A 57671-nucleotide genomic window follows, 5' to 3' on the forward strand; every position below is an offset into this window, starting at 1 on the left:
CCACTCGAAATAGAGGTCGGGAGCATTTTTGCCGCTGAGTAGATTGGGTAGCCCGATGGTCTGGTATGTATCATCATCCTGATAGTTGAACTCAACTTTAATCCCCGCATGTTGGCTTTCGAATTCCTTTCCAATGTCCTCCCAGACTTTAATTAAACCTTCACCTGGTGAACCCATGGCAATGCGAAGTGTCTGCGTTTTTCCCTCAGTAGTGCCTGTGTTTACTGCTGTGCTCTCTTTGTTTGAGGTGGAGGAACAGCCTGCCAAAGTAGTAATCAGCATTGATGCAACTAGTCCAATCATCCATTTTCTCAATCGATCATCTCTCCTTGAGTTTAATAGAAACAATAATGAAATTGACATCGTGCTTACTTCCTATACTGCTAAGAGTGCCTAAGTTTCTTCTTCCATTAGCTTTCGTGTGATTTAAGTTGACACAGGAGGGCGATGTTGGCATGAGCTAAGAGGAGTAATAAATTGGATGAAATAAATGTAGTAACAACTTAGTTCTCATTATTGATTATATTTAATGTGATGTCAATCACTTTTGAGATTTTAATAAGAAAAATAATGCAGGAATGCTAACTGTAATCCGGGGGCTTTAAAAATTAATATTAGTGAATGAAAGCGCAAACAAAAGTGGATGTATAAGGGTTTATATTCTAAAGGGTTTTGAATTATGCTGAATAAAATTAAAATGAATGCACTCTAAATAAGCTATTGACAATTTGTTATGATTAAAAATAGAATGTGATTAAACGTTACTACAAATTATGATAATATTACATGGAGGTGACATAATATTAGCATTTGAGTTTTCTATATGGTGAAACTAAAAGCAAAAATATGAAGGAGGAGCGCATATGAAGTTCAGCTTGAAGCAGGCACTCGCTATACTTGCTGTTACATCATCTATGGCGTACACGTCAGCCGCATTCGCAGACACGACGGAGGTTATTCCAAAATGGGCTGCAACAGAAATTGCCTCGTGGAAGGAAATGGGGCTACTCAAAGGTGATAAAGACGGCAAGGTATTGCCTAACGAAGGAATTCGAAAGACAGAATTCGTTACCTTGATCAATCGCATCTTTAATTTCAGTGCAGTGAGTAGTGAAACCTTTAAGGATGTACCTTTGACTGCTTGGTATGCGCCAGAAATTAGCAAGGCGGTTGCTGCTGGGGCAATTCTCGGCAATGGGGAGGGAGGCATTGAACCGCTAGAGGTACTTACCCGGGAGAAGGCTGCTCTTATTCTTAGCAGAGTGTTTAATGTTGCGACTTCGGCAAGCAGTGGTGTCGCATTTGCTGATGATGCAGCAATCTCCAGTTGGGCTAAGGAAGCGGTCTATGCGATGAAGGCAGCCGGCTATGTGGAAGGCACACCAGAGGCTACCTTTCAGCCGAAGAAGGAGCTGACTCGTGCAGAGGCAGTGAAGATGATTAATAGAGCTATGGGGATTCTGATCACCGATGGCGGAGAACATTCCGGTATCTCTAGCAGCAGTATGATTGTCAACAGGCCCGGAGCAGTCCTATCCAATCTGAACCTTACAGGCAATTTATATATAACTCCGGGTGTTGGGGAAGGAGATTTGAGTCTGCAAAGTGCAGTAATCGGAGGCGTCGTTTACATAAACGGCGGGGGTGCGAACAGTATCACAATTACGGACAGTAAAATAAAAAGAATTGTAATCAATAAACCGTCCTCTCCAATAAGAGTTGTACTTAAAGGGACAACGACACTCCCACTTATAGATGTCCTCTCGGGATCGCAGGTTGTTAATGAATCCAATAACCCAATTGATACAATTAATGTACTAACAAATGGGCTTGCGGATGTCTCATTGAATGGAAATGTAAATCAGCTAAATCTTGCCGGAAAGACACGTTTTGTCTTTAATGGTGGCGAAATCACTAGTTTTAAGGTCGCCTCTTTAGCAGCAGAGTCAAGAATTCAGCTTGTGAAAGGTGCGAGCATTAAGAAGTTGTTCTTTAACGGTGGGGCTGAAGTAACTGGTGAAGGAACAATTGCAGAAGCTGAAGTGAATGCTGAGGGAGTTTCCTTGGCATCGATGCCGAACAAGCTGACGGTGAATGCTAGTAAAGTGACAATAAACGGTCACGATTATAAAGGCAGCGGTAATGGGGTGCCTAATACGTCGAGTAGTTCTGGCGGTTCTGGTTCCGGTAGCTCGGGAACAGAGAATCCCGGTACAGGAAACCCGGGTACAGGAAATCCTGGAACGGGAGAACCTGGTACGGTTGATCCCGAACCAAAAGCTACCGTACTGTACAGCTATGAAGAGGTACTTAAATCCTTTAGCTCTACTGGGGCAGAAGGAACGGCTAAGCAATATATAACTTTTCTTCAAGATCCTTCGTATAAACCTTCAATCGCTAACTCAGCAGTAGTTATGCCTGATCTCACCAACGCTATTACCTTCGTAAACTACCAATTCAACGCTAAGCCTTCTATTTTTGCCTCCCTTCGAGGAATTAACAGCTCAGTTTTAGATAAAAATCGGACGTACCTATGGATTGGAACCGATAGTGGGGTTACTCGAATTAAGCTTTCCACCAATGAAATGCTAGCTTATACAGCTGAGACTAAGCAGTTAACGGATAATAAAGTGCTTCTGCTAATCTCTGACGGCAGCACAGGTGTTTTGGCCATTACGGAAACAGGTGTATCGCATATTTATCAATAAGGGAAGGGGAATGAATTTATGCAAATGATGAAGAAACGCGCTCGAAAAATAACAGGCGCATTGCTTGCTGTTGCGTTATTCACACTGTCGGCAATACCTGTAGGGGCAGCAAAGCTGCCTGGAGCTAGCTATTCACCTGTTCAGCTGGAGGCCGTGCAGTCAAAGAAAATGACCTACTATAAAAATGGCTCAGCTTCCATTCCGAATACGCTTGACTGGATTACGGACGCAAGTGCGTTGAAATTTTTGCCGCTGTCAGTGATCGGTGATGTGACAAGTGTCGTTCTCGATAAGGAAGGCGTCTATTGGATTGGTACGCAGAATGGACTACAGCGGGTCGATTTTAATGCAAGTGATACAAAGGATATCGTTCAATACATGGCAGGTCCAAGATATTTGTATGGCGGAGATAATCATGTTACTGGTTTAGCTAGTGACGAAGCGGGAGGTATTTGGGCGCGGACAGCAAGTGGTGTGACGCATATTGCTATGCCGGAGCAAACAATGCATGAGAAATCATTCATTTATGAGGATTTAGTTCAGACTATTCTGGACAGACGCGGTATGGTTCATGGCACAAGCTTTACCTTTACTGACACGGACAACACAACAGATGCTGTAAACTACAATTCGGCAACTGGTGTTTTCAATTCAACACCTACGACCAGTGATAATGATGGCTTATGGACGACAATGTATGCGATGGGCGAGGTCTTCCGCTATAAGGCGCTGCAGGAGCAATACGGCACCAATCCGACCTCAGAGCAGGTGGCGGAAATAAATGACGCAAAGGCTGCTGCACTCCGTGCCACCAAAGCAGTGCTGCTACTAGATTATGTGTCGGGCCGCGGAAATGGCTTCCCAGTTCGTTCCTATATGCTAACTAGCGAGGCGACTGCAGCTACGGTGGGAAATACAGTGTATGGGTATCAATCGACGAATGGTTTTTGGTTCCAGAATTTCGTCGGTCCGGATAAGAATAATCCAAATGGGATTATTCCAAGCATGCAACGCGATGACGGTGTAGAACCCATAGGCTATTCGATGGTCAGGGTGACTAAGGATGCGGAGAACAAAAAAGGCTCGACGTTATTCCCGAGTGGTGGTACTGATGTAATGAATTATAATGGGCTCGGTCTTAGTCAAGCATCAATCGATGAGCTCAACCTGACACGTCCCGAGGGGCAGAAGCTAGGCATTGATATTAAAACCATCGTTGAAACAACGGAAAGCGGTCCGGTATATCAAGTGCTTCCAGTGATTACGGCGGCCACCAACAACAGCACCGCAAAGGAAGATAAGACAACGAGCGAAACGAATAAACCTTTGTTTCAGCTGACAGCACCTGTGTATGAGCAAATTCCTGATTTCTTCAATGATTTGTTCCCTAGTAGCGTAATTGTAGATGGTCATATTGATATGAATCAGATCGTCTATAAAGCGGATACTTCATCAGATGAAGTGATTGGCCACTATGCTATGTTCTATACAGCCTTCAAATATCTGGTAGGGGACAGTAATGATCCCGAATTGTTAGAGCTGAAATCCTTTATTGAAGAAACTACGCACCGTATGACAGAGCTGATTCTGAAGGATGACCATTACTATATTGAGGATGCTACTGGCAAATCGACACAGTGGTCGAGATGGCTCGGGAAGTATTTTAACGACAGTCTTAGCACTATGGAGAAGCAGAAACAGTGGGAATTCAGTGTTGGTGTCGATAAGGATGGGAACGATGCACTGTCCTATGGCTATGAAGATGCACCGCTCAATGCTCTTGAGGTAATGGGTGTACTGAAAACAGCTAGCTTCGTCACTGAAAAAAGATATCCGGCGGACTCGCTCAAATACGAGATGGCATATGAACAGGCTTTTGCTAGCAGCTATAGTAAGGAAGATCCGTATGTGAACGGTCTGGGCTATATAGATATGGCGTTGGAATATGTTGAACGGAGAATTGTGCGCCAAGCTACCAATGCTTACAGTGATAACGGCAATGAGGTGGTAACCATGGACAATGCAGGCGACAGTACCAACGCCAATGCTACGCTGCACAATGACTGGACCCAATATATCAACTATTCCGATGAAGAGCTTGGATGGTTCCCGGTATTTATACTTGTCACACTGGAACAGGATGAGCTTAGACACGCCAAGATCGTAGAGGCTTATGATCAGTGGTACTCTAACGAAGTCCGGGAGGAGAATCCGTTCTATACCTTCCTGTATCAGCTCGCGCATCCTGACAAAACAGATGTAGATTTACAGTCGGCCGTTCGATTCCTCTACCGGTTCCCTGAATTCCAGATTGAGTTTCCTGTTGAATGGGATCGCCAGGATGTATTTTATATTGAACCTGGAGACCGCGATAAAGCCAAACAGACAAATTACGCACTCGCTCCTGATGAGCGTCGGATTATTAAGCACAATTCCAATCCGTTTGCTAATGAGAGCCAATCCACTGGCGTCAATCCAAACTACAACTATCGCACGGGTAGCATAGAAGCCGGGTCGGTATTCACCCTGCCATACTGGATGGGACGCTACTTTGAAATTATAAAAGAGTGAGTACAGAAAGAAGCGCCCGCAAGGGCGCTTCGCATTCTTCAAGGCAGGTTACTTCTAGCTAATTATTAGCTGATGCCAGTGATGAGCCTCAAAATTGTCGTTCAATTGTATAGATGGGAAAATCACCACGGAATACGCCAAAGCTGTACTCCAGTGGGGAGTTATCAGCTAAATAAGTAAATGTCCTTACCTGCAGAGAGGGCGAGCCTTCCTTAACTCCAAGCAGCTTGCTGGCGGTACTATTGGCTAGAACGGGTTTCAACTGTTCAACGGAACGGTGGGCTTTTAGATTATGCTCTGTCTCTAAAAAGGAAAACAGCGAACCCTCCTTGTAGTCATTGATAAGACCAGGTGCCAGATCCCAAGCGATATAAGTATTTTCATAAAGTAATGGCTCATTGTCGGCATAACGTATCCGCAGCAAGTGGTTCACGGGTGCCTTTAAAGGGATATTAAGATATTCATTAATCGGCATTTCGGCTGGTATTACTTTGGCTTCGATAATTTTGCTGGTGGGCTCTTTGCCACTCATCAGCACATCCTCAGTGAAGCTGCGCGCCTGGTTGAGCTGAAGCTCCTTACGTTTGACGAAAGTTCCCTTCCCTTGATACCGCTCCAAAATATCTTGATTTTCAAGCTCGCTAAGGGCAAGGCGGATTGTTGTTCGACTCGCGGAGAACATCTCACATAGCTCAGCCTCAGTAGGAAGCTTGTCTCCAACTGCGTATACTCCAGACTGAATTTGTTTCAGAAGTTGTTCTTTTATGATGGAATATAATGAGTTATTTATTCTCTTTGTCATTACAAACATCCTCCGATTACATATTTGTTATATTATATCACGGATGAAGAATCGGAGGAAACATAAAATAAATGCGGTTTAACTAAGAAAACGACGAATAAATTACTAATATTGGAATAGTGAATGGTCCTAACCTTGTTCAAAGTATTTTATTAGAAGACAAAAGAAAAAATTGTAGGAACAAGATATGACGATGTTACTATAAACTAATTGAGTGCAAGAGGGAGAGAACAATAAATGAAGAAGTCACACTTAAAGATTGCAGTTATTGGGGGAGGTTCCTCCTATACACCGGAGCTGGTTGAGGGGCTGATCCGTTATCATGAAGTGTTTCCGGTCACTGAGCTGTATTTAGCCGATATCGAGCAAGGGGCAGAGAAGTTACGGATTATTGGCGAACTGGCTCAGCGGATGATTAATGCGAGTGGAAAGCTGATTACATTGTATACGACTTTGGATCGGCGCGAAGCGATCAGAGATGCTGATTTTGTAGCGACACAAATTCGGGTAGGGATGTTAGACGCACGTTCAAGAGATGAGAAGATACCGTTGTCTCATCAGCTGATCGGTCAGGAGACGACAGGAGCAGGTGGCTTCGCCAAAGCTCTCCGTACCATTCCAGTCATTCTTGGTATTTGCCGTGATATTGAAGAGCTAGCGCCCAATGCCTTCATGATTAACTTCACTAACCCTGCCGGTATTATTACAGAAGCTGTCTCCAAGTATTCTAAGGTTAAGTCCGTTGGGTTATGCAATCTACCTATTGGTACAAAAATGCAGATTGCCGAGCTATACGGGGTGGAGCAAACGCGGATGTTCATTGAGATTGTCGGAATTAATCATTTGAATTGGACGACCCGGGTAGTGCTTGATGGTGATGATGTGACAGAGGATTTCATGACCCGACTTGGCAGCATCGGTCAATCTTCGCCAGCCAATATTCCCGATCTGGAATGGGATGCTGAGTTTATTCATTCGGTAGGTGCCCTTCCCTGCGCTTATCACCGTTACTATTATATGAAGGAAGAAATGTACGGCGAGATGCTAGAATATTATCAGGCGACAGGCAAAACTCGTGCAGATGATGTGAAGGAAGTAGAGGCGGAGCTGTTTGAGCTGTATAAACAGCCGGAACTACATGAAAAGCCTGCCCAGCTGGAGAAACGTGGCGGAGCTTATTATTCTGAAGCGGCCGTTCAGCTCATGAAGTCTATTTATAATGATACAGGCGATATTCAGACTGTAAATGTTCGCAATCAAGGGGCAATACCTTGTCTTCCGGATGATGTATCCATTGAGATCAATTGTGTCATTAAATCGGATGGCCCACATGCTTTGGGACTAGTTAAGCCACTGCCTCCACAGATTAGAGGATTGCTTCAGGTGGTGAAGTCCTATGAAGAGCTGACGATTGAAGCTGCGGTGAAAGGCGATTATGCTTCTGCTCTTCAGGCATTGACGCTCCACCCGCTGGTCGGCGATGAACGAATTGCCAAGGCGGTGCTAGCTGATATTCTAGAGCAGAATGCCGACTTTCTACCACAGTTTCAGAGATAAGTTCCTTAGTACTTTGTTATATTAACTCAAAATAGCGGCAGCCATCCTCTGAGTGCTCATTGGGAAGACTGCCGCTGTTTAGGTTGTCCTACATGCTGTTTTAGTAGACTATTGAACCTTTTTAAGTCCCATTTGTGCTGCGAAATAGTTATGCAATTCCTCTAGTTTACGTGGATCGGCGAGGGTTGCTGGGTCTGAGAAGTAATGCTCAACAACAAGCTCCCAAGTAGGTACTATTTTTTGCGCGGTTATGGCTTTGATGGCAGCTTTGACCGTTTTGCGTTCCTTTGCGTTGGAGAAGGTATCTACATAATGCTGGGAGCGCTCGAAATCTAGCTCGTTAAACACCGCACGGAAAATCTCCGATGTCATTCGTGCATCATCCAGTGCCCGGTGAGCGGAGCCGGAAGGCTCAAGCTCGAACAATGCCATAGCGCCTTCGACACTAATATCATTGCTAAGCCCACGTGCTCGCAGCACACCTTTTAACAAATCCAAATACGTAGCAGACATCCAATAGGATTCGTCCATCTTGTGCATGCGCACATCCTGAATGATTCGCTTCATATCCTCGCCACCCCAAGTAAGCAGCAGAACTCCGTTTGTACTTAGATCGAGCCACTCTCTAAACGCAGTGATGACTTTTGGGAAGCGGGGTGCGATATCGATTTCCTCTTGTGGAATACCGGTTTTTTTCTTAATGAAAGAATTAAGGGTAGAGAAATATATGGGTTTGATCAAGGAAGAAAATTCATCCTTATACTGCAATGAAGAGTCTAACCGGACGGCTCCAATCTCAATGACCTCCATAGGGTGCTCGCTGGCAAACTTACGGCCGTTGAATTCGATGTCCAGAATAATATAATCCACAGGTACTTGCCTCCGTTCCATGACTGACGCTGTAGTGCTTAATACGTCGACTACTCTATTTTAACAAAAAAAGCGATGTAATGGGGAGTATGGGAACAAGCTAATATTGGAACATAAAAAAGAACCAGCACTATGCGGGTTCTTTTTTATAACTATTAATGAGCAAAAAGATTGCAGACAATAAAGTAAGACGATTAATGTTCTGAACCGGCAGCAGGTTCAGGTTGATGAATTGGCTGTTCCAGCAGGACAGATCCGTCTTCAAGACGAAGCCAGGTATCGAAGTCTTGGGTGCCTTGGGTCAGTCTGATGACGCGTGCGCCCCGCATAAAGCCTTCTTTTCCATAAGTATTGTAGCCGGTAGCACGGCCATAGGAAAGACGTATGCCATACAGGCTGCCCGTAAAATCATTGATATGGTCATGTCCGCAGAAGGTGCCCAGCACATCACCCATTTCAAGCAAAGCCGAGAATAATCCCGAGTTAACCTCAGGTGAGCATACACGCTCATACTTATACCCATGACAGACTTGTGTAGACCAGACCTCACGATATTCGGGAATCGGGATATGGAAGAAAGCTAATGCAGGCAGCCTGTTCTCAGCAGTTTTAGGATTCAATCTAGCGGATTCAGCAGTTAGCCAGTTAATCTGATTCCGGCTAACCCAATTGTAGCCAGGGATATGCTCCATCCCGGAGTAGCTGCCGGAGTCAACAAAATAAAGGACCGCGGCCGCATGGCCATCCTGATCTTTTATTTCAAGTGTGTAATTGCCTGAGCCTTCAAGATCCTCTGGACCGGCTTCGGCCAGACAGTGGGGATGTTCTAATGCTATCTGCATCAATTCACTGCGGGAAATCAGGGTTTCTGTATCATGGTTACCAAATACGAAGGCCCAAGGGGTACCTGTTTTTTCTACAGCAGCGACAGCATCCCGAAATGCTTGGGCAGGGTCTTCACACGCCTTTTCGCCAGGAGAGACAGGGGCAGTGTAAATTAGATCTCCCGTGAAGACCACAAGATCAGGTTGTTCTGCTTCTAGAACACGTTCCATCAGTTCCCGGGTACGCTGATCTTCGGCTCTTCCATCCATCCAGTGAAGATCAGTGAACTGTACAATTTTCAAGGTTCCATCTTGCTGAAATGATAAGCTGTGTCTCATTGGGGTTATCTCCCTTACTGTCTAATATAGTTAGCCGATCCAGATCCGCTGGGTGAAATGGTCTCCGGAGCTTCTACCAATCATAATATCAAATTCCCCGGGTTCAAAGACCAATTGATCGTCTTTTCCGTAGAACATCAGCATATCTCTAGTGATCTCGAAAGAAACTACTTGTTTCTCATGCGCTGCGAGTGTAATTTGTCGGAAGCCTTTTAGCTCTTTGACCGGGCGGACGACACTTGCGCTGACATCGTGGATATAGAGTTGAACGGTTTCCTTGCCGGTGATGTCTGAAGTATTCTCCACCTCAATGGAGGCAACAACCCGCTCGGCAGCATCAACCTTGAAGTTGCTGTAATCAAAACTGGAATAGCTCAGACCATAGCCAAAACAGAAAAGAGGGTCATTAGGGCAATCCAGATATCGGGTTACATAACGCACATTGGGATATAGGGGATCATAGGGACGTCCCGTCTGATAGGCATTGTAATAAACAGGAATTTGCCCAACCGAGTAAGGGAAGCTCATAGATAAACGAGCGGACGGATTATAATCTCCGAACAGCACATCAGCTAATGAATTTCCGGATTCCGTACCCAGAAACCAGGCTTGCAGCAAAGCATCGCTGGCCTCAAGAACAGGCTTTAGTTCCAGCGGTCGGCCGCTAAATACAATGGTAACAATCTTTTTGCCGGTATCTTTCAGACGCCAGATCAGCTTCTCCTGATTGGTCGACAAGCGCAAATTGGTTTTGCTTCCGCCTTCCCCCGTATCCTGCTGATTCTCACCGACAGCAGCGAGAATTACATCGCAATCTTTTAGGCGCTGAAAGGCTTCTTCGATTTCATCCTCCACATCAAAAACACCCTCTAGCATGCTTCCCAGCTCACCAGTCATGGCCGTAATAATATCCGCGGCAGATGTTTTTTGAGAAATGCCGTTGTAGAGTGATACGGCCGGGTCTTTTTCCGTTCCAGACCAGCCGCCCAGCACATGAATAGAGGTAGCGAAGGGACCAGCCAATCCAATCTTCATACCGTGTTTCAGGGGCAAAGCGTTATTGTCATTTTTCAGCAGCACCACTGAGCTGGCACCCAGCTCTCTCGCAGCTTGTAAATTCTCCGCGCTCGGCGTGGGCGCCTCATCTACTAGTGGATCTGCATCCTTGAATGGATTGTCAAACAAGCCGAGAGCGTCCTTGAGTTCTAGCACCCGGATAACGGCTTCATCAATCAAGGAGATATCAAGCTTGCCTTCCTCGACGAGAGCAGCGCCGTGGTTTAGATAATGGGTGGACATCATTTCAATATCTAGTCCGGCAGCCAGACTTTTCTCCGCTGCTTCACGACCATCTTCGGCAGCGCCATGAGGGATTAGTTCATTTACGGAATTGAAATCGGCGATGGTAACGCCGTTGAAGCCCCATTCCTCACGCAAAATCCCCCGGAGAAGTTTGGAATTACCGCTTGCTGGTATGCGGTCAATCGTATTGAATGCGGCCATCACCATGGCTACACCAGCATCTACAGCAGCTTTATAGGCTGGTAGATAGAACTCACGTAATACGCCGAGGGACATATCTACCGTATTGTATTCACGACCGCCTTCGGGAGCGCCGTAACCGGCGAAGTGCTTCACACAGGCAGCGATCCGCCCTTTTTCTTTTAGGTCTTTGCCCTGATAGCCCCGTACCATGCTCTCAGTTACACGGGCATTTAGATAAGGATCCTCACCGGATGTCTCCATCACCCGTCCCCAGCGCGGATCGCGTACGAGATCCGTCATAGGTGAGAAAGTGAGATGGATGCCGGCAGCTGCGCTCTCTTTGGCTGCAATTTCAGCAAATCGTTCGCAAGCTTCCATATCAAAGCTACAACCTATCGCAAGCGGGATCGGAAGAATTGTTCTGTAGCCATGAATGACATCCGCCATGAAGAGCAGAGGAATCTTCTGACGACTGGCTTGCAAATGCCGGGTCTGCAGATCAATCACATTTCTGGCTCCAATACCGTTCAGAACACTTCCGATGTTCTCCATTACTTGTGGCTGAATGTTCAGTTCTTTAAATGGGCCGGTTAAATCCACGGTATCATCCAAGCCCCAATAGTGAGGGCCTAGCTGGGTTAATTGGGCCAGTTTTTCTTCCAGAGTCATATCGTTCACAAGATCTTGGATAAAAGATTTAGTCATGGTTAACACCTTCCTCGTGAGCGCATTGATAGTTATTGTGAAAATTAGATGTGCTATACCAATAAGAAAGCGCTTGCGATTTCTGTTCGCCGCTACTTTAAGCGGGAGAGGATTCCGAGTAAAGGATAGCTTTCAATACCCTGTTCCGTGTGCATACGCAGATTAATATTATTGGATGAGACATGTAATAGATCGGTACGGGGAGTTCAACGTCAGACGTCATAGATAGAGGCTGACATGTTTATGAAAGAACAGATAGAAACGTTTCCATAAACGATACATATCGATCTTAGTCCGAAGGCCATAAAAAGTCAATTATCTTCGTGAAATCGGCTGATTCATTATATTTAGGTTGTAAATTGTGATTTTTATTACTAGAAAAACAAAAATAAAATGAATTGACAGCGCATACATCTAGGGAGTATGATTTTCGTACAGGGAGTTTCAAAGAAATTATGGAAACGTTTCTATATCATCCGATACGCTTTATCATAAAGGATGAGCAATCAGTTTTAAGCTGGTTGCGGGACAAGAAAGGAAGCTAAGTTATGCATATGATGAAATGCATCTTTCAAATTGGAGGTGGGCTCATTGTCAAGAATTAAGCTTGCGGGTGGAAATATTGTCCGGGAAGTCATTAAGAACAAAGTGCTTTTTCTAATGTTGCTGCCTGTAATCCTATACTTCATTATTTTTCACTATGCCGTAATGCCTGGCGCTTACGTCGCATTTGTGGACTACAAACTAAACAAGGGGATTTTCGGTAGTAATTTCATTGGCCTTAAGAACTTTGAGTTCCTGTTTCAAAACGGTGATCTCTGGAATATTACCAAAAATACACTACTCTACAATGTTGTATTTCTTGCCTTGGGGAATATTATTCAAATCGTTTTCGCCATTATGTTATCTGAAATAGCAGGTAAGTGGTTCAAGAAGATAACGCAGTCCGTCATTCTTCTTCCAAACTTTATCTCAATGGTTATCGTCGGTGTATTTGCCTACAACTTGTTCAACTTCAACTCAGGTTTTATTAATACGATGTTTGTAAGCTTGGGGTTAGATCGTTATGAATTTTACTCTGACCCTGGGATTTGGAAGTATATCATTGTTGCCTTTAAGATTTGGGCCGGAACTGGATACGGTATGATTGTCTATTTGGCAACCATTACAGGAATTAATCATGATTTGTATGAGGCGGCCTATATGGATGGGGCTACGACCTGGCAGCGGATTCGCTACATGACTCTTCCAATTCTGAAGCCTACTTTTATTCTATTGCTGTTGTTCGGATTGGGTGGCATTCTTAAAGGCTCCTTCGACCTATTCTACAACCTGATTGGTACTAACTCCGTGCTGTATCCGCAGACGGATATCATTGATACCTATGTCTTCCGTTCATTAGTGGGGCAATTCAACTTCTCCATGGGTGCGGCAGTCGGCTTCTATCAATCCTTATTCGGTCTGATTCTGGTACTGGTGATAAACTTTATTGTTCGTAAGGTCGAACCAGACAGCGCATTATTCTAAATTCAGAAACGAAATAGGGGGGATATCAGTGGAACAATCAAAAATCAAGCAGGATTCTGGCAGTATTCTCATTAAAGCGGTTAGCTATCTCTGCATTACAATCTTTGCACTATTTTGTGTATTTCCTTTTGCATTAATGATCTCTTCCTCGTTCATGAATGAACAGGAAATTGTCCGTGAAGGCTATAAGCTCTGGCCAAAGGAATTCTCAATAAAGGCTTATGAATTGCTGTTAAATAACTCTGGCAAACTAGTAAGTGCTTATCAGGTTACGATTTTTATCACCGTAGTAGGTACGGTACTTGGACTATTCATGATGTCAATGGCTGGGTTCGTACTTAACCGAAAAGATTTCAAATATCGTAATTTCTTCTCCTTTATGATTTACTTTACAACGCTTTTCAGCGGTGGTTTGATTCCAACGTATATCCTGATGGTCAAACATCTTCATATGAAGGACAGCTTATTCGCCATGATCCTTCCGGGTGTAGTGGGCGCTTGGTCCATCTTCCTAATGCGTAACTTTATGAAAGCTATTCCGGATTCCCTATATGAATCCGCTACAATTGACGGCGCCGGTGACTTCCGCATCTATTGGCGGATATTCATTCCACTAGCAGTTCCATCCTTAGCTACGATTGGATTGTTCTCGGCACTGGGCTTTTGGAATGAATGGTATAACGGAATGTTGTATATCGACGATCCGACGAAGTATCCGCTTCAATACTTCTTGCAGCGAATGGTCAATCAGGCGAATCTCGGAGCGCTAGTCAATTCGGGGGCGGTAATCAATACTGCTGATCTTCCGACGCAATCCATTAAAATGGCTACAGCTGTGCTAGCTACTGGACCTATTATTCTTCTATATCCATTTGTGCAGCGTTACTTCGTAACAGGCCTCACAATCGGGGCAGTAAAGGGTTAATGGACGTTTCCTTTTCATAGGGCGTTTATTATAAATCAAGCAATCATTATTAACAGAAAAAAAGGGAGGTTTACCTAATGAAAGGTAAAAAAATGGCGTCTTCTTTACTAGCTGTCCTAATGCTTACGGGGGCACTTACAGCTTGCTCATCATCCAAAGACAATGCTTCTAGCAATGATGCAGCAGCTACTAAATCACCAGAAACATCTGCTAACAATACAGGAGGAGTCGATACTTCCAAAGAAGCAAAGCTGACGTACTACTTGTGGGGCAGTGAAGGTGTTCAAAATAAGGCGATTCTAGCTGAGATTAACAAAAAACTCAAGGCAGATATCAATACAACTTTAGAAATTAAATATATCGACTGGCCAGATATTGCAACGAAATATCCATTGCTATTTGCTTCTGGTGAAAATTTTGATTTGTCACATGCTTCTCCTGGAGCACCGGTAAACTACTATACATTAGCAAGTGAAGGTGCATTGGTAGACATTACTGACATGCTCGACAAAGTTGCTCCTAAGCTGAAGGCAGAAATTCCAGCAAGTGTGTGGGAAAATACGAAGGTCAAAGGTAAAATCTATGGTGTTCCGAGTCTTTATAGCGAATATACACCAAGCGGTTATGCTTATCGTGTAGACTTGCTGAAAAAATACGGCATGGAAAAAATTGCTTCTATCGACGATATGGTTAAATACATGGACAATGTAGTTGCCAATGAATCATTCCCACCTATTAATGGTAAAGCTGAAGATGCACAAAATATGTTCAGAATGCTCGTAGATACTACTGGTCAGTGGCTTAATGCACCAGGGATCTCAACAAATGAAATCAATTTAGCGACTAAGAGCGCAGAGGACTACAAAACAGTGTTCTCTCCAGCCTACACCCAAGAATTCGAAGATTGGGCTGTGAAGATGCGTGAATGGGCAGACAAGGGATACTGGGGCAAAGATGTACTGTCCTCATCACTTGGAAGCAAGGATAACTTCAGAGCAGCAAACTCCGCGGGTTACTTGACGCATACTCAGGACTGGCTCGGTCAATATGGCGGGGATAAGACGGCACTACCAGGGGTAGAAACTGATTTCTATACTTTTGCAGAAGCTAACAAGAAGATTAAACGTAAAATGGGTGTTGATAACTCTACCGTAATTAGTGTCAACTCTGAGAATCCAGAGCGTTCTTTGATGGTAATCGAGAAGTTCATGACTGACGAAAGCTACTACAACCTCATCCAAAACGGTATTGAAGGTAAGCAATATGTCATGGAAAATGGAGTTAAAAAGCAGCCTGCAGGCTTCAACGAAAAAACAGACGGCGGAGGTTTCGCTGCTTGGTCACTTCGTAATGACAAATTCGTAGTTCCTACGGACACAGAGAACCCAATCCGTAATTCTCTGTTCGCAGAGTGGGATAAAGTGGCTATCAATGATCCATACAACGGCTTTACTTTCGATCCAGCGAATGTTACTACAGAGATTGCTTCGATCTCCAACGTAAATTCCCAGCTTGGTGTTCAATTGATGCTTGGTAAAACAAGCAAAGATCCTAAAGCTGCTGTAGCGGATTACCGTGAGCAACTGAAAAAAGCAGGAATTGACAAGGTTATTGCCGAAGTAGAAAAGCAATTGGCTGAGTTTGTTCCAGTGAACTAAAGAACGTTAAAAGGTGTGAGGGAGCTATAGTAGCATATAGCTCCCTTACTTATAAGTGGGGGAGTATAGTGGACGTAAATATCAAGGATATCGCGCGGATTTCCGGAGTGGGCATCTCGACGGTTTCCAGGGTCATCAACAATAAGGGGCTGGTGAGCAAGGCTACACGGGAAAAGGTTCTGAATGTTGTTAAGGAATATAATTACATTCCTAATTCCAATGCAAGAAATTTAAAAACGACGGAGTCTAAGAATATTGCGCTCATGGTTAAAGGGATTACTAATCCGTTTTTCTCCAATATGATCAAAGAAATCGAGCGGCAGGCTAATCTTCGAGGTTATCCCTTCCTCATTCATCAGGTAGAGGATGGAACGGATGAAATTAATGCGGCGATTCAGCTGACTAAAGAAAAGAATCTATGCGGGATTATCTTCATGGGCGGAACTTACAATCATTCTGAAGAGAAATTCAAGCAGCTGACGGTCCCATTTGTTCTGACAACGATCACATCTACACAAGAGGTGGACCCTGATATCTTTTCTAGTGTCACCATTAATGAATTGAAGGAAGCTTATAAGGCCACCAATTACTTGGTCTCACTTGGGCATGAGAATATTGGTTTTCTAGCCAAGTCCCCATTACTGGATGAAACGACAGGCAACCGGCGTTATTTGGGCTACAAGAAAGCACTGGAAGAACATAATCTGCCTTATGATGCACAGCTTGTGGAAGATTGTGAATACAGTCCTAGCTCTGGATTTGATGCAGCGCGAAGATTGCTTAAAAGGGATAAGGGAGTAACCGCAATATTTGCAGCCTCCGACACGATTGCTATCGGTGCTGCCAAAGCGGTGCTTACCGCGGGGTTGTCTATTCCGGATGATATTTCAATCATTGGCTTTGACGGGATCGAAATGGCTGAATATTTTCATCCTTCACTTGATACGATCAGCCAACCGGGTACAGAAATGGCTTTATCCAGTGTGGGCGTTCTGCTTGATCTAATTTCTGGACGGTCAGGTCATCAGCATATTGTCTACGATGCGGTATTGCTCAAGCGAGGCTCTTGCAAGATGCTCAAAACACTTAAGGTTTAATACTGACTATAAACGCTATCATTGGAGTGGTAACCCAAATGCAAGACACATTGAGAATAGGTACTCTGGTTCGTGGCGGGGAGGCCGTCACCGTGATTCCGCAAATCGTTCAGCATGGTTTTGAATCCTTTAACCTGAACTTTTGGCAGACCACAGGTGAAACCAATCTTGTAGAAACAGCTGCACGACTAAGGGAACTGGCTGCTGAACATGATTTTGTCATCTCTTCTGTTGGGATTTATGGCAATCCACTTTCAGGAACAGGCGACAACGCTGACACACTCGCCAGCTGGGAGCGATTGATTGATCATGCGCATTTATTCGGCACAGATATTATCGGCGGATTCACTGGACGTCTTCCAGGTTCTTCGATTGACGAGTCGATTCCGAGATTTGCAGAGGTGTTTAGTGAATTGTCCAAAAGGGCAGCCGATCGTGGCTTAAGAATTGCTTTTGAAAATTGCTCTATGGGTGGAAACTGGCAGGCCGGAGAGTGGAATATCGCTCACAATCCTTCAGCCTGGGAGAAAATGTTCAATGCTGTACCAGCAGACAATCTGGGTCTGGAATGGGAACCGTGCCACCAGCTGATAGGTCTCATTGATCCGATTCCGCAGCTACGCAAATGGGTGAATAAGGTATTCCATGTACATGGCAAGGATGCCACTATTGCCTGGGATATCGTCAAGGAATACGGAATTCACGGACCTAAGTCTTATGTGTGGGACCGGACGCCTGGCTTCGGAGATACGAACTGGGTGGATATCATCTCGATTCTGCGCCAAGCCGGCTATAAGGGAACTATTGATATTGAAGGCTGGCATGATCCTGTCTATCAGGGTGAACTAGAAATGACTGGACAAGTACATGCTCTAAATTATTTGAAGTATTGCCGAGGTGGCAGTTTTGTCCCTAATCCGGTGTAAAGGATATCAGATAGTAACAACCCAAAAATGACCTCAAAATCCACAGTGAAGTGGAGGGTGAGGTCATTTTTATTTGCATAACTTTAATCCCGAATAAGATATCCTTGCCCAAGCTGGATTTCTTTAAAGCCTGCCATGTGGCGAGCTTGAAAGCGGATCGGCTTAAATCCACCTATAATAATGATGTTTTTGATATCCGCAGCCCCATCTGAAGGCAGTGAAAAGGATTTGATATAGGTGAATTCTTCCGCGAGCGTGGTGTGAATCGCGTTAATATGTGGGTCATTTTCACCTTTTCCCATTAGATTCATTAGGAGATACCCTTCAGCATTCAGTTTTGAATACACGATGCTGAAAAATTCATTGGAGATTAAGTGCCTCGGCGTGCCCGCGGCGGTGAAAGCATCCAAGATGACGTAATCATATTTCTGTGGTTCTTCACCTTCAAGGATCTGACGTCCGTCACCGATCACTACGTTATCTTGGATGTATCCAAAATAGCGGCGGCTTAATTCGACTACTTCGCTGTCTAGCTCAGCTACTTTAAATCTTTTGTCTAGAAAATGCCCAGCAATCGTTCCAATCCCATGACCTATAAGAAAGGCATCCTCGAAAGAGGGAGCATTGCATTCCATCAAGTGAATGATGGCTCGCGGATATTCAAACACAATTCGTTCTGGATGATTGAGATCCAGCGCACCTTGAATGGCCTGATTGGAAAACTGCATGACGCGGAACGCACCTTGTTCACCGTATAGTTCTGTGGTGTCATAGACGGTGATTTCATGATTATCGCTGCTCGTGTGAATCTGTGATTGCAAGTGATCAAACTCCTTATACGATAGAAATTCGTTTATATTCATTGGGTGTAACGCCGACTACACGTTTAAAAAGCTTATTGAAATAGGCAGGATCGCCATATCCAACTTCTGCTCCAATCTCGTGAATCTTTAGGTCAGGGGCATTCTTGAGCAGATGCTTGGCTTTGCGTAGCCGGATTTCCGTGATGTAGTCCGTTAATGTAAGTCCAGTCTCTTGTTTGAACAGCTTACTTAAATAGCTTGGTGTCAAAAAAACCATATTCGCTAAGGTGTTCAGATCCGCATGTTGATTATAGTTGGCTGATATCCAGCGCTTTATGGTTTCTACAGCTGTACCGGACATCTCTAGGCGATGGACTCTGATCTCAAATAGAATGCTTGAGAAATGGTTGGTGAAACTACGCTCGATTTCACTGAAGCTCATACTGGACGCGATGCTTTCATCCAGCCCAAGATAGGGTGCACCTTTGTAGAGGGCCTCAAATTCTTGCAATTCTTTCTGCGCAGATTCAATAACCCATCGACAGACACGGAGAATTTGATGAGGCATAGCTTGTTGTGATTTCAGAACCGAGAATAAGTTATGCACGCGCTCTAAAGCACCCTCCATATTCAGGATCTGCAGATCATGGATTAATGGTTCCTTGATCGCATTAAAAGGCTCAAGGATATTTATCTCAGACTGCTGAATGTTCTGAATATTTGCATAGTGCAATCGGTCAGGATTATAAATGCCGATGCTGCAGGCTAACTTAGCATCTAGATATGCTTGTCTAAGCTTGGCGGTATCGTTATAGGAACTGCTAGTACCTACATGCAGTATCATACCATTGGCAGAGATACGGATCCTGTCGCCGATTTCATTCCTATCGCTGTCTGAGAGTTGCTTTGTAGAATACAGGATACAGACATGCAGTCCATTTTGAATCTCTAGGCTGTCGATACTAAATGCCATCTCTTGCCGCAGACGGTCTACACAAAAACAGACGGGTTCTCTTGATCTTCCTTTGAACACAAAAACTGAGAAATAAGGCTGGGGCAAAGTAAGGCTCAACAAAAGCAAAGGTGAAGGGGGCTCGTCGCCTTGAAGAAGGGTCAGTAAGAGACCAGAACGGTGACGTACCTCCTTGTCACGAGAGAACTGCTGCTCTTCCTCCAATTGATAAAGCAGCTCGAATAATTGCTCCTTATCGATTGGCTTTAATAAGTAGTCTACTGCAGAGCTGCGTATGGCTTCTCTGGCATAATTAAATTCAACAAATCCACTCATTAGAATGGAGCGGATTTGTGGGTGACTGCCTTTTAATTGTTTAATTAATTCCAAGCCGTTAATTTGCGGCATACGAATATCAGTAATCACAACATCAAGTTGAAGTGAAGGTAACTCGTCAAGTAGATGTTTCCCATCGGAGTAGGTGCCGATGACCAGAAATTCAGTATTTTCTTTGCTGATCATTCGAGCCAGACCTTCGCGGATCAGGATTTCATCGTCAACAATTGCAATACGCAGCAATCAGAGCATCTCCTCTCTGTAATTCATATCATCTTCATTATGAGTAGTGAAGGTAATGTCCTCAATACGCAGCGTAACACGAGTACCCACTCCGAGCTTACTCTCTACAAGGAGCCCGAATGAGCTGCCGTAATGCAGACGGATCCTCTCATTCACATTTCGTAGGCCAATACCAAACATTTCACTTTCAGTCCCATTTTGCAGACTATTATTTAAGGAACGAAGGGTAGCTGCATCCATACCGATGCCATCATCTTCTACACAGAATACGACATTTCCATGCTCACTCCATGCGGTGATGCTTAAGGTACCGAGACCTACTTTTTGATCTAAGCCATGAAAAACTGCGTTCTCCACAATGGGTTGGAAGACAAGCTTGATTACAGGAAGATGTAGAAATTTCTCAGGCACATCAATGTGTAGATTGAACTTATCTGGAAACCGGATTTGTAGCAGATGATAATAATTTCGTACATGATCCAGCTCTTGTCTGATCGTAACGGCTTCTTCGCTTCGGACAATACTGTAACGCATCTGAAGTCCAAGCAAATAGGTGAGTTTCGCTACACGTGGGTCATCATTGCTCTCTGCCAGCATACGGATAGACTCCAGCGTATTATAAATAAAATGGGGATTGATCTGATTCTGAAGTGCCCTCATATCAGCCTTCTGCTTACGCTTCTCGGTGAGGGATACTTCCTGCAGCAGATCCTTGACCCTTATGATCATTCGATTAAAATGACTGCCAAGCATTCCAATCTCATCATTATATTTGGAGTGCTGCCAGACATCTAGATTACCGTGCTGTACCCGTTTCATTAGACGGACTAAAGATTTAAGGGGTTTGGTCAGCGCATGTGAGATGAACGTCGCAACACAAAGTGCAAAAGCAATAATGATCAGTGTAGTTAATATAAGAGCATTGCGATTCTTCTGTACAGGTGACAGGATACGGGCCAAAGGAATCGTAACCATAGTCGTCCAACCTGTCTGTTTCGAGACAGTATACACTGCAAGATAAGACTGACCATTCATTTCTACTTGAAAATGATCCTGTTGCTGATTCACATGCTGCAGCAAAAGCTGCGTGTTCAGACTTTGCCCCTCGCCGGTTTGCATCGAGTCTGAGGCGTCTTCGCCGTCATAGATCAGTTCTCCGGTATTATCTACAATTAGTGTGTTGCCTTGTGTAACTGCGTTTACGGGATCAATGATCCCCTTAAACAAGTTGATGTCTACATCAAATACGAGAATTCCTATATTATCTAGCGTGCTTACAGAATTAATGGTGCGAAGTACACTAAAAACTTCTCTATGGACATTGGAGTTTATACGTATCGTATGTCTGCCTTGAATGACAGGAGCGGCCCCAGCTTCTTCACTTAAGGTTTTCCATTCGGCTAGTCGTTCTTCAGGATACAGCTCGTGGATCCCGGGGACTCTATCATAAAAAACAGAACCGTACTGATCCACCATGTACACGGCGATGATCTCTTCCTTCGTATGCTTCAAGTAGCTCAGGAACATCGCCATGCCAGTACTTTTATCCCAGTCGGTATTTTGCTGAGTTAGGTAGAATTGTACATCGGTGTTATACAGCGGTAGCGCTGTGTATCTTTTTAGATCGGCAACATAACGGTCAATGGTATCAGAGGCATTCGATGTCATTTGGTTCGCGCCTTCCGTTGCATTCATAAGAACAGAATTGAACATGGAGCGGGAGGACAAATAACTAACATAAGTGATTGGAAGCGAGATCAGAAAGACAAATACGACGATCAGTTTTCGCTCCATCGGAAGATTGGCAAGGAACAACCACATTTTTCGTAAGGCTAGCCGGATGAATGATACCATTTGCGTTATCCTTTCTTAAAGTGAACTGCCTTATTTAACTGCGCCGCTGGTTACGCCTTCAAAGATATAACGTTGTAGGAAGAAATATAGAATTATTGTGGGGAGCAGGATAAGCAGAATGGCCGCACAGATTAAATTCCATTCGCCCGAATTGACCCCTTGAAAACGCATCAGGATCGTCGTAACTACGCCCAGGCTTTGTTTTGGCATATATAGATAAGGGATGTACATGTCATTATAGATACTAATCGTCTTCAAGATAATCAAAGTAGCCGTAGCCGGCGTCAATAATGGAAAAATAATCGAGCGATAGATTTTAAAAAGAGATGCACCTTCTACCATCGCGTTCTCATCTAGATCCACGGGAATGTTACGGATAAATTGCAAATAAAGAATAATTTGAATCACATCTGCTCCGATATATAGCACGATAGGGGCGCCGAGTGTATTATAAAGCCCCATGCTTTTGATGATACCAAAAGTGGCTACTTGCGTCGTGATGCTAGGAATGATAGTGGCTATTAGATAAGCACCAAAGACAACAGGTTTTAATTTAAAAGAGAAGCGTCCCAGTACAAATGCTACCATAGTTCCAAATAGAATGTTCAGAATTAAAGTAATAGCTATAATAATTAATACGTTACCAAATCCGTTAAGTAAACCTCCACGCTGGAACACCGCAATGAAATTATCGAAATTAAAAAAGCTTTTTGGCAGTGCCATGGAGCTACTACTGTTAAATTCATCAGTCGATTTGAAGGCATTTACGATAACTACATAAGGAGGGAAAAGCACGACAAATACGCCGATGATTAGCGAGAAGTATTTAATAACATCTGTAAAGCGGAATTTGGAGTTTGTCATGTCTATTTGTCTCCTCCCCGGCTAAGAACTAGTTGCTGTACTAATAGTACGATGACGACAAAGAAGAGCAAGATAATACTCATGGCAGAAGCGAGACCATAGTTGTTGTAAGCAAATGCAGTGTCTACAACTTTCTGTACATAAGTTTCGCTGGCGCCTGCAGGACCACCCTTGGTCAATACGAATGGGAGATCAAAGACTTCCAGTGCTCCTGTGACGGTAAGAAATAAGTTAAGCTGAATGACTGGCTTCATATTCGGTAAAGTAATTCTCCAAAGGGTTTGGAAAGGTCCAGCACCATCAATCTTTGAAGCCTCATAGATATCGTTTGGTATGGCCTGCAAGGAGGCGATGTAGATGACCATGTTATAACCCATGAAACGCCAAAATCCTGTGGATGCCAGAGAATAGTTGACCAGTCCTTCTGTTCCAAGCCAGCTGGTCTGTCCTAGTCCGGTTAGACCGATGCTATTCAGGAACATATTCAGAGATCCGTTAGTAGTGTCAAAGACATAACCAAACATAAAAGCAACGGCAACTCCGTTCATGATGTAAGGAAGGAAAAGTAAGATTCGGAATGCGTTTTTCCCTTTGAGCTTACTATTCAGAACAACCGCAAAATAAATGGCGACTATGTTCTGAACAATTCCCATAGCGAAGTAAGCAAAGTTATGTGTAAATACTTTGAAAATATCAGGATTAGAGAAGACCTCGCGGTAATTAGCAAGTCCGACCCATGGTTTCTCAGGGCTATAGCCATCCCAATTGGTGAAACTGTAATAGATCAGCTTAAGCGCTGGATAATACGTGAATGTCGCAAGGAGCAACAATGGGATCGTAAGGAATGATACAATGATTATCATTTTTTGTTTGTTATAGGAAAGTGTTCCGAACATCGCTAGCCCTTCTTTCATAAAAGCTTGGTATGGAAAGGCAAAATGGACTATCCGTAAGGGCGATAATCCATTTTGCACCGTGTTGTACTTCTGGTCAAAAGTTTGTATTAATAGCCGAGATCTTTCTTAGCTTTAGCCCAGGCTTTATTCCATTTGTCTAATACAGTTTGCGGATCTTTGGCAAGCACAAATTCCTGTACAACAGCAGGGAGATCTAATTGTGCCTTGTTGCCGATTTCTGTAACCTTCGCATCGTCAACAGTTCCTTCTACTAACTCTACTCCGGTAGCTTGGAATTCTTTTAGCTGAGCCAGATTAGATTCTTTTCCTTTTAGTGGGGAGATAAAGCCCGCGAAGTCCTCATAGCCGGAATCCTCAATCATCCATTTTACGAAAGCTTTGGCAGCTTCTAAATTTTTGCTGTTTTTAGCAACAGCATAGAAGAAGTCAGGGCTAAGAGTAGCGGATGGTTTACCTGAATTGTCATAAGGGAACGGGAAGAAGCCAACATCGTCTGAAGGAGCTCCTACTCCAATAACTTGGTTAATGACCCAGTTGCCGAGATAGTACATGGCGAACTTACCAGAAGCGATGTCTTTTTTCGATTGCTCCCAGTTGGTGGAGTTGATGTCTTTTTCCAGATACCCTTTTTCGTTGAGCTCCTTGAGCAGGCTAAAGGCTTTACCATAGCCGTTGTCCATGGTAAATGGTGTTTCAGAGTTCAGCTTCTCATTAGGGAAGTCGGGGTTGCCTGCAATTAGGCGCGGAGTATCATAAGCCCATGTACCCAGTGGCCATTTATCTTTGAAGTTAGAGGACAGTGGAATGACACCTTTTGCTTTCAGCTTTTCGCAGGCAGCCAGGAATTCATCCCAAGTCTTAGGGGTTTCTGTGATGCCAGCATCCGTAAATGCTTTTTTGTTATAAACAATCCCGGATGTAGAGTTCCCTGTGGTAATTCCGTACAGCTTGCCATCAAAGGATTTGAAGTCTTTAAAGGTGATTTGATCGTTCAGGCCGAGATCATCCAGTGAAGCGAAGTATTTCGGTAGGTCGGAGTTAGGAATGGTAGGAATGAACATAACGTCAGGAAGCTCGCCGCTGGCCATTCTGACTTTAGCCTGTTGATTATAGTCGGTCTGGGAAGCCTCGAATTCGACTTTAACGTTCGGGTATTTTTCATTAAAGCGCTTTAAATATTCATCGTATTCTTTGCCAATCATGTCTGTTCTGTTAGTCAGGAAGGTGATTTTGCCGCTAATGTCAGCTCCTGCTGCAGGTTCGGCTGTTGCGTTGCTTGTCGTGTCACCGCCGGTAGTCTCTGTGTTAGTCGCTGCGGGCTTATCGGTTGCAGAAGCCCCGTTATTGGTGCTGTTGCCATTGTTCGAGCCGCAGCCAGCAAGCGTTGATGATAAAATCATAACCATAACAAAAGATAACGAAAATAACTTATTTCTCATAACTTAATCCCCTTTTCATTATTTTGTTAGCGTTTACATGAACATTATAGCTTTAAATAAAGCGTTTAGAAATGTATTGTATTATTATTTATTGTCTTTATTTGTTTTGTTTGAACGATTATAATTAGTGTATACCTAACGAATGGATAACAAAATACCAAGAATAACAAGTGGATTCAATGAAATGCTAGAAGAGGTATGTTATTTTGAAAGATGAATAGGCTTACAAAACTTAAGCAGACGCTTTCGAAGTGAGTTTTGTACGAAGTCACTTGGAGAAGCATATGCTCTACAAAACTTTTAGCAATTAGGAGGATATTATGAAACATCTAAAGATGAATCTTGCGAAGTGGGAATTTAGAAGCTATGGTGACGAGGAGTGGCTTCCGGCTACTGTGCCAGGCACGGTCCACACGGATTTACTGAAGAACGGAAAGATTGAAGATCCCTTCTATGGAACAAATGAACATAACCTACAGTGGATTGATAAGAAGGATTGGGAATATCAAACCACTTTGCAGCTTGGTGAAGAGTGGTTGGAGCTTACTTGCACAGAACTGATTTTTGAAGGTCTTGATACATATGCAGACGTGTATGTGAATAATGTACATGTGCTCGCTGCAGACAATATGTTTTTGGCGTGGAGAGTGGATGTTAAAGATCAGTTGAAGATTGGTGAAAACCATATACTAGTGAGATTCCGCTCTGTAGTTAAAGAGGATCTACCTAAGCTAGAGAGGCTGGGGTATGCGTTACCTGCACCGAATGATCAATCCGAGCTTGGGGGACTAGAGGAACAGCGGATTAGTGTTTTTGCCCGCAAAGCACCTTATCATTACGGCTGGGATTGGGGTCCGCGTTTCTTGACTAGTGGAATATGGCGTAAAGCGGCCCTTAAGGGACGTGATTCAGTTCAAATCATAGATCTCTATATCCGCCAAAATGTGATCACAAAGGAAGAGGCTCAATTAACCGCAATTATTGAAGTAGATGCTCCTGCGGCATGGCAGGGAATGCTGCGAATGAGTGCTGATGGTTTAGAGTCGATGCAAGCGGTTTCCTTAAAGAGTGGCAAGCAACAAATAGAGATGGATATCGTGGTAGATCAGCCGCAGCTCTGGTGGTGTAGAGGGCTGGGCGAGCCTCATTTATATACATTCCAAGCGGATTTGGTGAAAGGTAAGGAAGTTGAAGTTAGCAAAAGTGTAAGAACCGGTCTCCGCAGCATTCAATTGATTCGGGAGCATGATGCGAAAGGGGCTTCATTTTCTTTTGTACTGAATGGTGTGTCGGTCTTCGCCAAAGGTGCCAATCATATTCCGAATGACAGCTTCATCACAGAAGTTACCGAAGAGCGGTATCGGCATGAAATTGCCACGGCCGCAGAATCAAACATGAATATGCTGCGAGTGTGGGGTGGCGGTTTTTATGAAGAGGAGATATTTTACAAGCTCTGTGATGAATACGGGCTGTTGGTCTGGCAGGACTTCATGTTCGCTTGCAGCATGTATCCGGGGGATGAAGCGTTTCTTGCGAATGTGAAGAAAGAGGCTGAGTATAACGTCAAAAGATTGCGCAATCATCCCTGCATCGCCTTATGGTGTGGCAATAACGAGATTGATTCGGCCTGGTCACAGTTCGAGGAAAATATGGGCTGGGGCTGGAAAGAAAAACTCAGCGCGGAGCAAAGAGCTACAATGTGGGCTGATTATGAGGAAATATTCCACCGGATTCTACCGGAGGCTGTAGCCGCGTTCCATCCAGGTGTGGACTATTGGCCGTCTTCACCGATGCGGAATTTGACTGGAGATATGAATCAACACGCGACGCGGATTGTGGGCGATGGGGATGTGCATTACTGGGGCGTGTGGCACGGGATTGAGCCTTTTGAGAATTATAATACCAAGGTTGGCCGCTTTATGAGTGAATACGGATTCCAGTCGTTCCCGGAACTAAAGACCGTAATGAGCTATGCTGAAGAGCAGGATTTGGAGCTTACCTCAGAGGTGATGCTGGCGCATCAGAAGAATGGACGCGGAAACCTGCTGATCAAGGAATACATGGATATGTATCTGCCGCAGCCGAAGGATTTTAAAGCATTTCTGTATATGAGTCAAATTCTGCAGGCCGAAGCGATTCGAATCGCGATTGAAAGTCACAGAAGAAATAAACCTTACTGTATGGGCACTTTATACTGGCAGATGAATGATTGCTGGCCGGTCGCCTCTTGGGCGGGGATGGATTACAACGGACGCTGGAAAGCATTGCAATATACCGTGCGCTCAAGCTTTCAAGATGTTCTGTTGTCTATTGACGGTACAGACCGTGAGCGGATTGACGTTCATGTCGTATCTGATTTAAGAACAGCAGTCACCGCTGATTTGGGGCTTAAATTGTATCAGTTTAACGGTTCGGTACTGCGTGAGTGGACACATCCCGTTGAGCTGGGAGCCGATTCAGCGGCTATCGTATTCTCGTCTCCAGTGACGGAACTGTTAGAAGGTCATGGATCGAACGATGTATTGCTTGAGATCAGCTTGCAGGCTAATGGCGAGATGATAGATCGTAAGGTGCACTATTTTATCCCGGAAAAAGAAATTCGGTTGCAGCGTTCAGTAATTAACATAATGGAAACTCCAGATAGCGGAGGTCTAAGCTTCACTGTGACAAGCGATGTATTAGCTAGAGGCGTATACCTGACCTCAGAAGATGAAGGAATATTCTCTGACAATTACTTTGATCTTCTCCCAGGGCAGCCCAAGACGATAACGTTCTCGGAACGCGGGAACGATGGAAGGGACTGGATTCCAGGAGCTCCTAAGGGACTGAAGGTTCAATCGATGGTTGATTTTGTGAGCGAAGATTTACTGTAAATCTTAAGGAGAGATAATTTATTTCAAAAGGAAACAAGCCATGAGCTCGGCTCTTGGTTTGTTTTTTTGTGTGCTGGTATAAATGTTGTTTTTCCTATTCATACTCCGTTCATGTTAACGTCATAGAGAGTACATCTTCATTGGTTAATCTTAGCTTAGCAGTTAGTTATGCTAGTCCAAAACACAGCTGATGACAGGAGAAGATACGAGTGGAAATAAAAGAAAGAATGAAAATGAAGGCGGGCACGAGAACAAGTAAAATACTAAACATACTACTTAAAGTAGTAGGAGCAATAATCATCGCAATCGTGCTTTTTCTCGCTATTGTCTATACAGTTAATTTGATCAGCAATAAATCGGAACAAAATAAAATAGAACCCTATGGTCAGTTAGTACCCGTAGATGGGAAAAACATGAATGTTTATATTCAAGGAAAAGGTGAAGAAACAGTCGTGCTACTACCGGGTTATGGCACAGCAGCGCCAGCTCTTGATTTTAAAGCATTAATAGATGAACTGTCGCCGTTTTACAAAGTTGTCATGATTGAGCCTTTTGGGTATGGATTAAGTGATCTGACCAAAAAGGAGCGCAGCACGGAGAATATTGTAAGTGAAATTCATGAAGCTTTACAGGCTCTTAATATTGACCGTTATATTCTAATGGGCCACTCTATTTCAGGCATATATGGACTAGATTATGTTAACAAGTATGAAAATGAAGTGAGTGCATTTGTCGGGCTTGATAGTAGTGTTCCATCGATAAGCGAGAGGAAGATCGAAGCTTCGGAATTAAGAACTATAAATCTGCTCAAAAAATCAGGTTTAATCAGATTGCAAATGAAATTTAGTGCTGACCCCATTGCTGAACTACCATTTGATGATAAAACAAAAGAACAAATGAGACTGATCAATCGCAAAAACATATTTAATCCCACCCAATTAAATGAAGCTGGAATGATGTATTCTAATTTTAAATCAGCTGAAAGCTTAACATTTCCTAAAAATCTTCCTCTTATTTTCTTTATACAAGCGAATCAACCAGCAACGGATAGATGGATACCAGAGCATGAAAAGCAAGTAAAAGACTCTGTACATGGAAAAGTGCTGACATTTGAAGAAGGACATTATTTATATCGTACTAAAGCAAAAGAGATCGTAGAAAACTTCAGAGTATTTATGGAAGAAGCTAAGTAAATGACTGTTTGAGCCGAACGAACTTCAGGGTTTTCTCTGATTGTCGTTCGGTTTTTTCTCGTTTAAGGAATTATGATCCAAAAGCCTGACGGTACTTTACGGGGGACATCCCCTCGAACGTTCTGAACACTTTAATGAAATAGCTGGACTGGGCAAAACCGGACTGAGTCGCAACCTGAGCAATGGAGAGTCCAGTAGAAACCAGTAGAAGCTTGGCTCTGGCCAGTCGACAATCCGTTAAATAACGGTTTGGTGTTTTGCCCATAACCATTCGGAACAGCCGTAGAAAATGATAGCTGCTATACCCGGTTAGTCTTGCCATCGACTCCAGTGACCAAGGACGGGCACATTCGACATGAATGATATCTGCGGCACTGCGGATAGACTGCCTGACCTCGTGCGGTACTGAGCCGTGAAGCGGTTCGGAATTCTGTAGCAATTTCACTAGAAGCTCATACAGAAGCGCGGATAGCCTTGGCTCACTACGTGTTACATAGGAAGCGCTCAGCAAGTACATTTCCTCGAATAGCTCGTCCAGCTTAGCGTCCAAATCAAAAGTGAACAGGTATGCACTAGACTGGTCCACTTCTTCTAATAAGGGGAGTACAATTTGAGTGCTAAAATGAACCCAACGAACATCCCAAGGCTCTCCGGGATCAGAGCCGTACTGCTGGTAGGCCCCTTTAGGGTAAAGAAACCCTCGTCCTCTGCTCATCGGAATACGTTCGCCCTCATGGAATACATAACCCTCCCCACCAAAGATTAAATGCAGGTTATAGCTTCCCAGGAATCCTTCGCTTCTTCTCTCGGTATGCTGTGGAAAGTGACTGTAATGTCCCAAAAATTCAGGATAACAGACATATTTTGAAAAAGCTGGCGTCGACAAATACCATTGTTTCTTCATGTTATATGGCACTCATTTCTGTCGCGCATCAGAGCGCTAGTTGGATTAAGGTAATTAACGCAAGATAGTTATATGATCGCAATATTTTGTTATATAAGCCTTATTAATACTGATACTACAATAGAATTATAAAATACTAAAAGCATATTTTTAATACTTTGGAGGTAATCATGAAGAAACCTGTCGCAACAGAAAAATTCGAGCTTGGCGTCTGTTATTATCCGGAACACTGGCCGGAAAGCATGTGGGAGGACGATTATCGCCGGATGCGAGAACTAGGCTTTACAATCATTCGGATTGGGGAGTTTGCTTGGTCTATTTTTGAACCAGTCCAGGGTGAATTTCAGTTTGGGCTCTTTGATCGGGCGATTGATTTAGCTCATAAACATGGTCTTCAGGTTGTGCTCGGTACGCCGACGGCAACACCTCCAGCTTGGCTGACCCATAAGTATCCAGAAGTATTAAACGTGACGTATGAAGGTGTTACCCTTCAGCATGGCATGCGCCGTCATTATAATTACAGTAGCCCCAAATACCGTGAGCTGTGTGCTCGGATTACGGAACAGATGGCTGAACATTATGGCAATCATCCAGGTGTGGTCGGTTGGCAAATTGATAATGAGCTCAACTGCGAGATCAGTGAATTTTATTCAGAGAGTGACCATAAGGCTTTCCGGGAATGGCTGCAGCAGAAATATGTCACGCTTGAGCGGCTAAACGAGGCTTGGGGGGCTGTTTTTTGGAATCAGAGTTATAGTGATTGGTCTCAGGTGTATCTTCCGCGTCCTACCCCGTCACCCAAGCAGCCCAATCCCCATCAGGCTTTGGATGAAAAGCGGTTTATATCGGCTAATACGATTTCTTTTGCCGAAAACCAAGCGGACATCATCCGTAAACTTGCCCCTAAGCAGTGGGTAACAACGAACGGTCTGTTCGGGCATCTCGACAGCCATGAATTGACGGATGAATTACTGGATTTCTTCAGCTATGATTCCTATCCGCAGTTCTCGACTATTTTTTATGATCCGAATGAGCGGAATCCGCTGAATGACAGAGGCTGGGGACTTTCATTATCTATTGTCCGTTCTATTTCCCCTAATTTCTGTATTATGGAGCAGCAGTCGGGACCGGGTGGCTGGGTGAACCGGATGGATATGCCATCTCCGAAGCCGGGACAGATGCGGTTATGGACCTATCAATCGATCGCTCATGGCGCAGATATGGTGCTGTATTTCCGCTGGCGGACAGCCACGATGGGCAATGAAATTTATTGGCATGGCATTAACGACTACCATAACCAGCCGAACCGAAGAGTACGGGAAGCGGGACAGATTGGTCAAGAGCTGGCGGGGGCAGGGCAAGCACTTATCGGCACCCGTAATCAGGCTAACGTTGCTATTGTTCGTGATTATGCTAATGAGTGGGATGGAGAGTATGATGTGTGGCATGGTCCATTTATGTGGAAGAGCAATAAGGAGTGGTACAAGGCACTCCAGCGGAAGCATATCCCGAATGACGTACTCTATTTACGCAAAAAGACGACGCTGGAAGAGCTCGCACGGTACGATGTGCTTATCTATCCTCACCCGGCAATTATGACAGATGAGACAGCGTCGCTTCTGGATGAATACGTTCAGCAAGGTGGAAAACTGATCTTCGGATGCAGAACCGGCTATAAGGATGAACGCGGCCAATGCTATATGCGTCCTTTCCCAGGTGCTGCTAGAGATCTATGCGGGATCACAGTCGAAGAATTCACAATGGTTAAAGGTAGTCGTCAGCCAACGACGATTAGCTGGTCGGGTGCGGCAGAAGGGGTTACTGGGGCAGATGATTTTAATGATATTCTCCGGATTGAGGATGATTCGGTCGAAGTCATGGCGGTCTATGCCTCGGACTATTATGCGGGAAAACCGGCGGTTACAAGAAATCGTCGTGGCAAAGGCGAGGTTTGGTATTACGGAGCAGTCTTTAATGAACAAGCAGCGTCCATAATCATAGATCAAGTCAGCCTGCAGTCGCCAGTAGATTGGCTGGTGCTCCCTGAAGATGTAGAGCTGCAAGTTCGTAACGGGACTTCTTCCAGTTATACTTTTTTGCTTAATTATAGTGAAGCTCCTGTCGCGATCCATCTTCATGAGACCAAAATGGATTTACTGAGCGGGACAACGTTATCGGGTGAGGTTACTATGGAAGGCTTTGGTGTATTGATATTACATTAACGCTATGAATAAATAATGATATTAATGGAGTTGCGTATTAGAGAACTAATATGTAACTCTATTTTTTTATAGAAGATATTCAAAAGGATACTTTTTAAATATAGTTATTAATTCCAACAAAATACAACGAGCAACAGGTACAATATAAAGAATATTCTAGATTTGAAGGAGGGAAGTCTTATGATCATTGAAGCTGAGAAAGTATTGCTGCAGTATTCGTTCATCGATCCCATCATTGAATTCATTAGACATAATGAGAATATTACATTTAAAGTGACCGACAAAACGGATAACAAGAATTATTTGTTACGTATACATAAACCAATATCTGAAGGGTTCTCAGGCTTACAACATACCCGAGATGGATTACAGGCAGAAATGTTTTTTCTGCGAGAAATCGATCAGAAGAACATACTAAAAGTTCAAAGACCTGTTCTAAATCAAAAAGGGGAACTGGTTACTGAATATAGTTCGGAGCAATTTGGTACTAGTTTGGCCACTCTTTTAGAATGGATCGAAGGCTCGACGCTAACCCAAGATGAAGATAACATTGAACAGATTGTTTATAGATTAGGTAGAAATCTTGCTAGTTTACATGAATTCTCACGAACGCTAATGCCCTTGGAGTTACATAGACCTGTATACAATGTCACAAAGATTGATGAAACTTTAATAGAACTTGGAGAGGGAACAGACAAAGGAGCCCTTAATCAGGAGGATTACGAAGTTATTAGTAGCGTTCTACTCGTAGTAAAAGAACAATTAGCAGAGCTAGACGCTAGGGACAACTCATGGGGATTCATTCATGCTGATTTTCAACTGGGCAATGTCGTTGTGTCAGAACAAAATCCTATCTTAATAGATTATTGTTTATTTGGTTATGGTTACTACCTGTTTGATTTGGGCTCTGCATCTTCCATGTTGAAAAGTGAGCTGCGCAAAACGCTTTTGGAGGGTTATGCTTCTAAATCAAGCTTTTCGCTTGATGAGATTCGGTACATTGAAGGACAAATATTTATGGATATTTTTATTAGTTACGTATTTTTTATTCATGACTCTGAGAGGAACGGTTGGATAAAAGAGCATGCCTCCAAAATATGCAGTACCCTATGCCTCGATTTTCTTGAGGGAAAAGAGGTATATTATTCGTTTTAACGATGGTGTGATATTCTAATGGGGAATGAAAAATGAAGGGACTGAACTATGCGCAGAGATCATTATTTTTAAACCAACTATTAAAATTTAATGGAGGTAAAAATAATGTTAACTACAGAGTTACACACAGAACGATTACATTTAAGAAAAATGAAGGTATCGGATTCGCCAAGTTTGTTTAAAATTTGGTCTGATCCAGAGGTTACCAAGTTCATGAATATTGATAGTTTTACTGATGAAAATCAGGCAAAAGATATGATAAAACTTCTTGATGAATTTTCTCTAAATAACAAAGCTATTCGTTTCTCTATAATTGAAATGGAATCCAATGAAATCATAGGTTCTTGTGGTTTTAATTCCTTAGACTTTGAAAATGAGAAAGCGGAGATTGGATATGACATTGCTAGAGCATTTTGGGGAAGAGGCTATGCTTCAGAAGCTATAAGTGCTTTGTTAGATTACGCATTCTCAACTTTGAAGCTGAATCGAATCGAAGCAAAAGTGGAACCCGAAAACGTGAATTCAGTAAAAGTCTTGCGAAAGCTGAACTTTATGTTTGAGGGAACCTTAAGAAGGTATGAAAGAGTAAACGGGAAGTTTATAGATCTCAATATGTATTCAAAATTAATAACAGATTGATTATTTAATCCCAGAGGTTATATAGGTCTCCATAAGGAATAAAAACTTATACACTATAAATATAGGAGTTGACCAGATGGAGACAATATTAACAGAGGAAATGATCTTGGATGACCTACTAAAAACATTTCATCGTTTATTCGGTTTGAATGTAATTGAAACTACTTCGATAAAACGAGGCTGGTTAAACTTAAAGTGGAAAGTTACGACGGATGCAGGGGAATTGTTACTTAAACAATACAACAAAGAAAGATATAAATTATATAAGTCAGAGGAGATATTGTTAGCACTTTCTCAACAGATTAGATTGTATGACCAAGATCTAGCGTGCCCCAAAGTGTTATCACAGAATGAAAGTATTTTGCTTGAATCTGATAATGGAGAACGCTTCCTGGTGATGGAGTATTGCCAGGGAAAACTAATTTCACCAGGTAAAATCAATGTCCATCAAATATATGATTTAGGTCGAGCAACAGGAAAAATGCATCGATTGTTAAATGACGGGACACTTGGCATTAAAAATAGTCCGCAATTTATTCCTCCAAGTCGTGAGGAGCGCTTAGCACATTGGAACTCCGTTTGGGAAAAGACTAAGGGACTTGGTAAACCTCAGCTGCTTGCTGAGATAGAAACTCAATTTAAAGCTACTGAAGAAATGAATATAGAACCACTCGAATTACTTCAAACAGGATGGGCACATCGTGACCTTTGGGTAGATAATCTTTTATTTAATGATAACGGATTATCTGCAATTCTAGATTTTGATCGACTAAAATATGACTATCCGCAGCTTGATGTAGCTCGTGCTGTGATGTCATGTGCCTTAGATGATAATTTAGATGTCTCCCTGGCTTCGGCGTTTATGGAAGGGTACAGTGAGGAACGCGACGTGGTAGAGGGCTATTTAACACATTCATTACAGTTGTTGTGGTATATGGAAAGCACATGGTGGATTAATGCTAACATGGATCAACATAGTGTACCGCCAGCTCGCTTTGCGAAGGAAATGATTTGGCTTGCAGAAAATCAAAAAAATATGTCCGCTTTGTTAGGAAATCTTTAGGCAGCGTAAAATTAACCACTATTCGTTAAGCTAACGGGTAACTATTGCTCAACTAAACAGCGACAGTCTAGGGCTTTGTCTCCACGTCCATGACTGCCGCTGTTTCTATTATTGAGGTAATTCGATAAGAACAAGACTTTTTTCCCCATAATCTACATTGACTTGGGTTTGTCTCACCCCTATGATGATTATTAATATAAAATAAATGGCACGAAGAGGAGCGAAACATCATGGCTTTGGAGATCGAACGCAAGTTTCTGCTGCCGGAATTTCCGGAGCAGCTTATTCAAGAAGGCGAATTGAAGATTGTGACCCGGCATAATATCGATCAGACCTATCTGGCGATAGACGGCGGACAAGAGCTGCGTGTGCGTAAAATTACGGATCTGGACTCAGGTGAGGTAACGTATACACACACGTTTAAGGATGGCAAAGGGATCAAACGCGAAGAGATCGAATATTTTATCTCAGAGGGTTTATATAATCAGATGATTGAGGCGGTTAATGCGGTAGCCTTGGTCAAAGAGCGGATTACGGCGGTGTGGAATGGCACAACGGTTGAGATCGACGTCTATTCTCAGCTGAAATTGTCCGTTCTGGAGGTTGAATTTGAATCTTTGGAGGAAGCGGAAAGCTTCAAGGCGCCGGAATGGTTCGGCAAGGATGTCAGCACGGAACGGCAGTACAGCAACAAAACTGTCTGGAAAGAGCTGCAAAATAAGACAAAGAATTAACGGACTTTAGCGCGTAAACGTGGTAGTATATAGGGAAAACAGGCAACGATTAAGTGAAACTTATATTTATATATAGTATATGAGGGGTTCAGGAGGATGAGCATGAAGTATATAAGCACAAGAGGCAATGTGGAACCTAAAGGCTTTATCGATACGGTGTTGATGGGACTTGCCGATGACGGCGGATTGATGGTTCCTTCCGAGATTCCTGTCGTTTCAGCAGCTACTTTAGAAGAGTGGAGAAGTCTTAGCTATCAGGAATTGTTCCTGAAGATTTTCGCCTATTACACTAATGATGAGATTCCTTTAGAAGATTTGCAGGACATGGTCAATACCAGTTATGGCAATTTCCGCACGCCAGAAGTAACACCTATTCACCAAGTGAATGATTCCCTGTATGTATTAGAATTGTTCCATGGCCCTACTTTTGCCTTCAAGGATGTAGCACTGCAGTTTATGGGTGAGCTGTACTCGTATATTTCCAAAAAGCAGAACAAGATCATCCACATCCTCGGAGCAACCTCGGGGGATACTGGGGCGGCTGCGATTCAGGGTGTCCGCGGCAAAGAAGGAATCAAGATCTGTATTCTTCATCCGCATGGTAAGGTTAGTAAAGTGCAGGAGCTGCAGATGACTACGGTTGATGACAGTAATGTACTGAACCTGTCTGTTCATGGTAACTTTGATGATTGCCAGAAGGTGATTAAGGATCTGTTCGCGGATCTCGACTTTAAGAGTCGCTATCATCTGCGTGCGATCAACTCCATTAACTTTGTACGTATTCTGGCGCAGACTGTCTATTATTTCTATGCGTATCTGCATGTCGATGGCAGCAGCGAGAAGAAGATTAACATCAGCGTGCCTTCCGGCAACTTCGGTAATATTTTCTCCGGATATTTGGCGAAGCAAATGGGATTACCAATTAACAAACTGATTATTGCTACGAATGAAAATAACATCTTGGAGCGTTTCGTGAACACGGGTGAATACAAACCGGGCAGCTTCACAAGCACATACAGTCCTTCGATGGATATCCAAGTGGCGAGCAATTTTGAGCGTTATCTATATTATTTGGTAGGCGAGGATTCCGAGAAACTATCCGCGTATATGTCCAAGCTGCAAACCGAGGGCAAGATTACGGTTGAAGGCGAGGCGCTTCAGCAGGTGCAGAAGGATTTTGCAGCGCTTGGCGTGAAGAATGATCAATGCTTGAATACAATTGCTAAATATCAAAAAGAATATAGCTACCTACTTGATCCGCATACTGCATGTGGAATCGCAGCTTACGAAGCTTTTAATGGCTCGGATGAGATAGGGATTACTTTTGCGACCGCACATCCAGCTAAGTTTGATGAGGCGATTACTCTGATTGACATTAAGCAGGAATTCCCGGCACAAATTAAAGCGTTGTTCGAGATGCCACAGCACCAAACCGTAGTGGATCATGACAAGGATGAAATTGTGCGTCAATTGCAGGCTTTTTATAAATAAGTTGTAAATCCATATGGCTCAGCAGGCTCCTGTTCTTAAGTTAAGAATGGGAGCCTCTTTACTGCATCTTTCGACAAATAATGTCGCTGTTTACTATGAATAGTTTGATATCGACAAAAGATGAAGGAGTGGTGCTTTTTTTCACAAGGTGGATCTATCGGAATTTGTCGGAAATTTGTCCTGAAAAGTAGACATGACTACCCTGAGAGTGAGAAAATAGCATATAGAGCTTTAGTAAGAACTAAAAAGGACGGGATTATCATGACAATTCGTTTCGGGGTCATTGGAACAAACTTTATTACAGACCGCTTCGTGCAAGCCGGCTTGGAGAATGAGGACTTTATCCTGACAGCCGTGTACTCCCGCACAATGGAGAAAGGTCAGGCCTTTGCTGCAAAATATGCTGGAGCTACAATTTATACGAATTTGGAAGATATGGTTTCCAGTAAAGATGTCGATGCTATTTACATTGCAAGCCCGAACTCCATGCATGCTGAGCAGGCGATTATGTGCTTAAATCATGGCAAACATGTGCTCTGTGAGAAACCAGCTGCCTCAAACAGTGCGGAGCTTAGAGCAATGATTGAAGCCGCTCAGAACAATGATGTGTTGTTGGTAGAAGCAATGAAATCGACCTTCATGCCGAATTTCGGAGTGATCAGAGACAATTTGTATAAGATTGGCCAAGTACGTCGTTATTTTGCAAGCTATTGTCAATACTCATCGAGATATGACGCCTATAGACAGGGAACGGTATTAAATGCTTTTAACCCAGCCTTCTCTAATGGCTCGTTGATGGATCTTGGTGTTTACTGCTTGTATCCTATGGTAGTGTTATTCGGGAAACCGAAGTCTGTAAAGGCTGTGGGTCTAATGCTCTCTTCTGGAGTGGATGGAGAAGGAAGTATTGTCATGCAATATGATGATATGGATGCAGTTGTGATGCATTCCAAGATCGCTGATTCCTATTTGCCAGCTGAGATTCAAGGGGAAAGTGGTACAATGGTGATCGATAAGATCAACCAACCTTACCAAGTAAAGATTCATTATCGCGACGGAACCGTCGAGGAGCTTACGCAGCCTCAGGTATTCGAGTCTATGTATTATGAGGTTGAGGAATTTATCAACTTAATTAAGAATGGTGAACGGGAAAGCAGAGTTAATACACATGCCAATTCCTTGGCAGTAGCAGAAGTTATGGAGGAAGCCAGAGCACAGATCGGCCTCCGCTATGCCGCAGATCTATAAATAGAATGGGGAGCAGCACTTGAAGACTTTTAAAAAGGTATACATTGAGATAACAAGCGTCTGCAACCTAGCCTGCAGCTTTTGTCCACCAACCGCCCGAACGAAGAACTTTATGAAGCTCGATACTTTTAATACGATATTAGATGAAATTAAGCCACATAGTAATCATATTTACCTTCACGTAAAAGGTGAGCCATTGCTGCATCCCAAGATTGGTGAGCTGCTGGATGCGGCACATGCCAAAGGGTTCAAGGTCAATATTACTACCAATGGTACGTTAATTCATAAGGCTGGCCCTAAGATTCTCGGCAAACCTGCACTTCGACAGATGAACTTCTCTCTGCATAGCTTTGATGGGCATGAAGGATCTGAGAACCGCGAAGGGTATTTGTCGGAGATTATTTCTTTTGTACGGGAAGCCTCCGCGCAAGGGGTCATTATTTCCTTCCGGCTGTGGAATTTGACGGAGGATAATCTGACCAATCTGGAGAAGAATCGGAACCGTGAGACTCTTGCTGTGCTGGAGGAAGCCTTTAACCTTGATTTCAAGATCGAAGAAAAGGTTGTACCTGGCAGCGGCGTCAAGGTTGCCCCACGGGTATATCTCAATCAGGACCATGAGTTCCGTTGGCCTGCACTGAACGAGCCGGAAGATGACGGAAAAGGGTTCTGTCATGCACTACGCAGCCAAGCGGCAATCCTTGTGGATGGTACCGTTGTACCGTGCTGTCTGGATGGTGAAGGAGTCATTAACCTCGGCAACATTCATGAGACTCCATTCTCAGAAATCGTAGAGGGTGAGCGAGCGAACAATCTGTTTTACGGGTTCTCTCGTAGAGAGGCAGTAGAAGAGCTGTGCCGCAAGTGCGGATATCGGCAACGGTTCGGAACTTGAGGATTGGAATATAAACAGAATCGGGACATGGCAATTTCATGAATCCTGGTTCTGTTTTTTAATTAACGGGAGTGTATATATAATAATAAGTCTATATAGTCTCCACTTTGGAGCGAAGGAGGAGTATATGCTGAAATCGTTGGAAGCTATCACCTTATACCGTGAAGGAATACAAGATCATTTGGAGGATAACCTCTGGCTGAAGCTTATTGTCCAAGCCGAGGAGCAGATTGTAAATTTGGAGCGTGTGGAATCTCTGGAGGAGTTGGACCGCAAGAATCCCGTGCTGGATTATGTGGAACGCAGTTTGCAGCTGCTAGACCAGCTTCCCCGTTCGATTTGGATCAAAGAGCTTGTGGAAGAAACATTAATCTGGTCAGAAGCAGCTAAGGGTGGCACATTGAAGGAGCGGTTACTTTGGCAGGAGGAAGGCATTAACTGTTTTGTACATAACATTGGCTCCGCGCAGTTATACGGGAAACATTTGAGCGGTACGGTCTCTGACAAAAGCGCACTGGTTCATCGGCTTATTGAAACCCATGGACTGATAGGACAGCAAATCCGTGGGGAGGTGCCTCCGGAAGTAAATAAGCCGCTTCGTGATCTTGTGGAGGAACAATCACTGACTGCCGAGGAACTTGAACGCTTGCTAACCGTACTCAATCATTGCATCATCGGAGCTGTATCTCCCGAGCTATGGCTGAATGTAGAGCATGAAGTGAAACAGCTTATCACTCTGATTGCATCCGGTGAACTTGCTAGTCCAATGCCGATGAAAGAAAGACTGCGCAGAATGCGGCTAGGTCCGATCTCTAGAGGAGAGGATTTCACTACGGAGTGGGCAAAGCTGACACAGGAAGGCTTCCATGCGGAACGGTTGGAGTCTTTAAGTAACACTATCTTCTGGTATGTGGAATCTGCAATGCAGACCTTCTCGTTGGAGCAATTTCTGAAGGTGATGGTGCTTGCAGCCCAAAGGGCTCAGAATGAACCCCTACGCCATATCAGCTTCGAGCAGGTTATGAACAGCATTTACTATGACTACAAGGGTGTTAAGAAGATCAATGTTTATAAGAAGCGGATTATAGAAAAATATTTATCGGAGCTTAGATGGGAGGATATCGAAAAAGGGACTTTACCTGATGAGAATCCTCATCTAATGCTTCGTCCATACGCTAAGGAACATCTGCCAGACACGGTGTTTTTTCAGTTTCTATTCTCGGCAGCGGCAGAGAAGCTGATCGAATTCTGTATGGAAGCTGAAAAATCGCCCTTGTATGAACGTGCTGTGTTGCTGTTATTCGACTTGTTCGAGCTACGCAGAGACGCCTTCGACCGTTTTCATAATGAAGATACCTACTTAAGTCAAATGAATAATACCGCAGATTATAAGGCGGTGATTCTGGAGCATGTCATTGGGAAAAAAGTGCTGGATATCGGCCCTGGCGGCGGTGTGCTGCTGGATTTGCTGGAAGAGCGGATGCCAGAGGTTACCCCTATCGGCATTGATATATCGAACAATGTAGTGGAAGCTCTGCGGCAGCGCAAGCAACGGGAAGGTCGTCAGTGGGAGGTCCTGCAGGGAGATGCGTTGAACCTTGAAGATTTCGTAGAGGCTGGAACGGTGGGTACGGTAATCTTTTCTTCGATTTTGCATGAGCTATATTCTTATGTGCCGCTTAATGGTAAAAAGTTCAATCATGATACCGTCTCGGCCGCCCTGCGAAGTGCTTTTGATGTATTGTCAGTGGGCGGGGCTATCATTATTCGTGATGGGATTATGACCGAACCCACAGCATTGCTGCGGAAAGTTCGCTTTCTGGAGGAGGACGGTATGGCGTGGCTGGAGCGTTATGCGAAGGATTTTGCCGGACGTCAGCTTCAGTATCAGAGATTAGGGGAAGAAGAAGTACTCATGCCTGTTAATGATGCCATGGAGTTTTTATATACGTATACCTGGGGCGAAGAGGCTTACATTCATGAAGTACAGGAACAGTTTGGTTATTTTACCCCTACGGAGTTTGCCTCATTTATTGAACAGACTTTAGGAAAGCAGGCGAAGATTGAAGTCTTCCGGCATTACTTGCAAGAAGGTTATACCGAAGCGCTGCGCGATAGAATAAGGTTCATGGATGAGAGCGGACAGGAAGTGGCCTTGCCAGACAGCACCTGCTTTATCGTGATTCGGAAGGAATAGTTGAAAGATAACATCATCTGCATATAAAAAAGCAATCGGCAACCCCTTTGATGTGGTAGGGGTCCGATTGCTTTTTCTATATAGAGATTTTGTCTTTGTTAGATTAGTATTTCTAGCTGCGACTTATCAGAATCTTCGGCTAAACGCTGAATTTCTTGGTAGGTGGCTAATTTCTCAGTCCGTTCCTGATCTTTAATTTTATCTCCGGTGTCTTTTATGGTATCGCCTAACGTTTCATTCATTTCCGATATTCTATCTTCGATTTTGGATAACTGCTCACGTTTGGCTGTTGCAGAATGAGTAGAACGAGCTTCATCCGATAGATCTTCTTTTTGAGCTTTTTCTAAGTTCTTTTGTTGCTCTTCAAAGGTGTACTTCGCAATTTGTTGGTCAATCGTTTGGAGCTGTTTATCGAATTCCTTAAGTTGATCTTGAATAGAATCAAGGTTATGTGAGTTTTTGGTGGTTCTTTCAATTAGGCTGTTCTTGCTATCGATGATACTCTGTTTTTGTTTAAGTAGAGAATCAACCATTCCGCTCATTTTAGATTGATTTTGAAAAGCTGCTTTTGCAGATTTGCTTATCGATAAGTGGTCTCCGCTACCACTTGTCTTGCTGTTTGAATTTATGGTTTTATCGTTAGTTTGGTGACTAACAGCTACATTAAGTCTCGTTCCCATAGCAGAGGTCATATTCGTTATATGCATAGCTCATTCTCCTCCTACGACGATAAGATCTATCTATAATATATCGGTAGATGAACAGGAAGAATTAATAAAGAAATTGTGGTTGGAAATTTTAAAAAAGTAGTTCAATATCTTGATATTCATTCCACACTGATGTTGTTAATATTAGTTATATAGCGCTTACTTGTAGGTTGTAATTGTTTAAGTAGTGGAACTAATCAACATAACTAAAGACGAGAGAGAGTGATGACCATGTCGAAAAAGGCCAAGATGACCATAGAAAAGGAATTCAAACTGGCTGAGGTAGATCCTAGAATTTATAGCTCGTTCATTGAGCATTTGGGCCGTGCGGTATATGGAGGGATATATGATCCGGGCCATCCTTCAGCAGATGAACACGGATTTCGGCAAGATGTAGCTTCAATGATCGGAGAGATTGGTGTGCCGATGATTCGTTATCCTGGAGGTAATTTTGTATCCGGTTACAATTGGGAGGATGGAGTAGGACCAGTAGCAGATCGTCCTCGAAGACTGGAATTAGCGTGGCGAACGACAGAACCCAATGAAGTAGGCACGAATGAATTTATTCGCTGGGCAAAAGGAATCCGTTCGGATGTTATGATGGCGGTCAATCTAGGGACGAGAGGCGTAGATGCGGCACGAAATCTGCTTGAATATTGCAATCATTCCTCTGGCTCTTATTATAGCGATTTGAGAAGATCTCATGGCTTCGAGGAGCCGCATGGCATTAAGACTTGGTGTCTTGGCAACGAGATGGACGGTCCTTGGCAAATTGGCCAGAAGACAGCAACCGAATATGGGAGACTAGCAAGCGAAACCGCTAAAGCGATGAGACTGGTTGATCCGAGCATAGAGCTGGTGGCTTGCGGAAGTTCATTCCGTTCCATGCCTACCTATGCTGAGTGGGAGGCTACTGTGCTGGATCATACTTATGAGCAGGTTGATTATCTGTCCCTGCATACCTATTACGGAAATACAGAGAACGATACGGCAAACTATCTTGCTAAATCACTGGATATGGATCTTTTTATAAAAGAAATCGTCGCTGTATGTGATTATATCAAGGCAAAAAAACGCAGCAAGAAGACGATGTATCTTTCCTTCGATGAATGGAATGTCTGGTTTCATACCCTGGAGTCAGACAAGCAGATTGACCCTTGGCAAGTAGCACCAGCTCAACTGGAGGACCAGTATACATTTGAAGATGCACTGATGGTCGGAAGTATGTTGATCACGCTACTGAACAATGCCGACCGAGTAAAGATTGCTTGCTTGGCTCAGTTGGTTAATGTGATTGCACCTATAATGACCGTAAGTGGAGGCTTAGCTTGGCGTCAAAGTATTTTCTATCCCTATATGCATACGTCCTTGTATGGCCGGGGAACGGTGCTGCATCCTATCGTGTCTTCACCTTTATATGACAGTAAGGATTATACGGATGTACCGCTGCTAGATTCCAGTGTAGTTTATAACGAAGAGAATGAGGAACTGGTTATTTTTGCGGTAAATAAAAGTCTGGAAGACATGTTGCTGCTGGAATGTGATATTCGAGGATTTGAGGGATATCGTGTGATTCAGCATACCGTGCTGGAGAACGCGGATGTAAAAGCAGTAAATACAGTAGCACAGCAAGCTATGGTAACACCACATGATCGTGGGGATGCAAAAGCGGTCGACGGGCACCTCACGGCGTCCTTATCTAAATTATCTTGGAATGTTATTCGCTTGCAACGTGCTTAAGTGATTAATTGAAGAAACGGTTCACGTCCTTTTAAGGGCGTCAACCGTTTCTTCTTGTCTATTTACAGGTGAATTTTCGTCTGAAATTTGAGGGAGAGATCCCTTCTTTCTTGGAGAAGCAGGAAGAGTAATAAGTAATATGATGAAAGCCAACCTCTTCAGCAATACGTGCAATGGACCAGGAGGTCTGGATTAACAGTCTTTTGGATTGCTCCAGGCGATAGGACAGAAGGTATCCCATAGGCGTTACACCGTATATTTTCAGCATATTTTTGGCGAGGTAGTTGGGATGATAGTTGAGCTCCTTTTGAAGGAGGGAGTTGGTCACCTCACGTGTGTAGTTTTGCCGAATGAACAGCTCAATCTTCTCAGCCAGTTGAATGGCGGTTGCATCTGACGCCTCTGCAAGATCACGGTCTAAGAATTGCAGGAACTGTTGGAAGGAGGCTTGACGCTTCCAGTTACGCATCGACTGGGGCTCCTGTTCCAGCTGAAAAAAGAACTCCAGCACCTCCATTGCTTTTTGTGAGATCTCCATATGTTTCGGAATAAAGATCGAACATACATCACAGTGATTCAAATATGCTTTCTGTTTATGGTTCTCGATGAGCTCGCTCTGATTATCCAGACATTCGTTCATATCCTGACACTCTTTCCAGCTACCAAAGGTCTGAAAATGAATCCAAATGATTTCGGTTTCTATAGGACAGGGGGCGAAGCCATAATGATGTGCGTCTGGACGAAGGATGAGAAATTGGCCTTCTTTTAATTCCCACTGCAAATCGTTCTCTGCGATTGGCAGGATGCCCTTCTTAACGATGATGAGATCAAACACACCGATGCAGTTTCGACTGATATGATAGTCTCCAGCATCGTAATGGGCACGGCCACAGTCTATGAAATAAGGAATAGGTGGTGTGATAAAGTGGAGAATCGGGGAGCTCATCTTACACCTCCAAAAGGTTGTAATTTTTAATAATCAGGTTGTAATCGATCGTTTATTTTCATGATATAACATGTATTATTATAAATAAAGCGTTTCCTTTTAATGTTGTAATAATGTAATCCAATGCACAATGTTGAAGCGGTACTTTGGTACAAGCTACGTTGTGTAAGCGCTACCCAACTTACTCCCTAAGGGGTTAAGTATATAAATCATTCAAGGAGGAAGCTGAATGAAAAAGGCATCACTTTTCACGATGGTTATATTGTTGATTGTAGTTATGGGGCTCAGCGGTTGCGGTGGAGGAAATAAAGAAAAAACTTCAAACAACCAGCCAGCAAAAACGAACGAAAGCAAGGGGAGTACAGATACCGCCACTAAGTCGGAACCGAAAAAAGTCATCTTCTGGACCTTTGTGGATGCGCACCAAAAATTCTATGAGAGTATGGCGGACAGCTGGAATGAAAGTCATCCGGATGAACAGATTGCTCTAGAAGCTACAACCATTCCTTATGATGACATGCATACCAAGCTACTGTTGGCACTGCAATCAGGCGTGGGTGCACCGGATTTAGTTGATATTGAGCAAAGTAAATTTCCGAATTTCATGAAAGGGAAACCGCAGCTTGTATCTCTGAACGACATACTGGAGCCTGAGCTCGGAAATATCGTCAAATCGAGAGTAGACATATACAGTAAAGACGGCACTTATTACGGGATTGATTATCATGTAGGCGCAACTGTAATGTACTACAACAAGGAAATCCTGGATCAAGCTGGTGTGAACGCAGATGATATTAAGCTGTGGAGTGATATGGAAACTGCAGGTAAACAGGTGCTTGAGAAAACAGGCAAGCCGATGATTACCTTTGAAGGGAACGGAAACTGGTCTTGGTGGCCAGCGATTAGTCAACAGAGTTCAGACCAAGTGGATGCGGACGGAAATGTAACCGTTGACAATCCGATTAATGTGAAGACGATGGAGTTCTTTCAAAAGCTAGTGAAGGAGGGTGTTGCTGCTGTAGCTCCGGGCGCGGGTCACGATACTGAGGAGTATTTTGGATACATGGATTCCGGCAGTGCAGCTTCAGTATTTATGCCTTTCTGGTTTATGAATCGCTTTACAGACCATATTCCTGATCTGAAGGGAAAAGTGATTATTCGTCCAATGCCAGCATGGGAAGAAGGCGGTAATCGTTCAGCAGGGATGGGCGGTACAGCAACTTCTATTACGAACCAAACCAAAGAAGAGGCTTTACTAAAGAAATTCTTGTCTTATGCCAAATTGTCTAAAGAAGGCAACATTCAAATTTGGAAGCAGCTCGGGTTTGACCCGATTCGTACGGATGTATGGACAGATCCGGCGATGAAAGAAGCGAATAAATTCACTGATTATTTTGGGAATGATATTTTTGATACGCTCATTAGCGTTAAAGATGAGATCGCTCCAGTCAATATCCGTGAGAAATCACCTGAAGTATTTGATGCCGTTCGCAATAAGGCGATGCCAGAAATTTTTAAAGATCTGAAAGATCCGGCCCAAGTACTTAAAGACGTGCAGGCCAGTCTGAAGTAGGAATCATAAAGCATCATGTTCTATTGGTTGTCTGTCATCCCCTGCACGATAAAGAGTACCGTTATAAGTGAGCGAGTACGAGACCCGGGGTGACAGACAATAAGTAGACGAAAGAACCCGCGGATGTGGGGGGATTTAACCCGACTGGAGGTAACGTTATGCAAATAGAAAGGGAGATCGTTCACACTACAAAGCGAAGATATCAACTGGGCAATTCGCAAAAAATAGCGCCTTATGTATTCGTGTTACCCTTTATTTTGTCTTTTCTTATTTTCTTTGCTTATCCACTGGTTAACGCTGTCATCATGAGCTTTCAGGAAGTATTACCTGGAGAAACATCCTTCGTGGGTTTAGATAATTATGAAAAGCTATGGAATGAAAATTTCGGGGCAGCGTTGTTTAACAGCACGAGGTATACACTCTGGACGTTGCTTCTTCTGATACCAGTTCCGATGGTGCTGGCTGTATTTTTGAATTCGAAGAAAATGGTAGCAAGTAATTTTTTTAGATCGACTATATTTATTCCTGCTTTGACTTCCGTAGTTGTTGCTGGGGTGATCTTCCGTCTCATTTTCGGTGAATTGGATGGGGCTTTGATGAACACGATTCTTCATTTGTTTGGGCTCGAGAGCAAGCAGTGGTTGTATAGTTCGAATCTAGCAATGTTTGCACTGCTTGTGCTGGCGGGCTGGCGATGGATCGGCATTAATGTACTGTACTTCTTATCTGCACTGCAGAGTATTCCCGGTGAACTCTATGAGGCAGCTGAAATCGATGGTGCAGGTAAAATGCGTAAATTCATGAGGATTACGGTTCCACTTTTGAAACCGATCACGGTGTATGTCGTGACGATTACTATATATGGCGGTTACGCCATGTTTACAGAAAGCTATATGCTGTGGGCGGGTAAGCCATCGCCGCAAAATATCGGGCTTACAATGGTAGGTTACATCTATCAACAAGGTTTCCAGTATTTCGATCTCGGTTTTGGGGCGGCAATTGGCATTACACTGCTGGCAATTACACTGGTGGTCAGCTTGGTGCAATTAACACTTACCGGCTTGTTTAAGAAGGAGGAATAAGATGATGCAGGATAACAAAAAAAATAAATTTTCTGCGGCCTCCATACTACTATTACTCTTGTTCCTTATTCTTGCAGTGTTCATGCTGTTTCCATTGTATGCATTATTTCTAGCATCCCTTAAACCGGCTACAGAATTATTCCGCTATGGATTGAATGTCAGGCTAGATTTCAATCTGATGAGTTTGGATAACTATAAGAGTATTTTTTCAGGTGTGGGTGCGGCAGGTAATTATTTTGCATGGTATAAGAATAGTGCAGTGATTACAACACTCTTTACATTGTTGAGCTTGCTGCTCTCCTCCATGGTTGGTTACGGGCTAGGAATGTACCGATTCAAAGGCCGGAGCCTGATCTTTACGCTCGTTCTTGTTGTAATGATGATTCCGGTGGAGATTATTATTCTTCCACTTTATAAATTGACCATCTCACTGAAGCTGATTAACACCATTTGGGGCGTTATCTTGCCGTTTGTGGTGGCGCCGCTGCCGATATTCTTCTTTCGCCAGTTTGCACTGGGTCTACCGCGAGACTTCATGGATGCTGGTCGAATAGACGGATGCACAGAATACGGGATCTTCTTCAGAATCATGGTGCCGCTGATGGCTCCGGCCTTTGGTGCAATTACGATTCTGCAAGCGATGAACAGCTGGAATAACTTCTTGTGGCCACTTATTGTGCTACGGACAACCGAACAATTCACTCTGCCCATTGGGCTCGCTTCATTTGTGTCCCCACTAGGTAACAATTATGATGCGCTGATTGCGGGTGCGGTGCTAGCCATCCTGCCTATTTTACTTCTGTTTCTGTTCTTCCAGCGTTTCTTTATTGAAGGATTGACGGTTGGCGGAGTCAAGGGATAGACCAGATGTAGTGTGAATTTACACCCTACAGAGAAGAGAGGAGATTCTAACATGAGTCAGTCAGTTGCAACACACGAGGTAAGAAAAAATCAAATTCAGGACCCGTTCTGGTCAGAATATATTCGTCTAGTGCGTGAGGTTATGGTTCCCTATCAATGGGAGGCGCTGAACGATCGTATACCAGGTGCAGAGCCAAGTCATGCCATTCACAATTTTAAAATCGCCGCTGGACTTGAGCAGGGCGAATTCTACGGCATGGTGTTTCAGGACAGCGATGTGGCCAAGTGGTTAGAAGCAGCAGCCTATTTAATAGAGGAAAAACGTGATCCTGTGCTGGAGAAGGTCGTAGACGGTGTTATTGATATTATCGTCAAGGCTCAGCGGGAGGATGGGTATCTTAATACTTATTTCACGCTTAAGGAACCAGGTCGTGAGTGGAGTAATTTGGCGGAATGCCATGAGCTATACTGTGCAGGGCATATGATTGAAGCTGGGACAGCCTATTATAAGGCAACGGGTAAAAGAAAGCTGCTGGATGCCGTTTCGCGGTTTGCGGATTACATAGATACGGTATTTGGACAGGAGCCAGGGAAGCTGAAGGGTTATGATGGGCATCAGGAAATTGAACTGGCTCTCGTCAAACTGTACCATGCCACAGGTAATGAGAAGTATTTGAACCTGAGTCGCTATTTCTTGGATCAGCGGGGGGAGAAACCTCATTATTTTGAGCAGGAGTGGGAGAAGAGGGGAAGAGGATTACATTTTCCTCAATTGTCGATGGTTCACGATCATCAGTACAGTCAGTCTCATCTGCCTGTGAGAGAACAGGGCAAGGCTGAAGGACATGCGGTACGCTTGGTTTATATGTGTACAGCGATGGCAGATATCGCTGCTGAAACCGGGGATGCTGGAATGCTGGCAGCTTGCTGCGAATTATGGGATAACATCGTCAATAAACGAATGTATATCACCGGCGGCATTGGCTCAATGGAGCAAGGAGAATCTTTTACTGCCGATTATGACTTACCAGGTGACTTAGCTTACGCTGAGACTTGTGCATCAGTTGGACTGATATTTTTCGCCAAGCGTATGCTGCGTCTGCACCAAGACTCCAAATATGCAGATGTGATGGAGAGGGCGTTATACAATACCGTAATCAGCGGGATGTCACTGGACGGGACGAAATTCTTCTACGTGAATCCGCTGGAGGTCTATCCGGAGGTACTTGGTAAAAATAAAAATTATAACCATGTGAAGGCCGAACGTCAGGGGTGGTTCAGCTGTGCTTGTTGCCCTCCGAACGTCTCTCGTCTACTGGCTTCGCTCGGACAGTATGTTTATACCGTTCAAGATGCTTCTATTTATGTGCAGCTTTACATTGGCGGGCAGATGGAAGCCGTAATAAACGGGGCATCGGTTAGAATTGAGCAACAGTCTCTATACATCTCTGAAGGAAAATCCAGATTTATTATCACTCCTGAACAGACCAGTGAGTTCACGCTCGCACTTCGTCTGCCGGAATGGTGCGACCAAGCTGAGGTTACAGTGGATGGAGGGAACAAGACTTATTTTGCAGGAGATAAGAATGGTTATATCGAGCTGACTCGTGAATGGAAACCTGGAGAAGAGGTTGAAATCTCATTCTCTATGCCGGTCCAGATTATGAAGAGTCATCCGCAAGTCAGACAGACGTTTAGCAAAGTTGCACTGCAGCGCGGGCCGTTCGTATATTGCATGGAGCAGGTGGATAACGGTAAAGGTTTGTATCAGCTTCAGCTTCCACGGAAGACGGAGTTTATGATCTCAGAACAGATGGGCTCCCCAGGAGGCGTGAAAGTGATTCGGGCAATCGGACAGCGTATGAAACCCACGGAGGAATGGGCGGATGAACTATACCGCAGTGATTCTCTCTGGAGCATGGAACCTGCGGAGTTGAAATTCATCCCATACTTTACCTGGGCAAACCGCGGGATTGGTGAGATGACAGTTTGGATTCAAGAAGCGACCGATGAATAGAAGTCGAACAACAAGATGTCAACGGGACCCCTTCCTAAACTCCGAAGGCGAGCATTTCATCGCTCTGCGAAACACTTTAATAAAATAGCTCACATTATCAAATCCGACCTCGAATGCGATGTCGGATATTTTTCTGTTACTTTGTTGAAGTAGATCGGCAGCTTGGCGAATTCGGTAAGAGTTAATGTAATCTACTGGAGTCTTACGGGTCATTTCTTTGAAAAAACGGCAGAACTGTCCTTCACTCATGGGGATAAGGTCGGAGAGGTCCCGAGTTCTAATCGGCTCCTGATAGTTATCCTGAATATAGAGAATAATCTTCTTAAGTCGATTGATCTTAGTAGTATCAGCGTCATCCAGCTGGCTGCGGTTTACAAAACGATCCTCTGGAGCAATCAGCGAGAGCATGATGAGTAACGTGCCTTTAATAAAAGCTTCAAACCCGGGAGATTGCGCAGCGTAGGCGTCCATCATGCGTTCTAAGTGTCGCAGAAGTTCATGCTGCCATTTCACAGCCGGTGTTAGGTGGCGAGGAAAGCTTTGTCTTTTCTCCTGAAGGGGTAAGATGGTGTTCTGCTGGATCGTATCATATTGGGCACTAGCGAGAAGATCAGGAAGAAACACGAGCGCACAAAATTTGCAAGGCGTATCTTCGTTCAGTACATAGGCAGCGTGAATATCACCAGACTCGATAAATACAGCCTCACCGGCTTTAAGCGGGAAATATTCGGTATCCACCTGAAACAGAATTTCTCCTTCGAGCAGCATAAAAAACTCCGCTTCTTCATGCCAATGGGTATCGAGGACATGTGTTCCAGCCGGTAATTCTATCCAATAAGCTGCAAGCGGAAACATGCTATCGCCATGCACTCTGTCTTCTTTTAGCAAACTCTGGGTTGTGCGGTCCATAAATGCCACTCCTTTCGGATAAAACATCAAAATAGTGTTATAAATGAGCTATATAGTATTAGTTTTGTTTATTTTTTATCGGTATAATGCAACTATAAACACCAAATTGAAAGGTGGCAAGTACACAATGAAATTTACTGATGGTCTCTGGCTGGTGCGTGATGGTATCACGATTAACGGTGCAGTTCAAAATTATGTTGTAGAAAAGACTCCAGATGGATTAACAGCAATTACTCAAACAACTCCAATCACAGGGCGTTCAGCGACGCTGAATTCAACCCTGCTTACTGTAAAATTTCATTCCCCGCTTCCAGGTGTGGTAGGGGTTAAGATTATTCATCATGATGGCGTACAAGAACGCGGTCCAGTCTTCGAACTCACGAAAGGTACTGGAGATCACGTTAAGATTGAAGAAAACGATTCCGAGACTGTGCTGATCAGCGGCGGACTGCGTGTAGTGATTCGCAAAGGCCAACAATGGGCTGTGGATTTCTATCGTGGAGACGAGAGAATTACAGGCAGCGGTTTCAAGTCCATGGCTTATATCACGGATCAAGACGGCAACACGTATATGCGTGAAGAGCTGGATCTTGGTGTAGGTGAATTCGTTTACGGTTTGGGCGAGCGTTTTACCGCTTTTGTAAAGAATGGACAGACCGTAGATCTTTGGAACAAAGACGGTGGTACTAGCTCCGAGCAAGCTTATAAGAATGTTCCTTTCTATGTAAGCAGCAAAGGCTATGGCGTATTTGTTAACCACCCTGAGTTGGTTTCTTATGAGATCGCTTCGGAAAAAGTGAAAAAAGCGCAATTCAGCGTAGCTGGAGAAAGCTTAGAATACTTCGTGATTGATGGTCCTACCATCAAAGAAGTTATCAGCAACTACACATCACTTACTGGCAAACCTGCACTTCCTCCGGCTTGGACATTCGGCCTGTGGCTGACGACTTCTTTCACTACCGACTACGATGAAGCAACCGTAAACTCCTTCGTAGATGGTATGGCAGAGCGCGATCTGCCACTGAGCGTATTCCACTTCGATTGTTTCTGGATGCGTGAATATCAATGGACCGATTTCCAGTGGGATGAGCGCGTATTCCCTGACCCAGTAGGCATGCTGAAACGACTGAAAGATAAAGGGCTGAAGATCTGCGTATGGATCAACTCTTATATCGGGCAACGTTCCCGCTTGTTTGAAGAAGGCAAGAAAAATGGTTATCTGCTCAAAAAACCTAACGGTGACGTTTATCAATGTGATTTGTGGCAAGCAGGTATGGCACTGGTGGACTTCACCAACCCTGCGGCTTGTGAATGGTATGCCGGCTACCTGCGTGATTTGGTAGATATGGGCGTAGATAGCTTCAAGACAGACTTCGGCGAGCGTATTCCTACAGATGTAGTTTACTTCGACGGATCTGATCCGATGAAAATGCACAACTACTACACTCAATTGTATAACAAGGTTGTATTTGAAGTGCTAGAAGAGAAGCTTGGTAAAAATGAAGCGGCATTGTTCGCACGTTCTGCAACTGCCGGTGGCCAACAGTTCCCAGTTCACTGGGGCGGTGACTGCTACGCAGATTATGAATCCATGGCAGAGAGCCTTCGCGGTGGATTGTCTCTAGGATTGTCTGGTTTCGGTTTCTGGAGTCATGATATCGGTGGCTTTGAGAACACGGCTCCGGCACATGTATTTAAACGCTGGTTGGCGTTTGGACTATTGTCCAGTCACAGCCGTCTGCATGGTAGCACTTCGTACCGTGTGCCTTGGGCTTATGATGATGAAGCTTGTGATGTTACCCGTTTCTTCACCAAACTCAAATGTAGCTTGATGCCTTATCTGTATGATGTAGCAGGACAGGCTCATGAACATGGCTGGGCTTCTATGCGGGCTATGGTTATGGAATTCCCGGAAGATCCTACTTGCGAAGTGTTGGATCGTCAATACATGCTAGGTGAATCCTTGCTTGTAGCCCCAATCTTCCAAGAAAACGGCGAGGCGAAGTACTACTTGCCGGCTGGTCGCTGGACTCACTTGCTTACTGGTGAAACCGTACAAGGTGGATCATGGCGCAAAGAGAAATATGATTTCTTTAGCCTGCCACTATTCGTTCGCCAGAATTCCTTGCTGGCAATCGGCAGTGTGGATAACAAACCGGATTACGACTATGCGAATGGCGTTAAATTCGGCTTATATTCACTTGAAGATGGCACTACGACTTCTGCAACCGTTCGTGATCTCAAAGGTGCTCCTGAATTGACTGTGAAGGCTGACCGTAAAGGCAGTACGGTAACAGTTACTGCGGAAGGTAGCGGTAAAGAATTCTCGCTTTCACTTAAAGATCTGGAAGCTATCGCTTCTGTAGAAGGTGCAGAGCAAGTAGATGAAACTACAGTAAAAGTAAACGCAGGTGCAAAAACCGTATCGTTTACGATTACATTGAAATAAGATTGTTTCTTAAAGCATATTGATATAGCCATAACCTCTCTTGTAAACTGGGTGGATGATCTGTTCCCTTGGTTTATTGGAGAGGTTTTAGTGTTACAATCTTACTGAATAACGGGGGAACGTTATGGATACTAATTTAACAAAGGGAAGTGGAGTATTGAACCAGACGGAATATACCTCAGCAACGGTTCTTTCAACTGCAGCGAATTTTATAATGAATAGGCAAGAAGCGTTTACGCATACCTTCCGGACTTATATTCGTTTAAGGGAAAATGGTACGTTGAAGTTAAAGTTCTGGCATAGCAACGCGGTGGATTCTACATGGGATCAAGGGCAAGAAGCTGTAGGCAGTGAACCTGGAGGCGACTGGGTTATCGAGACAGCTTATATCGCTGACGGAGGAACAGAACCAGACGGAACGATAACTGAAAATACACAGCATGCGCTTACCTTTGAGGGCAAAGCCTCAAAAACCGTTGCGGCTAGCGAATGTTTCTGGAGTGATGAGACAAGCATTGTTCTGCCGGAGGGTCATTACTTGGCGTTTACGTGGACGATTAAGACACTCACTGCAGGTAAATCGATTCCTTTCAATGTTGAAGGGATGCTAGTTTCAGCTTATGACGCGCCCGGAAATCTTGCCGCACAGCAATCAGCGGATGGTTTTACAGCGTCTGATAATCTTTTAGTACTGCCAAGCTTCATTGGGTATAAGAAATCTGTTACCAAGAAACTAATATTCTTGGGGGATTCGATTACTCAAGGTGTGCGGACATTAAAGGATGAGTACGAATATTGGGTCGCGAGAATTGCGGATGGCCTTGGCACGGATATTGGTGTATGGAATCTTGGCTCTGGCTGGGCTAGAGCTTATGATGTCGCCGCGGATGGTCCATGGCTAAACAAAACTAAGCAAAGTGATGAAGTGATGATCGTACTCGGAGTAAATGATATTGATATTGGCTGCCGTTCGGCGGACGAGGTTCTTGGTGACTTGCAGACCATTATTTCTAAGATCAAGGGGGCAAATGCTGAAGCTAATATTATTCTAAGTACGGTGCCACCGTTCAATTTTCAGGGTGAAAGAGAAGAAACTTGGCGCAAGGTGAATCGTGAGATTTTGTCTAATCCGCCTATAGGTGTGAGCCGGGTGTTTGATATAGCAAGCCTATTGTCATTGCCTGCACCAGACGATCACCGGATCAGACCAGAGTTTATGAGTGGAACAGACGACCCGCATCCGAACGGCATAGCCGGTAAGACGGTCGCAGATGCCTTTTTAAAAATATAAGAAAATATAAGTTTCACGCTATACATTATCTTTATATTTCTACGAGAAACGGTTGTCTTCCATAAAGGAGACAACCGTTTTCTCGTAGCGTGGTATTAATTAAATTTTAAACTGGTTTCGATAGTCCTTGGGTGATACACCAACCTGTTTCTTGAATACCTTGCTAAAATACTTCACATCATGAAACCCCACCATTTCGGAAATTTGCGACAGCTTTAGACGAGGGTTCTGTATAAGCAATTTAGCTTTATCTATCCGGACGTTAACGATGAAATCGGAGAAATTAATGCCGTATTCCTGTTTGAATCGGCGTGAAATATATTCGCGGCTAACAAAGAACTTTCCGGCAATCTCCTGTAAGGATAGATCAGAGGCATAATTAAGTTCGATATATTTCACGATATCATGCATAGGATTGCTTTCTTTAGCTTGTTTAGCGGCTATCACTTCTGATATTCGCTCCATCAGATCAAATGACCAGTCACGCCAAGCAAATAAGGAGAACGAGTAACCATTCGTATAAGGAGCTGGGTGAAGCTGGTCGGCCTGTTCTAACTCGGCTAGTGCGCTATCGGCATCAGGACCTAACGTTTCCCGTACCAACTGGGAACGAAATAAGAGTGCATCATTCTTCCACGAGTTTAGAATCTCCGGTGTAACAATTCCGCATCGGCTAAGCTCGTCCACCCAGTGCTGTGCTGCCGCGGACAATACATCAGTGCTTCCGCTGATGACCGCCATTTTCCAATCTTCCTTCACATGTGCGAAGATCGTCGGCGATGCATGTCCTTGAATTTCTGTCTTTGCGGCTTCATTGCGCTCTTTAAACTCTTCGGAGGAAGTAGAAAAATGGCAGTAATCCTCATGAATTAATAAATTTCTACGCTGTAAGGCCTCAGCCACCTCTGCACGCTGATAAGATAATTGCTTAGGCAGGCTGCCGATGCAGCTAATTCCGAAATGCATTCGGACCTGCAAAGTAGAGTAGATCCCCTGATTAATTCTCCCTATAAGCTCGACAACAGACGTTTGGATATCCCATAGAATGATGGCAATCTCCGAAGGACCTCCCCAGTAACGAAAAGCCACACCCTTACGCTGACCTTGCAAAAATTCATTACAAATATTGACGATAGCGTAGTTCAGGAGACCGGTGTCTCCTCCAAAACGGTTAAGAAGGAGATTATTCCCTGTATCTATCTGCACAAGTATTAGGCGCGAAGAGAGGACGTTTTCCGGGATAATGCCATCGCTTCGCAACCTTCGAAGAGATAATTCCGAGTTGATCGGATCATCGATTAGCGCGGATAGCAGTTTTTCTCCGTAGATGGGCTTGAACTCATTAAGCTGAATGTTCTGCTTCTGTCGTTCTCTACGGTCAGCTTCCTCTGAACGCCAAGCAGCCACTGCCTTAGCGATTGCTACATTGATTGCCTCCGCTTCAATGGGCTTAAGGATATAATCAATTCCACCATGACGAACAGTCTGGCGCACGAACTCGAAATCATTATGTCCGCTGACCACAATGAATTTGATGTTGCCGGCAAATTCGTTAACCCATGTCATTAATTCTACGCCATTACCGGATTCCATCATCATGTCCATAATGACCAAGGCTGGTTTCGCTTGCCGAATGATCTCAATAGCTTCATTTCCGTTTCCGGCTTCCAGAATTTCATTGATTTGATGTGCGTCCCAGTCGACAAGAAGTCTAACAGCTTTTCTAACTCTCGCCTCGTCATCAACAATTAACGCCTTCATATCGTCTCACGCTCCGCTATAATGTCTATTTCCAGTCTTACAACCACTCCACCTGCTCTGAGGTTGTCCACCGTCAAGATGGCGCTATCTCCGCATACGAGCTTGAGCCGAGCCAGAACGTTCGGCAGACCAATACCAGATCCTGTAGCTTCCTTGTCTTGCTCTGTATTTCTTAATAAATCTATATCTGTTCTAGTGGAATGTTGAAGCTTCTGCCGCAAAAGATCCAGTTTCGCTGAAGGAATAGCATTTCCGTTGTTTTGAATACAGATTTCCATTCGCTTGTCGCCCAATTCGGCCGCGGTGATCTCAACAAATC

General features: G+C 43.9%; 43 protein-coding genes (2 of these 43 running past the window's edge). 26 read left to right on the plus strand and 17 right to left on the minus strand.

Annotated features, from left to right (window positions below; genetic code table 11):
- Window positions 1-315 carry the start of an ABC transporter substrate-binding protein gene (locus tag MKX35_RS25865; RefSeq protein WP_179085735.1) on the minus strand. It extends 984 nt beyond the left edge of the window, so 315 of the gene's 1299 nt are visible here — the first part of the coding sequence; the start codon lies at window positions 313-315; its stop codon lies beyond the left edge, outside the window.
- A 548-nt stretch (window positions 316-863) separates the two neighbouring features.
- Here MKX35_RS25865 and MKX35_RS25870 point away from each other — a divergent pair.
- On the plus strand, window positions 864-2708 hold the full coding sequence (locus MKX35_RS25870) for an S-layer homology domain-containing protein (protein ID WP_076299077.1): 1845 nt from the start codon (window positions 864-866) through the stop codon (window positions 2706-2708).
- A gap of 18 nt (window positions 2709-2726) precedes the next feature.
- Window positions 2727-5279: a hypothetical protein gene (locus MKX35_RS25875; protein ID WP_076299078.1), complete on the plus strand. Its 2553-nt coding sequence runs from the start codon at window positions 2727-2729 to the stop codon at window positions 5277-5279.
- 88 nt (window positions 5280-5367) lie between these two features.
- Here MKX35_RS25875 and MKX35_RS25880 read toward each other — a convergent pair whose 3' ends face one another.
- Window positions 5368-6081, minus strand: a complete 714-nt coding sequence (locus MKX35_RS25880) for a GntR family transcriptional regulator (RefSeq protein ID WP_076283819.1) — start codon at window positions 6079-6081, stop codon at window positions 5368-5370.
- A gap of 237 nt (window positions 6082-6318) precedes the next feature.
- Here MKX35_RS25880 and MKX35_RS25885 point away from each other — a divergent pair, with 237 nt between their 5' ends.
- Window positions 6319-7638 carry a 6-phospho-beta-glucosidase gene (locus tag MKX35_RS25885; protein ID WP_076283820.1) on the plus strand — a complete coding sequence of 440 codons (1320 nt, stop codon included), beginning with the start codon at window positions 6319-6321 and terminating at the stop codon, window positions 7636-7638.
- A gap of 108 nt (window positions 7639-7746) precedes the next feature.
- Here MKX35_RS25885 and MKX35_RS25890 read toward each other — a convergent pair whose 3' ends face one another.
- From MKX35_RS25890 to bglX, 3 genes are all read right to left on the minus strand, one after another.
- Window positions 7747-8529 carry a 3'-5' exonuclease gene (locus tag MKX35_RS25890; RefSeq protein ID WP_341044480.1) on the minus strand — a complete coding sequence of 261 codons (783 nt, stop codon included), beginning with the start codon at window positions 8527-8529 and terminating at the stop codon, window positions 7747-7749.
- Window positions 8530-8702: 173 nt separating this feature from the next.
- The gene (locus MKX35_RS25895; protein WP_076299080.1) at window positions 8703-9671 is read right to left on the minus strand and encodes a metallophosphoesterase family protein; all 969 of its coding nucleotides are present in this window, start codon (window positions 9669-9671) and stop codon (window positions 8703-8705) included.
- Window positions 9672-9701: 30 nt separating this feature from the next.
- Window positions 9702-11861, minus strand: coding sequence for a beta-glucosidase BglX (gene bglX / locus MKX35_RS25900; RefSeq protein ID WP_076299081.1), 2160 nt, complete (start codon window positions 11859-11861; stop codon window positions 9702-9704).
- A gap of 591 nt (window positions 11862-12452) precedes the next feature.
- On the opposite strand from bglX, the gene MKX35_RS25905 reads away from it, so the two are divergent.
- From MKX35_RS25905 to MKX35_RS25925, 5 genes are all read left to right on the plus strand, one after another.
- The gene (locus MKX35_RS25905) at window positions 12453-13388 is read left to right on the plus strand and encodes an ABC transporter permease (protein ID WP_256716269.1); all 936 of its coding nucleotides are present in this window, start codon (window positions 12453-12455) and stop codon (window positions 13386-13388) included.
- A 28-nt stretch (window positions 13389-13416) separates the two neighbouring features.
- On the plus strand, window positions 13417-14313 hold the full coding sequence (locus MKX35_RS25910; RefSeq protein ID WP_197069743.1) for a carbohydrate ABC transporter permease: 897 nt from the start codon (window positions 13417-13419) through the stop codon (window positions 14311-14313).
- Window positions 14314-14390: 77 nt separating this feature from the next.
- Window positions 14391-15971, plus strand: a complete 1581-nt coding sequence (locus tag MKX35_RS25915) for a DUF3502 domain-containing protein (protein ID WP_076283824.1) — start codon at window positions 14391-14393, stop codon at window positions 15969-15971.
- A 68-nt stretch (window positions 15972-16039) separates the two neighbouring features.
- The gene (locus MKX35_RS25920; RefSeq protein ID WP_218640842.1) at window positions 16040-17068 is read left to right on the plus strand and encodes a LacI family DNA-binding transcriptional regulator; all 1029 of its coding nucleotides are present in this window, start codon (window positions 16040-16042) and stop codon (window positions 17066-17068) included.
- A 38-nt stretch (window positions 17069-17106) separates the two neighbouring features.
- On the plus strand, window positions 17107-17994 hold the full coding sequence (locus tag MKX35_RS25925) for a sugar phosphate isomerase/epimerase family protein (protein ID WP_076299082.1): 888 nt from the start codon (window positions 17107-17109) through the stop codon (window positions 17992-17994).
- An 83-nt stretch (window positions 17995-18077) separates the two neighbouring features.
- On the opposite strand, the gene MKX35_RS25930 is transcribed toward MKX35_RS25925, so the two are convergent.
- The 6 genes from MKX35_RS25930 to MKX35_RS25955 all read right to left on the minus strand — a co-directional run bounded on the left by MKX35_RS25930 (window position 18078) and on the right by MKX35_RS25955 (window position 25402).
- Window positions 18078-18857: a spermidine synthase gene (locus MKX35_RS25930; RefSeq protein WP_081382817.1), complete on the minus strand. Its 780-nt coding sequence runs from the start codon at window positions 18855-18857 to the stop codon at window positions 18078-18080.
- Window positions 18829-20328 carry a response regulator transcription factor gene (locus MKX35_RS25935; RefSeq protein ID WP_076299084.1) on the minus strand — a complete coding sequence of 500 codons (1500 nt, stop codon included), beginning with the start codon at window positions 20326-20328 and terminating at the stop codon, window positions 18829-18831. Before MKX35_RS25935 ends, MKX35_RS25930 begins: the two co-directional genes overlap by 29 nt.
- On the minus strand, window positions 20329-22182 hold the full coding sequence (locus tag MKX35_RS25940) for a sensor histidine kinase (RefSeq protein WP_076299085.1): 1854 nt from the start codon (window positions 22180-22182) through the stop codon (window positions 20329-20331). It lies immediately after the preceding gene.
- 30 nt (window positions 22183-22212) lie between these two features.
- Window positions 22213-23046: a carbohydrate ABC transporter permease gene (locus MKX35_RS25945; protein WP_042185023.1), complete on the minus strand. Its 834-nt coding sequence runs from the start codon at window positions 23044-23046 to the stop codon at window positions 22213-22215.
- A 2-nt stretch (window positions 23047-23048) separates the two neighbouring features.
- Window positions 23049-23942 carry a carbohydrate ABC transporter permease gene (locus tag MKX35_RS25950; protein ID WP_042185025.1) on the minus strand — a complete coding sequence of 298 codons (894 nt, stop codon included), beginning with the start codon at window positions 23940-23942 and terminating at the stop codon, window positions 23049-23051.
- A gap of 107 nt (window positions 23943-24049) precedes the next feature.
- Window positions 24050-25402 (minus strand): ABC transporter substrate-binding protein, encoded by a 1353-nt coding sequence (locus MKX35_RS25955; protein ID WP_076299086.1) that lies wholly within the window; start codon window positions 25400-25402, stop codon window positions 24050-24052.
- 320 nt (window positions 25403-25722) lie between these two features.
- On the opposite strand from MKX35_RS25955, the gene MKX35_RS25960 reads away from it, so the two are divergent.
- Both MKX35_RS25960 and MKX35_RS25965 read left to right on the plus strand, forming a co-directional pair.
- On the plus strand, window positions 25723-28275 hold the full coding sequence (locus MKX35_RS25960) for a beta-mannosidase (protein ID WP_076299087.1): 2553 nt from the start codon (window positions 25723-25725) through the stop codon (window positions 28273-28275).
- Between the two features lie 227 nt (window positions 28276-28502).
- Window positions 28503-29468: an alpha/beta fold hydrolase gene (locus MKX35_RS25965; protein WP_076284135.1), complete on the plus strand. Its 966-nt coding sequence runs from the start codon at window positions 28503-28505 to the stop codon at window positions 29466-29468.
- 70 nt (window positions 29469-29538) lie between these two features.
- Here the strand turns inward: MKX35_RS25965 and MKX35_RS25970 are convergent, their stop codons facing one another.
- The gene (locus MKX35_RS25970; protein WP_076299088.1) at window positions 29539-30372 is read right to left on the minus strand and encodes a helix-turn-helix transcriptional regulator; all 834 of its coding nucleotides are present in this window, start codon (window positions 30370-30372) and stop codon (window positions 29539-29541) included.
- A 170-nt stretch (window positions 30373-30542) separates the two neighbouring features.
- On the opposite strand from MKX35_RS25970, the gene MKX35_RS25975 reads away from it, so the two are divergent.
- The 9 genes from MKX35_RS25975 (at window position 30543) to MKX35_RS26015 (ending at window position 42016) form a co-directional block, all read left to right on the plus strand.
- A complete protein-coding gene (locus MKX35_RS25975; RefSeq protein ID WP_076299089.1) occupies window positions 30543-32594 on the plus strand; it encodes a beta-galactosidase in 2052 nt (683 codons plus the stop codon).
- 180 nt (window positions 32595-32774) lie between these two features.
- Window positions 32775-33749 (plus strand): phosphotransferase enzyme family protein, encoded by a 975-nt coding sequence (locus MKX35_RS25980; protein ID WP_076299090.1) that lies wholly within the window; start codon window positions 32775-32777, stop codon window positions 33747-33749.
- Window positions 33750-33839: 90 nt separating this feature from the next.
- Window positions 33840-34388, plus strand: coding sequence for a GNAT family N-acetyltransferase (locus MKX35_RS25985; protein ID WP_076299091.1), 549 nt, complete (start codon window positions 33840-33842; stop codon window positions 34386-34388).
- A gap of 76 nt (window positions 34389-34464) precedes the next feature.
- A complete protein-coding gene (locus tag MKX35_RS25990; RefSeq protein WP_076299092.1) occupies window positions 34465-35451 on the plus strand; it encodes a phosphotransferase in 987 nt (328 codons plus the stop codon).
- A gap of 230 nt (window positions 35452-35681) precedes the next feature.
- Complete coding sequence (locus MKX35_RS25995; protein ID WP_076283838.1) at window positions 35682-36185, plus strand: CYTH domain-containing protein; 504 nt, start codon at window positions 35682-35684, stop codon at window positions 36183-36185.
- 102 nt (window positions 36186-36287) lie between these two features.
- On the plus strand, window positions 36288-37676 hold the full coding sequence (gene thrC, locus MKX35_RS26000) for a threonine synthase (RefSeq protein WP_076299093.1): 1389 nt from the start codon (window positions 36288-36290) through the stop codon (window positions 37674-37676).
- A 261-nt stretch (window positions 37677-37937) separates the two neighbouring features.
- Window positions 37938-38924: a Gfo/Idh/MocA family protein gene (locus MKX35_RS26005; RefSeq protein WP_076299094.1), complete on the plus strand. Its 987-nt coding sequence runs from the start codon at window positions 37938-37940 to the stop codon at window positions 38922-38924.
- Between the two features lie 19 nt (window positions 38925-38943).
- Window positions 38944-39819, plus strand: coding sequence for a radical SAM/SPASM domain-containing protein (locus MKX35_RS26010; RefSeq protein ID WP_042124302.1), 876 nt, complete (start codon window positions 38944-38946; stop codon window positions 39817-39819).
- A 127-nt stretch (window positions 39820-39946) separates the two neighbouring features.
- Window positions 39947-42016 carry a class I SAM-dependent methyltransferase gene (locus MKX35_RS26015; protein ID WP_076299095.1) on the plus strand — a complete coding sequence of 690 codons (2070 nt, stop codon included), beginning with the start codon at window positions 39947-39949 and terminating at the stop codon, window positions 42014-42016.
- 98 nt (window positions 42017-42114) lie between these two features.
- Here MKX35_RS26015 and MKX35_RS26020 read toward each other — a convergent pair whose 3' ends face one another.
- Complete coding sequence (locus MKX35_RS26020; protein WP_076299096.1) at window positions 42115-42723, minus strand: hypothetical protein; 609 nt, start codon at window positions 42721-42723, stop codon at window positions 42115-42117.
- Window positions 42724-42948: 225 nt separating this feature from the next.
- Here MKX35_RS26020 and arfA point away from each other — a divergent pair, with 225 nt between their 5' ends.
- On the plus strand, window positions 42949-44463 hold the full coding sequence (gene arfA / locus MKX35_RS26025; RefSeq protein WP_371916544.1) for an arabinosylfuranosidase ArfA: 1515 nt from the start codon (window positions 42949-42951) through the stop codon (window positions 44461-44463).
- Between the two features lie 58 nt (window positions 44464-44521).
- On the opposite strand, the gene MKX35_RS26030 is transcribed toward arfA, so the two are convergent.
- A complete protein-coding gene (locus tag MKX35_RS26030; RefSeq protein WP_076299098.1) occupies window positions 44522-45409 on the minus strand; it encodes a helix-turn-helix transcriptional regulator in 888 nt (295 codons plus the stop codon).
- 229 nt (window positions 45410-45638) lie between these two features.
- Between MKX35_RS26030 and MKX35_RS26035 the strand changes: the two genes are divergently transcribed.
- From MKX35_RS26035 to MKX35_RS26050, 4 genes are all read left to right on the plus strand, one after another.
- On the plus strand, window positions 45639-46982 hold the full coding sequence (locus MKX35_RS26035; protein ID WP_076299099.1) for an ABC transporter substrate-binding protein: 1344 nt from the start codon (window positions 45639-45641) through the stop codon (window positions 46980-46982).
- A 158-nt stretch (window positions 46983-47140) separates the two neighbouring features.
- Entirely contained in the window at window positions 47141-48064 is a 924-nt protein-coding gene (locus MKX35_RS26040) for a carbohydrate ABC transporter permease (protein WP_081382818.1), read from the plus strand.
- Window position 48065: 1 nt separating this feature from the next.
- The gene (locus MKX35_RS26045) at window positions 48066-48926 is read left to right on the plus strand and encodes a carbohydrate ABC transporter permease (protein WP_149646412.1); all 861 of its coding nucleotides are present in this window, start codon (window positions 48066-48068) and stop codon (window positions 48924-48926) included.
- Between the two features lie 51 nt (window positions 48927-48977).
- On the plus strand, window positions 48978-50942 hold the full coding sequence (locus MKX35_RS26050; RefSeq protein ID WP_076299100.1) for a glycoside hydrolase family 127 protein: 1965 nt from the start codon (window positions 48978-48980) through the stop codon (window positions 50940-50942).
- Between the two features lie 18 nt (window positions 50943-50960).
- On the opposite strand, the gene MKX35_RS26055 is transcribed toward MKX35_RS26050, so the two are convergent.
- Complete coding sequence (locus tag MKX35_RS26055; protein ID WP_076299101.1) at window positions 50961-51851, minus strand: AraC family transcriptional regulator; 891 nt, start codon at window positions 51849-51851, stop codon at window positions 50961-50963.
- A gap of 127 nt (window positions 51852-51978) precedes the next feature.
- Between MKX35_RS26055 and yicI the strand changes: the two genes are divergently transcribed.
- Window positions 51979-54300: an alpha-xylosidase gene (yicI, locus tag MKX35_RS26060; protein ID WP_076299102.1), complete on the plus strand. Its 2322-nt coding sequence runs from the start codon at window positions 51979-51981 to the stop codon at window positions 54298-54300.
- A 124-nt stretch (window positions 54301-54424) separates the two neighbouring features.
- A complete protein-coding gene (locus MKX35_RS26065) occupies window positions 54425-55591 on the plus strand; it encodes an SGNH/GDSL hydrolase family protein (RefSeq protein ID WP_076299103.1) in 1167 nt (388 codons plus the stop codon).
- A gap of 99 nt (window positions 55592-55690) precedes the next feature.
- On the opposite strand, the gene MKX35_RS26070 is transcribed toward MKX35_RS26065, so the two are convergent.
- Both MKX35_RS26070 and MKX35_RS26075 read right to left on the minus strand, forming a co-directional pair.
- Window positions 55691-57352, minus strand: a complete 1662-nt coding sequence (locus MKX35_RS26070; RefSeq protein WP_076299104.1) for a helix-turn-helix domain-containing protein — start codon at window positions 57350-57352, stop codon at window positions 55691-55693.
- Window positions 57349-57671, minus strand: the final stretch of a protein-coding gene (locus tag MKX35_RS26075; RefSeq protein WP_341044482.1) for a cache domain-containing sensor histidine kinase. 1471 nt of this gene lie beyond the right edge of the window; the window shows 323 of its 1794 coding nt (coding positions 1472-1794); its start codon lies beyond the right edge, outside the window; the stop codon is at window positions 57349-57351. Before MKX35_RS26075 ends, MKX35_RS26070 begins: the two co-directional genes overlap by 4 nt.

The sequence above is a fragment of the Paenibacillus sp. FSL R5-0923 genome (assembly GCF_038009145.1).
Classification (GTDB): Bacteria; Bacillota; Bacilli; order Paenibacillales; family Paenibacillaceae; genus Paenibacillus_AQ.

Bases quoted from the DNA above. Each gene is read 5' to 3' on its own strand.
- MKX35_RS25870 (WP_076299077.1), top strand. From the start codon at position 864: ATGAAGTTCAGCTTGAAGCAGGCACTCGCTATACTTGCTGTTACATCA.
- MKX35_RS25875 (WP_076299078.1), top strand. From the start codon at position 2,727: ATGCAAATGATGAAGAAACGCGCTCGAAAAATAACAGGCGCATTGCTT.
- MKX35_RS25880 (WP_076283819.1), bottom strand. From the start codon at position 6,081: ATGACAAAGAGAATAAATAACTCATTATATTCCATCATAAAAGAACAA.
- MKX35_RS25885 (WP_076283820.1), top strand. From the start codon at position 6,319: ATGAAGAAGTCACACTTAAAGATTGCAGTTATTGGGGGAGGTTCCTCC.
- MKX35_RS25890 (WP_341044480.1), bottom strand. From the start codon at position 8,529: ATGGAACGGAGGCAAGTACCTGTGGATTATATTATTCTGGACATCGAA.
- MKX35_RS25895 (WP_076299080.1), bottom strand. From the start codon at position 9,671: ATGAGACACAGCTTATCATTTCAGCAAGATGGAACCTTGAAAATTGTA.
- bglX (WP_076299081.1), bottom strand. From the start codon at position 11,861: ATGACTAAATCTTTTATCCAAGATCTTGTGAACGATATGACTCTGGAA.
- MKX35_RS25915 (WP_076283824.1), top strand. From the start codon at position 14,391: ATGAAAGGTAAAAAAATGGCGTCTTCTTTACTAGCTGTCCTAATGCTT.
- MKX35_RS25925 (WP_076299082.1), top strand. From the start codon at position 17,107: ATGCAAGACACATTGAGAATAGGTACTCTGGTTCGTGGCGGGGAGGCC.
- MKX35_RS25930 (WP_081382817.1), bottom strand. From the start codon at position 18,857: ATGAATATAAACGAATTTCTATCGTATAAGGAGTTTGATCACTTGCAA.
- MKX35_RS25940 (WP_076299085.1), bottom strand. From the start codon at position 22,182: ATGGTATCATTCATCCGGCTAGCCTTACGAAAAATGTGGTTGTTCCTT.
- MKX35_RS25945 (WP_042185023.1), bottom strand. From the start codon at position 23,046: ATGACAAACTCCAAATTCCGCTTTACAGATGTTATTAAATACTTCTCG.
- MKX35_RS25950 (WP_042185025.1), bottom strand. From the start codon at position 23,942: ATGTTCGGAACACTTTCCTATAACAAACAAAAAATGATAATCATTGTA.
- MKX35_RS25955 (WP_076299086.1), bottom strand. From the start codon at position 25,402: ATGAGAAATAAGTTATTTTCGTTATCTTTTGTTATGGTTATGATTTTA.
- MKX35_RS25960 (WP_076299087.1), top strand. From the start codon at position 25,723: ATGAAACATCTAAAGATGAATCTTGCGAAGTGGGAATTTAGAAGCTAT.
- MKX35_RS25965 (WP_076284135.1), top strand. From the start codon at position 28,503: ATGAAAATGAAGGCGGGCACGAGAACAAGTAAAATACTAAACATACTA.
- MKX35_RS25970 (WP_076299088.1), bottom strand. From the start codon at position 30,372: ATGAAGAAACAATGGTATTTGTCGACGCCAGCTTTTTCAAAATATGTC.
- MKX35_RS25975 (WP_076299089.1), top strand. From the start codon at position 30,543: ATGAAGAAACCTGTCGCAACAGAAAAATTCGAGCTTGGCGTCTGTTAT.
- MKX35_RS25980 (WP_076299090.1), top strand. From the start codon at position 32,775: ATGATCATTGAAGCTGAGAAAGTATTGCTGCAGTATTCGTTCATCGAT.
- MKX35_RS25985 (WP_076299091.1), top strand. From the start codon at position 33,840: ATGGAGGTAAAAATAATGTTAACTACAGAGTTACACACAGAACGATTA.
- MKX35_RS25990 (WP_076299092.1), top strand. From the start codon at position 34,465: ATGGAGACAATATTAACAGAGGAAATGATCTTGGATGACCTACTAAAA.
- MKX35_RS25995 (WP_076283838.1), top strand. From the start codon at position 35,682: ATGGCTTTGGAGATCGAACGCAAGTTTCTGCTGCCGGAATTTCCGGAG.
- thrC (WP_076299093.1), top strand. From the start codon at position 36,288: ATGAAGTATATAAGCACAAGAGGCAATGTGGAACCTAAAGGCTTTATC.
- MKX35_RS26005 (WP_076299094.1), top strand. From the start codon at position 37,938: ATGACAATTCGTTTCGGGGTCATTGGAACAAACTTTATTACAGACCGC.
- MKX35_RS26015 (WP_076299095.1), top strand. From the start codon at position 39,947: ATGCTGAAATCGTTGGAAGCTATCACCTTATACCGTGAAGGAATACAA.
- MKX35_RS26020 (WP_076299096.1), bottom strand. From the start codon at position 42,723: ATGCATATAACGAATATGACCTCTGCTATGGGAACGAGACTTAATGTA.
- arfA (WP_371916544.1), top strand. From the start codon at position 42,949: ATGACCATGTCGAAAAAGGCCAAGATGACCATAGAAAAGGAATTCAAA.
- MKX35_RS26030 (WP_076299098.1), bottom strand. From the start codon at position 45,409: ATGAGCTCCCCGATTCTCCACTTTATCACACCACCTATTCCTTATTTC.
- MKX35_RS26035 (WP_076299099.1), top strand. From the start codon at position 45,639: ATGAAAAAGGCATCACTTTTCACGATGGTTATATTGTTGATTGTAGTT.
- MKX35_RS26040 (WP_081382818.1), top strand. From the start codon at position 47,141: ATGCAAATAGAAAGGGAGATCGTTCACACTACAAAGCGAAGATATCAA.
- MKX35_RS26045 (WP_149646412.1), top strand. From the start codon at position 48,066: ATGATGCAGGATAACAAAAAAAATAAATTTTCTGCGGCCTCCATACTA.
- MKX35_RS26050 (WP_076299100.1), top strand. From the start codon at position 48,978: ATGAGTCAGTCAGTTGCAACACACGAGGTAAGAAAAAATCAAATTCAG.
- MKX35_RS26055 (WP_076299101.1), bottom strand. From the start codon at position 51,851: ATGGACCGCACAACCCAGAGTTTGCTAAAAGAAGACAGAGTGCATGGC.
- yicI (WP_076299102.1), top strand. From the start codon at position 51,979: ATGAAATTTACTGATGGTCTCTGGCTGGTGCGTGATGGTATCACGATT.
- MKX35_RS26065 (WP_076299103.1), top strand. From the start codon at position 54,425: ATGGATACTAATTTAACAAAGGGAAGTGGAGTATTGAACCAGACGGAA.
- MKX35_RS26070 (WP_076299104.1), bottom strand. From the start codon at position 57,352: ATGAAGGCGTTAATTGTTGATGACGAGGCGAGAGTTAGAAAAGCTGTT.